The organism is Streptomyces sp. NPDC104307 (assembly GCF_055584045.1).
The window spans coordinates 871232-927799 of sequence record NZ_JBVJMU010000001.1 but is presented as its reverse complement, the minus strand read 5'-3'; the positions used below and the strand labels follow the sequence as shown (position 1 = coordinate 927799).

At 71.8% G+C, this 56568-nt stretch carries 52 protein-coding genes, 1 tRNA gene, 1 pseudogene and 1 riboswitch (2 of these 55 only partly in view); of the genes and pseudogenes, 30 read left to right on the top strand and 24 right to left on the bottom strand.

The genetic code is table 11. The annotated features are described in order from the left end of the window. A pseudogene (locus tag ACZ601_RS03840) lies at nucleotides 1–709 on the bottom strand (DUF2254 domain-containing protein) (it extends 592 nt beyond the left edge of the window). A 235-nt stretch (nucleotides 710–944) separates the two neighbouring features. Here ACZ601_RS03840 and ACZ601_RS03835 point away from each other — a divergent pair. The 6 genes from ACZ601_RS03835 to rbsD all read left to right on the top strand — a co-directional run bounded on the left by ACZ601_RS03835 (nucleotide 945) and on the right by rbsD (nucleotide 7272). Next, nucleotides 945–1032: transfer RNA gene (locus tag ACZ601_RS03835), tRNA-Leu, on the top strand. A 275-nt stretch (nucleotides 1033–1307) separates the two neighbouring features. Next, complete coding sequence (locus ACZ601_RS03830; protein WP_469532558.1) at nucleotides 1308–2345, top strand: LacI family DNA-binding transcriptional regulator; 1038 nt, start codon at nucleotides 1308–1310, stop codon at nucleotides 2343–2345. After that, nucleotides 2342–3943 carry a sugar ABC transporter ATP-binding protein gene (locus ACZ601_RS03825; RefSeq protein WP_469532556.1) on the top strand — a complete coding sequence of 534 codons (1602 nt, stop codon included), beginning with the start codon at nucleotides 2342–2344 and terminating at the stop codon, nucleotides 3941–3943. The genes ACZ601_RS03830 and ACZ601_RS03825 overlap by 4 nt, the downstream gene beginning before the upstream one ends. Then, a complete protein-coding gene (locus ACZ601_RS03820) occupies nucleotides 3933–5900 on the top strand; it encodes an ABC transporter permease/substrate-binding protein (protein WP_469532555.1) in 1968 nt (655 codons plus the stop codon). The genes ACZ601_RS03825 and ACZ601_RS03820 overlap by 11 nt, the downstream gene beginning before the upstream one ends. A gap of 56 nt (nucleotides 5901–5956) precedes the next feature. Further along, nucleotides 5957–6886, top strand: a complete 930-nt coding sequence (locus tag ACZ601_RS03815; protein WP_469532553.1) for a ribokinase — start codon at nucleotides 5957–5959, stop codon at nucleotides 6884–6886. Next, the gene (gene rbsD, locus ACZ601_RS03810) at nucleotides 6883–7272 is read left to right on the top strand and encodes a D-ribose pyranase (protein ID WP_469532552.1); all 390 of its coding nucleotides are present in this window, start codon (nucleotides 6883–6885) and stop codon (nucleotides 7270–7272) included. Before ACZ601_RS03815 ends, rbsD begins: the two co-directional genes overlap by 4 nt. A 131-nt stretch (nucleotides 7273–7403) precedes the next feature. Here rbsD and ACZ601_RS03805 read toward each other — a convergent pair whose 3' ends face one another. The 6 genes from ACZ601_RS03805 to ACZ601_RS03780 form a co-directional block, all read right to left on the bottom strand. After that, nucleotides 7404–8615: a hypothetical protein gene (locus ACZ601_RS03805; RefSeq protein ID WP_469532551.1), complete on the bottom strand. Its 1212-nt coding sequence runs from the start codon at nucleotides 8613–8615 to the stop codon at nucleotides 7404–7406. A 145-nt stretch (nucleotides 8616–8760) separates the two neighbouring features. Further along, entirely contained in the window at nucleotides 8761–9744 is a 984-nt protein-coding gene (gene sph / locus ACZ601_RS03800; protein ID WP_469533822.1) for a sphingomyelin phosphodiesterase, read from the bottom strand. A gap of 170 nt (nucleotides 9745–9914) precedes the next feature. Beyond that, the gene (locus tag ACZ601_RS03795) at nucleotides 9915–10601 is read right to left on the bottom strand and encodes a class F sortase (protein ID WP_469532550.1); all 687 of its coding nucleotides are present in this window, start codon (nucleotides 10599–10601) and stop codon (nucleotides 9915–9917) included. Between the two features lie 91 nt (nucleotides 10602–10692). After that, the gene (locus ACZ601_RS03790) at nucleotides 10693–11115 is read right to left on the bottom strand and encodes a sortase-dependent protein (protein ID WP_469532549.1); all 423 of its coding nucleotides are present in this window, start codon (nucleotides 11113–11115) and stop codon (nucleotides 10693–10695) included. Nucleotides 11116–11239: 124 nt separating this feature from the next. Next, nucleotides 11240–13342, bottom strand: coding sequence for a sensor histidine kinase (locus ACZ601_RS03785; RefSeq protein ID WP_469532548.1), 2103 nt, complete (start codon nucleotides 13340–13342; stop codon nucleotides 11240–11242). Continuing rightward, on the bottom strand, nucleotides 13329–14054 hold the full coding sequence (locus ACZ601_RS03780; RefSeq protein ID WP_469532545.1) for a response regulator transcription factor: 726 nt from the start codon (nucleotides 14052–14054) through the stop codon (nucleotides 13329–13331). Before ACZ601_RS03780 ends, ACZ601_RS03785 begins: the two co-directional genes overlap by 14 nt. A gap of 189 nt (nucleotides 14055–14243) precedes the next feature. On the opposite strand from ACZ601_RS03780, the gene ACZ601_RS03775 reads away from it, so the two are divergent. Then, a complete protein-coding gene (locus ACZ601_RS03775) occupies nucleotides 14244–15065 on the top strand; it encodes a maleylpyruvate isomerase family mycothiol-dependent enzyme (protein WP_469532543.1) in 822 nt (273 codons plus the stop codon). Between the two features lie 147 nt (nucleotides 15066–15212). Further along, nucleotides 15213–17354 carry a tetratricopeptide repeat protein gene (locus tag ACZ601_RS03770; protein ID WP_469532541.1) on the top strand — a complete coding sequence of 714 codons (2142 nt, stop codon included), beginning with the start codon at nucleotides 15213–15215 and terminating at the stop codon, nucleotides 17352–17354. A gap of 6 nt (nucleotides 17355–17360) precedes the next feature. Here ACZ601_RS03770 and ACZ601_RS03765 read toward each other — a convergent pair whose 3' ends face one another. The 3 genes from ACZ601_RS03765 to ACZ601_RS03755 form a co-directional block, all read right to left on the bottom strand. Next, entirely contained in the window at nucleotides 17361–19106 is a 1746-nt protein-coding gene (locus ACZ601_RS03765) for a hypothetical protein (RefSeq protein ID WP_469532539.1), read from the bottom strand. Between the two features lie 133 nt (nucleotides 19107–19239). Further along, nucleotides 19240–19722, bottom strand: a complete 483-nt coding sequence (locus ACZ601_RS03760) for a GtrA domain-containing protein (RefSeq protein ID WP_440575146.1) — start codon at nucleotides 19720–19722, stop codon at nucleotides 19240–19242. Nucleotides 19723–19871: 149 nt separating this feature from the next. Beyond that, nucleotides 19872–20684: an SAM-dependent methyltransferase gene (locus ACZ601_RS03755; RefSeq protein WP_469532537.1), complete on the bottom strand. Its 813-nt coding sequence runs from the start codon at nucleotides 20682–20684 to the stop codon at nucleotides 19872–19874. Nucleotides 20685–20938: 254 nt separating this feature from the next. Between ACZ601_RS03755 and ACZ601_RS03750 the strand changes: the two genes are divergently transcribed. From ACZ601_RS03750 to ACZ601_RS03730, 5 genes are all read left to right on the top strand, one after another. Further along, on the top strand, nucleotides 20939–23005 hold the full coding sequence (locus tag ACZ601_RS03750; protein ID WP_469532536.1) for a phosphocholine-specific phospholipase C: 2067 nt from the start codon (nucleotides 20939–20941) through the stop codon (nucleotides 23003–23005). Nucleotides 23006–23167: 162 nt separating this feature from the next. Next, a riboswitch (SAM riboswitch) is annotated at nucleotides 23168–23277 on the top strand. Between the two features lie 49 nt (nucleotides 23278–23326). Next, nucleotides 23327–23719, top strand: coding sequence for a hypothetical protein (locus ACZ601_RS03745; RefSeq protein WP_469532534.1), 393 nt, complete (start codon nucleotides 23327–23329; stop codon nucleotides 23717–23719). Nucleotides 23720–23921: 202 nt separating this feature from the next. Continuing rightward, on the top strand, nucleotides 23922–25217 hold the full coding sequence (locus ACZ601_RS03740; RefSeq protein ID WP_469532532.1) for a cytochrome P450: 1296 nt from the start codon (nucleotides 23922–23924) through the stop codon (nucleotides 25215–25217). Further along, nucleotides 25214–26473: a cytochrome P450 family protein gene (locus ACZ601_RS03735; RefSeq protein WP_469532530.1), complete on the top strand. Its 1260-nt coding sequence runs from the start codon at nucleotides 25214–25216 to the stop codon at nucleotides 26471–26473. The genes ACZ601_RS03740 and ACZ601_RS03735 overlap by 4 nt, the downstream gene beginning before the upstream one ends. 261 nt (nucleotides 26474–26734) lie before the next feature. After that, entirely contained in the window at nucleotides 26735–27742 is a 1008-nt protein-coding gene (locus ACZ601_RS03730) for a LacI family DNA-binding transcriptional regulator (RefSeq protein ID WP_469532529.1), read from the top strand. 30 nt (nucleotides 27743–27772) lie between these two features. Here the strand turns inward: ACZ601_RS03730 and ACZ601_RS03725 are convergent, their stop codons facing one another. Further along, complete coding sequence (locus ACZ601_RS03725) at nucleotides 27773–28303, bottom strand: DUF4232 domain-containing protein (RefSeq protein ID WP_469532527.1); 531 nt, start codon at nucleotides 28301–28303, stop codon at nucleotides 27773–27775. Between the two features lie 226 nt (nucleotides 28304–28529). Here ACZ601_RS03725 and ACZ601_RS03720 point away from each other — a divergent pair, with 226 nt between their 5' ends. Together ACZ601_RS03720 and ACZ601_RS03715 are read left to right on the top strand one after the other, a co-directional pair. Next, the gene (locus tag ACZ601_RS03720; RefSeq protein ID WP_469532525.1) at nucleotides 28530–29099 is read left to right on the top strand and encodes a TetR/AcrR family transcriptional regulator; all 570 of its coding nucleotides are present in this window, start codon (nucleotides 28530–28532) and stop codon (nucleotides 29097–29099) included. A 79-nt stretch (nucleotides 29100–29178) separates the two neighbouring features. Beyond that, nucleotides 29179–30366, top strand: coding sequence for a GDSL-type esterase/lipase family protein (locus ACZ601_RS03715; RefSeq protein WP_469532523.1), 1188 nt, complete (start codon nucleotides 29179–29181; stop codon nucleotides 30364–30366). A 76-nt stretch (nucleotides 30367–30442) separates the two neighbouring features. Here the strand turns inward: ACZ601_RS03715 and ACZ601_RS03710 are convergent, their stop codons facing one another. The 3 genes from ACZ601_RS03710 to xylB form a co-directional block, all read right to left on the bottom strand. After that, nucleotides 30443–31267, bottom strand: a complete 825-nt coding sequence (locus tag ACZ601_RS03710) for a hypothetical protein (RefSeq protein ID WP_469532522.1) — start codon at nucleotides 31265–31267, stop codon at nucleotides 30443–30445. Further along, nucleotides 31264–32538 (bottom strand): VWA domain-containing protein, encoded by a 1275-nt coding sequence (locus ACZ601_RS03705; protein WP_469532520.1) that lies wholly within the window; start codon nucleotides 32536–32538, stop codon nucleotides 31264–31266. The genes ACZ601_RS03710 and ACZ601_RS03705 overlap by 4 nt, the downstream gene beginning before the upstream one ends. Before the next feature lie 88 nt (nucleotides 32539–32626). Continuing rightward, a complete protein-coding gene (gene xylB / locus ACZ601_RS03700; RefSeq protein WP_469532518.1) occupies nucleotides 32627–34120 on the bottom strand; it encodes a xylulokinase in 1494 nt (497 codons plus the stop codon). Nucleotides 34121–34434: 314 nt separating this feature from the next. Here xylB and xylA point away from each other — a divergent pair, with 314 nt between their 5' ends. Continuing rightward, on the top strand, nucleotides 34435–35604 hold the full coding sequence (gene xylA, locus ACZ601_RS03695) for a xylose isomerase (RefSeq protein ID WP_390084250.1): 1170 nt from the start codon (nucleotides 34435–34437) through the stop codon (nucleotides 35602–35604). Between the two features lie 129 nt (nucleotides 35605–35733). Here xylA and ACZ601_RS03690 read toward each other — a convergent pair whose 3' ends face one another. The 4 genes from ACZ601_RS03690 to ACZ601_RS03675 form a co-directional block, all read right to left on the bottom strand. After that, entirely contained in the window at nucleotides 35734–36978 is a 1245-nt protein-coding gene (locus tag ACZ601_RS03690) for an ROK family protein (RefSeq protein WP_469532515.1), read from the bottom strand. Between the two features lie 102 nt (nucleotides 36979–37080). Beyond that, nucleotides 37081–37650: a DUF305 domain-containing protein gene (locus tag ACZ601_RS03685; RefSeq protein WP_469533819.1), complete on the bottom strand. Its 570-nt coding sequence runs from the start codon at nucleotides 37648–37650 to the stop codon at nucleotides 37081–37083. A gap of 92 nt (nucleotides 37651–37742) precedes the next feature. Then, nucleotides 37743–38390: a DUF3105 domain-containing protein gene (locus tag ACZ601_RS03680; protein ID WP_440577040.1), complete on the bottom strand. Its 648-nt coding sequence runs from the start codon at nucleotides 38388–38390 to the stop codon at nucleotides 37743–37745. Between the two features lie 80 nt (nucleotides 38391–38470). Further along, nucleotides 38471–38896, bottom strand: coding sequence for a hypothetical protein (locus tag ACZ601_RS03675; RefSeq protein ID WP_469532513.1), 426 nt, complete (start codon nucleotides 38894–38896; stop codon nucleotides 38471–38473). Nucleotides 38897–39009: 113 nt separating this feature from the next. Between ACZ601_RS03675 and ACZ601_RS03670 the strand changes: the two genes are divergently transcribed. Then, nucleotides 39010–39957, top strand: a complete 948-nt coding sequence (locus ACZ601_RS03670; protein WP_469532511.1) for an LURP-one-related family protein — start codon at nucleotides 39010–39012, stop codon at nucleotides 39955–39957. Nucleotides 39958–40022: 65 nt separating this feature from the next. On the opposite strand, the gene ACZ601_RS03665 is transcribed toward ACZ601_RS03670, so the two are convergent. Further along, entirely contained in the window at nucleotides 40023–41363 is a 1341-nt protein-coding gene (locus ACZ601_RS03665) for a uracil-xanthine permease family protein (protein WP_469532510.1), read from the bottom strand. Nucleotides 41364–41371: 8 nt separating this feature from the next. Next, nucleotides 41372–42496: an aryl-sulfate sulfotransferase gene (locus ACZ601_RS03660; protein ID WP_469532508.1), complete on the bottom strand. Its 1125-nt coding sequence runs from the start codon at nucleotides 42494–42496 to the stop codon at nucleotides 41372–41374. 108 nt (nucleotides 42497–42604) lie between these two features. Between ACZ601_RS03660 and ACZ601_RS03655 the strand changes: the two genes are divergently transcribed. From ACZ601_RS03655 to ACZ601_RS03645, 3 genes are all read left to right on the top strand, one after another. After that, nucleotides 42605–43192: a helix-turn-helix domain-containing protein gene (locus tag ACZ601_RS03655; RefSeq protein WP_073734334.1), complete on the top strand. Its 588-nt coding sequence runs from the start codon at nucleotides 42605–42607 to the stop codon at nucleotides 43190–43192. A 116-nt stretch (nucleotides 43193–43308) separates the two neighbouring features. Then, entirely contained in the window at nucleotides 43309–45024 is a 1716-nt protein-coding gene (locus ACZ601_RS03650; RefSeq protein WP_469532506.1) for an FUSC family protein, read from the top strand. Further along, a complete protein-coding gene (locus ACZ601_RS03645; protein ID WP_469532504.1) occupies nucleotides 45021–45527 on the top strand; it encodes a MarR family winged helix-turn-helix transcriptional regulator in 507 nt (168 codons plus the stop codon). The genes ACZ601_RS03650 and ACZ601_RS03645 overlap by 4 nt, the downstream gene beginning before the upstream one ends. On the opposite strand, the gene ACZ601_RS03640 is transcribed toward ACZ601_RS03645, so the two are convergent. Further along, on the bottom strand, nucleotides 45475–46272 hold the full coding sequence (locus tag ACZ601_RS03640; RefSeq protein ID WP_469532503.1) for an IclR family transcriptional regulator: 798 nt from the start codon (nucleotides 46270–46272) through the stop codon (nucleotides 45475–45477). The genes ACZ601_RS03645 and ACZ601_RS03640 overlap by 53 nt on opposite strands. A gap of 500 nt (nucleotides 46273–46772) precedes the next feature. On the opposite strand from ACZ601_RS03640, the gene ACZ601_RS03635 reads away from it, so the two are divergent. The 6 genes from ACZ601_RS03635 (at nucleotide 46773) to ACZ601_RS03610 (ending at nucleotide 52877) form a co-directional block, all read left to right on the top strand. Then, a complete protein-coding gene (locus ACZ601_RS03635; RefSeq protein ID WP_469532501.1) occupies nucleotides 46773–48386 on the top strand; it encodes a sensor histidine kinase in 1614 nt (537 codons plus the stop codon). Further along, nucleotides 48383–48790 carry a roadblock/LC7 domain-containing protein gene (locus ACZ601_RS03630; protein ID WP_024494673.1) on the top strand — a complete coding sequence of 136 codons (408 nt, stop codon included), beginning with the start codon at nucleotides 48383–48385 and terminating at the stop codon, nucleotides 48788–48790. The genes ACZ601_RS03635 and ACZ601_RS03630 overlap by 4 nt, the downstream gene beginning before the upstream one ends. Further along, a complete protein-coding gene (locus ACZ601_RS03625) occupies nucleotides 48787–49158 on the top strand; it encodes a DUF742 domain-containing protein (protein WP_440575600.1) in 372 nt (123 codons plus the stop codon). Before ACZ601_RS03630 ends, ACZ601_RS03625 begins: the two co-directional genes overlap by 4 nt. Further along, nucleotides 49139–49753, top strand: a complete 615-nt coding sequence (locus tag ACZ601_RS03620) for a GTP-binding protein (protein ID WP_440575599.1) — start codon at nucleotides 49139–49141, stop codon at nucleotides 49751–49753. Before ACZ601_RS03625 ends, ACZ601_RS03620 begins: the two co-directional genes overlap by 20 nt. An 88-nt stretch (nucleotides 49754–49841) precedes the next feature. Continuing rightward, a complete protein-coding gene (locus ACZ601_RS03615; protein WP_469532498.1) occupies nucleotides 49842–51398 on the top strand; it encodes a cytochrome P450 in 1557 nt (518 codons plus the stop codon). A gap of 138 nt (nucleotides 51399–51536) precedes the next feature. After that, the gene (locus tag ACZ601_RS03610; RefSeq protein ID WP_469532496.1) at nucleotides 51537–52877 is read left to right on the top strand and encodes a 6-phospho-beta-glucosidase; all 1341 of its coding nucleotides are present in this window, start codon (nucleotides 51537–51539) and stop codon (nucleotides 52875–52877) included. A 24-nt stretch (nucleotides 52878–52901) separates the two neighbouring features. Here the strand turns inward: ACZ601_RS03610 and ACZ601_RS03605 are convergent, their stop codons facing one another. Together ACZ601_RS03605 and ACZ601_RS03600 are read right to left on the bottom strand one after the other, a co-directional pair. Continuing rightward, on the bottom strand, nucleotides 52902–53339 hold the full coding sequence (locus ACZ601_RS03605; RefSeq protein ID WP_073734345.1) for a hypothetical protein: 438 nt from the start codon (nucleotides 53337–53339) through the stop codon (nucleotides 52902–52904). Continuing rightward, complete coding sequence (locus tag ACZ601_RS03600) at nucleotides 53333–53791, bottom strand: ATP-binding protein (RefSeq protein WP_440575596.1); 459 nt, start codon at nucleotides 53789–53791, stop codon at nucleotides 53333–53335. Before ACZ601_RS03600 ends, ACZ601_RS03605 begins: the two co-directional genes overlap by 7 nt. A gap of 205 nt (nucleotides 53792–53996) precedes the next feature. Between ACZ601_RS03600 and ACZ601_RS03595 the strand changes: the two genes are divergently transcribed. The 3 genes from ACZ601_RS03595 to ACZ601_RS03585 are packed head-to-tail and all read left to right on the top strand — an operon-like array spanning nucleotide 53997 to nucleotide 55606. Further along, entirely contained in the window at nucleotides 53997–54857 is an 861-nt protein-coding gene (locus ACZ601_RS03595) for a helix-turn-helix domain-containing protein (protein WP_469532494.1), read from the top strand. Continuing rightward, on the top strand, nucleotides 54857–55093 hold the full coding sequence (locus ACZ601_RS03590; RefSeq protein ID WP_024490276.1) for a DUF397 domain-containing protein: 237 nt from the start codon (nucleotides 54857–54859) through the stop codon (nucleotides 55091–55093). Before ACZ601_RS03595 ends, ACZ601_RS03590 begins: the two co-directional genes overlap by 1 nt. A gap of 57 nt (nucleotides 55094–55150) precedes the next feature. Next, complete coding sequence (locus ACZ601_RS03585; RefSeq protein ID WP_469532492.1) at nucleotides 55151–55606, top strand: YchJ family protein; 456 nt, start codon at nucleotides 55151–55153, stop codon at nucleotides 55604–55606. Between the two features lie 24 nt (nucleotides 55607–55630). On the opposite strand, the gene ACZ601_RS03580 is transcribed toward ACZ601_RS03585, so the two are convergent. After that, nucleotides 55631–56302, bottom strand: coding sequence for an NAD(P)-dependent oxidoreductase (locus tag ACZ601_RS03580; protein WP_469532491.1), 672 nt, complete (start codon nucleotides 56300–56302; stop codon nucleotides 55631–55633). Between the two features lie 95 nt (nucleotides 56303–56397). Between ACZ601_RS03580 and ACZ601_RS03575 the strand changes: the two genes are divergently transcribed. Further along, a protein-coding gene (locus ACZ601_RS03575) for a winged helix-turn-helix transcriptional regulator (RefSeq protein WP_440575592.1) crosses the window boundary here: on the top strand, nucleotides 56398–56568 show its 5' end (the start). Its footprint extends 216 nt past the window's final position; the window shows 171 of its 387 coding nt (coding positions 1–171); its start codon is at nucleotides 56398–56400; its stop codon lies beyond the right edge, outside the window.

Sequence of the window (56568 nt, the reverse complement as noted above, 5' to 3'; positions counted from 1 at the left end):
GCCCGCACCAGCCGTGCCACGTTCACGTCCCGCAGCACCCCGGCCCGCCCCTCGTGCACGAGCTGCCCGCTCTCGGCGCCGAGCGGCCCCTCCTGCGGCCGGCCGGCATCCGCCCCAGTACCCGGAACGAGTCCCGGGTGATGCGGTCGACGACGGGGCCCACCTGCATCAGGCGCAGGGTGGAGCTCACATAGGCAATGAAGAGCAGCAGGCTGAGCCCGACGAGCGCGGCGGTCAGCACACTCTGCACGAACGGTACGGACGTGACCAGACGCGGATCCGTCTCGCTCTCGTACGAGCTGAGGACCAGCAGCGAGAAGACGAACGTGGCCAGGAACACCGACAGCGTGAGCTTGCTGATCCGGCTCCGTACGAAGATCCGCACCACTCGGGGCGTGAGCTGCCCGCTCGCCATCTGCACGGCCACCAGCGAGATGCTGAAGACCACACCGATGAAGGTCATCATCGCCGAGCTGACGGTGACGACGATCTGCTTGGTGTCCTCCGCGACCGAGACCAGATCCTTGATCTCGTCGTACGCGCGCTCGTCCTTCAGGTAGCCGACGAGCTGCTCGTCGAGCGCAGAGGCGGCGAACCAGAGCACGATGGCGCAGACCAGCGTCAGGCTCGGAGCGAACCAGAAGGTGTCGCGCAGGTGCTCGCGCAGCGGTGACAGGGCGCGGGGTGGCCGATAGCCGCGATCACTCATGCCGGCGAACGTAACCCGCCCCGCCCGCACCCTCGTGGACCCCGCCGCCGACCCTCCGGGCACACCGTCCGTACGTGACCGGCAACGCAATGTGCGCAACGGTGGGGACGCGGCGCCCCGAGCGCCCGGCCGATCGGCCCGCACCCCGCTGACCACCGAATATGCAGGTGAGGCGGACCCCAAACCCCTGGTATTGTTTTCTTTGTCGCCACGGGAGACCGCGGCTGACCACCCAGTCCGGGTGGCGGAATGGCAGACGCGCTAGCTTGAGGTGCTAGTGCCCTTTATCGGGCGTGGGGGTTCAAGTCCCCCCTCGGACACCAGCTCAGACCCCTGTTGATCAGGGGTCTTTTGCTTTTCCGGGCGCCGGCGGTACGACCGCCGGGCCCCTTCCCCGGCCGCCCGCGCATGAACGCGGGCCGCGAGGTCGTCCCCACTTGGCACACCTGGCCCCCGCGCGTCACGATCCGGTCTCGGAGGGCGGGTAGGGGCTTGTTTTCGGCCATGTAATCGATTCCAATCATCCGTGTAATCGATTCCACGGCCCTGGGCCGCTGGTTTCGAGGCGTACGGAAACCACAAGGAGGTGGTCCCGGAAATGGCGAGCATCAAGGATGTCGCGGCCCAGGCAGGAGTCTCTGTCGCCACGGTCTCCCGCGTCCTCAACAGCCATCCCTCCGTCAGCCCGGACGCGCGCAGACGCGTCCTCGCCGCCGTCGAAGCCCTCGGCTACCGGCCGAACACGCTGGCCCGCTCGCTGCGCACCGATCAGACCCGCACGCTCGGACTGGTCATCAGCGACGTGCTCAACCCGTACTTCACCGCCCTGGCCCGCTCCGTGGAGGAGGAGGCCCGCGCCCTCGGCTACAGCGTGATCATCGGTAACGCCGACGAGCGGCCCGAGCAGCAGGACGACCACGTCCGCACCCTGCTGGACCGCCGGATCGACGGGCTCCTCGTCTCACCGGCCGACGGCGACTCCCCGCTGCTGCACGACGTCGCACGCGCCGGTACACCGATGGTCTTCGTGGACCGCTGGATGCCGGGTGTGGACGTCCCCGTCGTCCGCGCCGACGGGCACCGGGCCGTCCAGGACCTGGTCGCCCACCTGTACGCGCTCGGTCACCGCAGGCTCGCCATCATCGCCGGGCCCGCGGCCACCACCACCGGCGACGAGCGCGTCGAGGCCTTCCGGGCCGCGATGAGCGCGCACGGACTCGCCCTGCCGGACGCCTACATCGGCCAGGGTGACTTCCAGGCGGCCAGCGGCCGGCGGGCCACCGAGCACTTCCTCGCCCTTCCCGAACCGCCCGAGATCGTGTTCGCGGCGGACAACCTGATGGCGCTCGGCGCCCTGGACGCCATCCGCGCCCATGGACTGCGGGTGCCGGAGGACATCGGGCTCGCGGCCTTCGACGACATCCCCTGGTTCGTCCACACCGGACCCCCTATCACCGCGATCGCCCAGCCGACCGGCGAACTCGGCCGCGCGGCCGTACGCGCCCTGGTCGACATCGTCGAGGGCAGGCCCCCGCAGTCCGTCACGCTGCCCGCCCGCCTGGTCGTACGCGGCTCCTGCGGCGAGCGCACGAACGAGCCGGAACCGTTCGCCACCGAGCCGAGGAGCAACGCGTGAGCGAGTCAGTCGAGTTGCCGCGCGTCGACGAGTCAGTCGAATTGCTGCGCGTCGAAGGCGTGCGCAAGACCTTCCCCGGGGTGGTCGCCCTGGACAGCGTCGACTTCGATCTGCGCGGCGGCGAGGTCCACGTCCTGCTCGGTGAGAACGGCGCCGGCAAGAGCACCCTCATCAAGATGCTCTCCGGTGCCTACCGTCCCGACAGCGGCCGGATCTTCGCCCGGGGACAGGAAGTCCGCATCAACGGGGCGCAGGACGCGGAGAAGCTCGGGATCGCCACGATCTACCAGGAGTTCAACCTGGTCCCCGATCTCACGGTCGCCGAGAACATCTTCCTCGGCCGCCAGCCGCGCCGGTACGGACTCATCGACCGGCGTCGGATGGAGGCCGACGCCGAGGTGCTGCTGCACCGCGTCGGCCTGCACGTGTCGCCCCGGGCGAAGATCCGCGAACTGGGCATCGCCCGGCTCCAGATGGTCGAGATCGCCAAGGCCCTCAGCCTGGAGGCGCGCGTCCTGATCATGGACGAGCCGACCGCGGTCCTCACCTCGGAGGAGGTCGACAAACTCTTCCGGATCGTGCGCAGACTGCGCGAGGACGGCGTCGGCATCGTCTTCATCACCCACCACCTGGACGAGATCGCCGCCCTCGGTGACCGCGTCACCGTCCTGCGCGACGGCCGCAGCATCGACCAGGTGCCCGCCTCGACGCCGGAGGCGGAACTCGTCCAGCTGATGGTCGGCCGCAGCATCGACCAGCAGTACCCGCGTGAACGTGCCGATGCCGGGGAGCCGTTGCTGTCCGTGCGCGGCCTCAGCCGGGGCGGCGTCTTCCACGACATCAGCTTCGAGGTGCGGGCCGGTGAGGTCGTCGGCCTCGCCGGACTCGTCGGGGCCGGCCGCACCGAGGTCGCCCGCGCCGTCTTCGGCGCCGACCCCTACGACGCGGGCACCGTCCAGGTGCGCGGCGAGCGGCTCGGCAAGCACGACGTCACCGCAGCCATGAACGCCGGGCTCGGCCTCGTCCCCGAGGACCGGAAGGGCCAGGGCCTGGTGCTCGACGCCTCCGTGCAGGAGAACCTCGGCCTGGTCACCCTGCGCGCGGCGAGCCGCTCCGGGCTGGTCGACCTCAAGGGCCAGCGCACGGCCGCCGCCCGGATCGCGGAACAGCTCGGCGTACGGATGGCGGGCCTCGGCCAGCACGTCCGCACCCTCTCCGGCGGCAACCAGCAGAAGGTCGTCATCGGGAAGTGGCTGCTCGCGGACACCCGGGTGCTGATCCTCGACGAACCCACCCGGGGCATCGACGTCGGCGCCAAGGTCGAGATCTACCAGCTCATCAACGAGCTGACCGCCTCCGGCCACGCCGTCCTGATGATCTCCAGTGATCTGCCGGAGGTCCTCGGCATGAGCGACCGGGTGCTGGTCATGGCCCAGGGCCGGATCGCCGGTGAACTCCCCGCAGACCGGGCCACCCAGGACGCCGTGATGGCCCTCGCCGTCGGCTCCGCCCCCGCGACGGAACCCATCGAACCCATCGAACGCACCGAACCCACCGAACGCATCGAGAACGACGAGGAGGGCCCCCGTGGCCACTGACACCCATCCGCGCAAGGCGGGCGCGGGAGCCGCCGGGCCCGGCCTGCGCCGACTGCTGCTCGACAACGGAGCCCTCACCGCCCTGGTCGTCCTGCTGCTGGCGATGTCCCTGCTCTCGGGCGACTTCCTCACCACCCAGAACCTGCTGAACGTCGGCGTACAGGCCGCCGTCACCGCGATCCTCGCGTTCGGCGTCACCTTCGTCATCGTCTCCGCCGGCATCGACCTCTCCGTCGGCTCGGTCGCCGCGCTCTCCGCGACGGTCCTCGCCTGGTCGGCGACGTCGGCGGGGATGCCCGTCGTCCTCGCGGTCCTCCTCGCCGTCGCCACCGGCATCGCCTGCGGCTTCGTCAACGGCGCCCTCGTCGCGTACGGGAAGCTGCCCTCGTTCATCGCGACGCTGGCCATGCTGTCGATCGCCCGCGGTCTGTCCCTGGTGATCTCCCAGGGCAGCCCGATCGCGTTCCCCGACTCCGTCTCGAACCTCGGTGACACGCTCGGCGGCTGGCTGCCCGTACCGGTCCTCGTCATGATCGCCATGGGGCTGATCACCGCCCTCGTCCTCGCCCGCACCTACCTCGGCCGCTCGATGTACGCGATCGGCGGCAACGAGGAAGCGGCCCGGCTCTCCGGGCTCCGGGTCAAGAAGCAGAAGCTGGCCATCTACGCGCTGTCCGGCCTCTTCGCCGCCGTCGCGGGCATCGTCCTCGCCTCCCGGCTGACCTCCGCCCAGCCGCAGGCCGCGCAGGGGTACGAACTCGACGCGATCGCCGCGGTCGTCATCGGCGGCGCCAGCCTCGCGGGCGGCGTCGGCAAGGCCTCCGGCACTCTGATCGGCGCACTGATCCTGGCGGTGCTGCGCAACGGCCTCAACCTGATGTCCGTGTCCGCCTTCTGGCAGCAGGTCGTCATCGGGGTCGTCATCGCGCTCGCCGTGCTGCTCGACACGCTGCGCCGCAAGGCCGGTTCGGGAGCCGCGTCCTCGGCCGGCTCCTCCGCCGCCGGGCCGGGATCACCGGGATCGGGGCGCAGAGGAGCGATGAAGGCTGGTCTCGCACTGGTCTGCGTGGCGGCCGTCATCGCCGCCGTGACGTTCTTCAACTCCGGTTCCTCCGGCGGTAACACCCGGATCGGGATGTCCCTCTCCACGCTCAACAACCCCTTCTTCGTCCAGATGAAGGCGGGTGCGCAGGCCGAGGCCAAGGCCGCCGGGATCGACCTCACCGTCACCGACGCGCAGAACGACGCCTCGCAACAGGCCAACCAGCTCCAGAACTTCACCAGTTCCGGTGTGGACTCGGTCATCGTCAACCCGGTGGACTCCGACGCGGTCGGACCGGCCGTACGCGGCGCCAACGACGCGGACATCCCCGTGGTCGCCGCCGACCGGGGCGTCAACAAGGCGGACACCGCGACACTGGTGGCCTCCGACAACGTGGCCGGTGGCAAGCTCGCCGCCAAGGCCCTCGCGGACAAGCTCGGCGGCAAGGGCAGCATCGTCGTCCTCCAGGGCACCGCGGGTACCTCCGCCAGCCGCGAGCGCGGCGCGGGCTTCGCCGCGGGCATCAAGGCGTACCCGGGCATCAAGGTCGTGGCCACCCAGCCCGCCGACTTCGACCGCACCAAGGGCCTGGACGTCATGACCAACCTCCTCCAGGGCCACCCCGGCATCACCGGTGTCTTCGCGGAGAACGACGAGATGGCGCTCGGCGCGGTCAAGGCGCTCGGCAGCAAGGCCGGGAAGTCGGTCTCCGTGGTCGGTTTCGACGGCACACCGGACGGCCTGAAGGCGGTCGGCGCCGGCACGCTGTACGCGTCCGTCGCCCAGCAGCCCAAGGAGCTCGGCAAGATCGCCGTACGGAACGCGGTCCGGGCGGCCGAGGACAAGAAGGTCGCCGCCACGGTCAAGGTGCCCGTCAAGGTCGTCACCCGGCAGAACGTGGCCGACTTCTCCTGACCGGACGGCACACCGCCCCGGCCACCCGCTCCACGGAAGGAAGGCAGTAGCAGCAGATGTACGAGAACGAGGACTCCGGCCCCGCCCGGTACGACCTCCTGGTCGTCGGTTCGGCCAATGCCGACCTGGTCGTCGGCGTCGACCGGCGCCCGGCGGCGGGGGAGACGGTGCTCGGCTCAGACCTGGCCGTCCACCCGGGCGGCAAGGGCGCCAACCAGGCGGTCGCCGCCGCCCGCCTCGGCGCCCGCACGGCGCTGCTGGCCCGGGTCGGTGACGACGCGCACGGCAGGCTGCTGCTGGAATCGCAGCGCTCTGCGGGCGTCGACACCACCGGAGTCCTCGTGGGCGGAGCGCCGACGGGCGTCGCCCTGATCACGGTCGACCCGACGGGCGACAACAGCATCGTCGTCTCGCCGGGCGCCAACGCACGGCTCACCCCGGCGGACATCCGGGCGGCGGGCCCCCTCCTCTCCGCCGCCCGGGTCGTCTCCGTCCAGCTGGAGATCCCCCTGGAAACGGTCGCCGAGACGGCGCGCGTGCTCCCTGCGGGGACCCGGCTCGTCCTCAACCCGTCCCCGCCCGCCCCGCTCCCCGCCGAAGTACTCGCGGCCTGCGACCCCTTGGTGGTCAACGAGCACGAGGCCCGCTTCATTCTGGGCCGGGACGCGGGCACCACCCCCGAATCCTGGGCACGGGCCCTCACCGCGCTCGGCCCCCGCTCGGTGGTGATCACCCTGGGCGCCGGCGGCGCAATGGCCGCCGACACCCGTACCGGGGAGTGCGTACGGGTACCCAGCCCCGAGGTCGACGCGGTGGACACGACCGGTGCGGGCGACGCGTTCACCGCAGCCCTGGCCTGGCGGCTCGGCCTGGGCGAGGAGCTCCCCGTGGCGACGGCCCTCGCCGTCCGGGTCGGCGCGGCCGCCGTCACCAGGCAGGGCGCGCAGGCGTCGTTCCCCACCGAGGAAGAGATCGGCGCACTGTGAAGAAGTCAGGCATCCTCAATCGCCACCTCGCGGGCGCCCTGGCCGAGCTGGGCCACGGCGACACCGTCCTGATCTGCGACGTCGGCATGCCCATCCCGCCGGGCCCCCGCGTTGTCGACCTGGCCTTCCGGGCGGGCGTCCCCTCGTTCGCGGAGGTGCTCGACGGGCTGCTGGACGAACTCGTGGTGGAGGGCGCGACGGCGGCCGAGGAGATCCGGGAAGCCAATCCGGCGGCGTCCCGCCTCCTGGCCGAACGCCTCCCGGACCTCACCCACGTCCCCCACGACGCACTCAAGGCGCTCACGGCCCACGCGCGCCTGGTGGTGCGTACGGGCGAGGCGCGGCCGTACGCGAATGTGCTGCTGCGCTGCGGGGTCTTCTTCTGAGGAGCCCACCCACGGGCACGGGCGGGCCCTGCACGTCCGGCCACGGCGCACGGGCCGGCCCCGCGCGTCCGCCCACGGGCACCGGCCGGCCCGACGCATCCGGCCACGGCGCACGGTGCGGCCCCGCGCGGTCAGTTCGCCGTCACGATGCCATGGCCCGTGACGGCCACGAGCACCCGGCGGTACTCCGCGGGGCGGGCGTCGAAGTCCACCCGCGCGGCCAGCCCGGCGGCGTCGTTGTCCTGACCCCGCAACAGGTCCACCGACGTCTGCGCGAACCGGTCCGCGAGGCCCTCCCGCGCGGCCGTGGCCAACTCCTCACGCAGCAGCGCCACGGATTTCCGGGCGAGGCGGCGACGGTCAGGCCCGGCACGCAGCATCTCCCGGTACCCACCGCACGGTTCGGCGTCGGCCAGCAGCGGTTCGAGCCGCTCGGCCAGAGCCCGTCCCACCACGGCCGTGCGCCGGGCGGCCGCTCCGCCCGCCACCAGCACCTGGAGAGCGACCAGCAGGGCCGTCGTCCGGGGCTCGGGCCGGTCGGAGTCGACCCGTACGGCGGCGGTGGCGTCCACCCGGTCGGAGATCCGCCGCGCGGCGGCCACCGCGCGCCCGGCCGCCCGGGGCCCCACCCCCGGCAACCGGCCCAGCTCCCACGCCCCGGCGTCGAGCACGTCCCGCAGGCTCCGGATGCCGCCCTGCTCCCAGTCACCGGGGCCGGGCCGCCCCCTGACCGCCCAGCGCAGCCGCGCCACCGGGAGCCGGCCCAGCCGCTCGTCCACCAGCTCTCCGTGCAACGGCGCCCAGGCCGCCCGTACGGCCTCCACGGCCCGCTGGTGATCGACGGCGACCGCTCCGGCGGCGTCGCTGAGCCGCCGTGCTCGCCGCAGCACCTGCGGACTCACCCCGCTCGTCCGTGCCATGGCCCGGATGTTCCCGCCGACGAGACCCACGATCGTCACGAGAAGACCGACCGCCACCAGCGCGTCGGAGATCCGGGTCAGCTTGTCGTCCGGCCCGCTGTCCCGGTCCAGTTCGTACAGATCACCTCGGTCCGCACCTTCGGACCGCACGAAACCGGTGTCCCAGCCGAACCCGGAACCCTCGTCGTAGTACGGCGCCTTGAGGATCTGATCGCGATCCGGATCACACCGATACGGGCCCTCGCGCTCGCCCTCCCCGAACGGATCGGCCCACCGCACCGTGCACGCCCCGTCGGCCGACTCGTGGAGCACCGTCAGGTCCACCTGCCGCAGCTCGGGGTAGCCGGGCGAGGCGAGATACACCCCCAGCGAACACCCGATCAGCACCAGGCCGACCGCCAGCACCCACCGGAACACAGGCACATGCCCCCTCATCCGGTCCCCCCTCGCCTCGCGACCGCCAGCCCCCTGCCGGCCAGCTTGCGCCGCGCCCGGCCGGGCATCAAGAAGCGGGACCGGCAGCCCCGGGGGCCCGGTCCCTGCCTGATCCCGGCAAGCAGCCGGCCGGTTACCGCCCCGATGCCACGACCGGATAGTGATCGGAGAGGTTCGTGTACGTGTAGTCCGTCCCCCAGCTCGACACCGTCCACGGCGCGCTCTCCTCCTTGACCACCTCGTTCGTCCACCCCGCCGGCTTCGCGTGCCCCGTACGGTGCAGCACGTGGTCGAGGTCCTCGCGGGGGTCATCGGGGTAGCGCTCCGAGGCGATCGAGTTGTCCCGGGTGTCGAAGGAGTAGGGGTGCCCGGTGCGGGCGTCCGCAGCGGTCAGTCCGGCGTTCGTCAGCAAGTCGGCGTACTCGGGGGAGCGGGAGTCCACGTTGAGGTCGCCTGCCACGATGACCTGTTCCGAGTCGGGGATGTTCTTCGCGTCGAGGAATGCGTCGATCTGCTGGAACTGCCGTGCCCGGATTGCGGCCGCCTCGCCCGACGCGCACCCCGGGTCGGTCGACTGGGTGTGGGTGCCCACCACGTGCACACGTACCCCGTTGACGTTCAACTCGGCATACGCGAAGCCTTTGTTGGACCACCAGTCGCTGCCGCAGGCGTCCTTGTAGATGTGCTGCTCCTGGCGGATGACCGGCCACTTGCTCAGGATCGTGACGCCGCCGTCCTCGGGCGTGGTGGCCGAGTAGGCGCCGCTGGTGGCATCCCAGCCGCTCCGGCTCCGGCCCACCACCGGTGTGTGGTACGGGTATTGGCCGGACGCGTTGCGGGTCAGGGCGTCGGAGGCGGTGTTGTCGAACGCCTCCTCCAGTACGACGACGTCATTGCCCTGGAAGAAGCCGGCCTTCGGTATCTCGGCGGCCCGGTGCGCCTGCCCCCAGTTGGGGTAGAGGCTGGTGCTCATCAGGAACGTGTTGTACGTGAGGACCCGAAGCGGCGGCGGGGTGTCGGCCGCCGATGCCCGCGGTGCGACGGCCACCAGCGCGGCGGCGGTGAGCGTGGCGGACAGGGTCACGCCGGAGATTCGGCGGAGCGCGGAGTGCGGCACGGGGTACTCCTGAGTCTGCTGCTGCATGGGGGCGGATGAATGCTGGGACCCATGAAAGCAGGGGGAGTTACCCGTGGGTAGACAGCAGATTCCGGGAGTCCTGACCGCAGCCGTCCAACAGGTGCCCGCCCAGCCCCAGGACACCTGCCCCCCCCGGTTTCCGACGCCCGTCACTTCCTCTCGGCGTACACGATGAGGTTGTCCACGGGGTGCCCCGCGGCGTCGAACGCGCCGTCGCAGGTGATCAGCCGCAGCGCACGGGCCTTGGTGTGTCCGTAGACCCGCGCGGTCGGGAACGCCGTCTTGCTCGCCGTCTCCCGGCCGGTCACCTCGAAGTGGATCTCGGTGCCCCGGTCGTCGCGGACGCTGATGTCCGCACCCTTGGTGATCTTCTTGAGGTCGTGGAACACGGCTCGGCCGAAGCGGGTGTCGTTGTGGCCGATCAGTACGGCGGGGCCCGGCTGGCCGGGTACTGAGCCGCCGGTGTACCAGCCGGTCGTCATGCCCTTGTCGGCGGGCGGCACCTCGACCGTGCCGTCGGCGTTGAGCCCGAGGCGCATGACCGCGCTGTTGATGCCGAGGGACGGGATGGAGACATGGACGGGCGGCGGGGCGGACTTCGCGGATGTGGACGGGGACGGGGGTGCGGGATCGGACGCGGTTCCCTTTCCGGGCGCGGGAGTTCCGGTCGTCGCGGGCGACTCGGCGCTCCGCGCCGCGGCCGAGGACTTCGACGGCGAGTCGGTGGAGCAGCCGGTCAACGCGGTCAGTGCGGTCAGCGCGAGGCAGGCGTACACCGGCAGTGCGGTACGCCGGAGACACTGGGGTGTACGGGACATCCGGGGCGTGCGGGACATGAGGACGGACTCCAGAAGTGATCGGCCGACGGCAGTGGCGCCGCCCTGATGCAGGACGGCGCCACTGCCGGTTCTATCGGCTGAGGGTGGGTCAGCCGTTGCGACGGCCGGTGGAGCGGCGGCGCAGGACGACCGTTCCGGCGCCCGCGACCAGGAGGGCCGCCACGGCGGACCCCGTGACGGCGGCGGTGTTGTCACCGGACGTGCCGGCCGGGCGCTCGCCCGCCGCGACTCCGCCACGCGGTGCCCTGGTCGGCGCTTCGGTGGCGGGGGCGGGGGAGGGGCTCTCGCCCGCGGCGACTCCGCCGCGCGGTGCCCTGGTCGGCGCGGCGGTGGCGGGGGCGGGGGAGACCGAGGGGGCGTCCGAGGGAGCCTCCGAGGGGGTGGCGGCCTTGGTGGGCGCGGCTGAGGCGGCGGGGGAGGAGTCGGCGAAGGCCGAGGCGGCGGGGACGCTTACCGCACCGACCACCACAGCGGCCAGGACGGCGGTACGCAAGGACGAGCGCAGGGACATGTATGTGGCTCCGTTCAGGACGGCCCCGAAGGCGCCGCGATGCGGAATCGCACCGCGGCGCGGGGCGTGCTGACAGGCTGTCCCGGAGTTATGAAGAAGCTGTCAGGACGCTGTGTTCATCGCATCAGGGCTGCCCGGAGCCGTCCCGATCGTGGGCCGGGGCAACGTGGCCCGGGACGCCGCCGGGCGGGAGGTCGTCGGTGCGGCCGGGCTCCGGTTCCGGCAGGCCGTCCCCGTACGCGCCCCCGCGGTCGGCCGGGAGGCGGAGGGTGAACACCGACCCCTGCCCCTCCACGCTCACCGCGGTGACGGTGCCGTCGTGCGCCTCGGTGAGCTTCCGTACGATCGCCAGCCCCAGTCCGCTGCCTCCCGTACGCCGGCTGCGGGACTTCTCGCCGCGCCAGAATCGGTCGAAGACATGGGCAAGGTCCTCCGGGGGTATGCCGCTGCCCGTGTCCGTGACGTCCACCAGAACCGCGTCGCCGGACTCGGAGCCGTACGGGCGCAGGGTGACGCTCCCGCCGGACGGGGTGTGGCGTACCGCGTTCGAGACCAGGTTGCCGATGGCCTGGCGCAGCCGGACCGGGTCGGCCGTCAGCCCCGGGACCGGGTGGTCCGGGGCCACGGGCAGCACGGTCAGCGCGACTCCGGACGTCTCGGCGCGGGCCTGGTGTGCGGCGGCGACCTGGCCCAGCAACTCCTCGATCCGGACCGGCTCGGCGTGCAGTCTGAGCGCGCCCGCGTCGGCCTGGGCCAGGTCCTGGAGGTCGTCGATGATGTGCTGCAACTGCACCGCCTCCTCGTGCAGCGAGGCGATGAACGCCGGGTCCGGCTCCGCCACCCCGTCCTGCGCCGCCTCCAGCCAGCCGCGGATGTTGCTGAGCGGGGTGCGCAGTTCATGGGCGACATCGCTGACCATGGCCTTGCGCTGGGCCTCCAGCCGCGCGCGGTGGGCGGACATGTCGTTGAACGTGGCGGCAAGCCGCCCGATCTCGGTGTCCGCGGCGACCAGCACCGGGACGCTGTCCTCGCCGTCCCGCATCCGCTGGGCGGCGCCCGTCAGCGCGCGCAGGGGGCGTACGAGCCGTGCGCCCACGAGGACCGACGCGCCTACGGTGAGAGCGAGGACGAGCGCCGCCGCCCCCGCGATCTTCGCGGTGTTGGCCGGTGAGAGATCGAAACCGGGCACCGTCGTGCCGCCGGTGTCACCGATGAACAGCAGGGCGGGCGAGGCGACGTACGAACCGAGCTGTTCGCGGCGGGCCGTGCCGACACAGGAGGCGATCGCCCGGTCGGCCTCGCCGTTCCCGGCCGCCGTCGAGGGGGCCGGAGCGGGGCTGGGCGCGTCGGTGGGGGCATAGGTCGGTGCGGGACTGGGCGACGCCATCGGCAGCTCGGTGGGAACCGACACGGCCGGCCTGGGTTCCGTGGGCTGGCCCCAGGAAAGATCCAGCTTCAGATCGACGCCGGCCCGGCCCTGGCGCTTGAGGCAGGCGTCGGCCAGCTGGTTGAGGGCTTTGAGCGCCTTCCTCTCGGTCGCGGTCGGGCTGTCCAGCTCATCGGTGGCGCAGCGCGTGCCCTGGACGCGGTCGGGGTCGTTGCCCACCACCTGGATCCGGGGGCGCCCGCTCTCGCTGCGGACCACGTCGGAGGCGATCCCGGTCGCGCTGAGGCAGGACACCTTCCGGTCCGCGGTCTTCTGCAGCGCCGCCCGCTCGGAGGCGGGCAGCCGGAACGGCCCGACCGCTCGCGGATCGACCCGGTCGGCCGGAGCCCCTGACGCGCCCGCGGTCTCGGCCGCCAGCGCCGTGTCCACCGACAGCGGATCGACGATCGCCGAGGCCTGCGCCGGCAGCGCCGCCGCCGACTCCGGATCGGCCGAGTCGGCGAGCGGAGCACGCCGTTCCGTCGTCAGCGCGATCCGCCGGCCGGACTGCTCGGCCAGTTCACGCACGGTCTTCCCGACGCCGTCCCAGGTGGGATGAGCCGCCGCGTATCCGAGCAGGCTGTGATAGATCCGGGCGTCGGCGGTGAGGTTCTGCCCCTGCTCCTGCCGGATCGCGCCGGACGTCGTCTGCACGGCCAGCCAGGCGGTGGCAGCCACCGAACATGCCGCCACGAGCGCCGAGACGGCCAGCAGCCGGGCGAAGAGGCTCTTGCGCAGGGGCAGCCGCGCCCCCCGTTGCCCGGGGTCCGCCGCCTGCTGTTCTCCGCTAGGACGACGCACGTGCCACCGCCTTCGCCGGGTCCGTCAGCTTGTATCCGACGCCGAAGACGGTGAGCAGCCGGGTGGGCCTGCGCGGGGCGGGTTCTATCTTCTTGCGCAGGTTCATGATGTGCACGTCGACCGTTCGGTCGCTGATGTACCGGTCGAATCCGTGGAGCTCCGCGAGCAGTTGCTGCCGGGAGAAGACCCGGTCGGGCTCGGCCGCGAGCGCCGCGAGGATCCTGAACTCACCGGGGGTGCATTCGACGGGTTCACCGCCGATCGAAACCAGATGCCGGGCCGGATCGACGACGAGCGAACCGACCCTCAGAGTCGGGTCGTCGGCCGGCTCCGCGCCCGTGACGCGGCGGCTGCGTCGCAAGAGCGTACGGACCCGGGCCATCAGCTCACGTGGGCTGTAAGGCTTGGTCACGTAGTCGTCCGCGCCCAGATCGAGTCCGAGCAGCAGATCGTCCTCGGTGGTGCGGGCCGTCAGCATCAGCACCGGCAACTCCCGGCACTCGGCGCGCAGGACACGCACCACATCCAGACCGTCGGCACGGGGCATCATCACATCGAGGACCAGCAGGTCGGGCTCCCGTTGCCGGACCAGGTCGAGGGCCGCGAGACCGTCGCCGACGAGCGTGACGGAGTGGCCCTCCCGTTCCAGGTAACGGCGGAGGAGTTCGGCCTGTTTCTCGTCGTCTTCAGCGACGATCACGTTTGCGCACACGTGCTCGATCGTAGAGGGGTTCGATCAGTGGACGTCGGGCTCTTGCCCGCGACGCCCCTGTCCTGCTCTTGTGTACCCGCAAGTAACTGGCGTGCGCGACGGTCGCTGCACGGGTGCGACAGCCGTGCGCTGCGTGTGCCGGACGAGGCGTACGTGACGGGCACGGCGTTCAAGAGGGTGGGCAGCAGGGTGGAGCCGGTAGCTGGGCACGAGGTACGGGGCAGGCTGCCCGAAGGACTGGCCGACGCGATACGCGAGACGGCTGCGGAGATCGCCGCGCTGCTGCGCGCCGCCCCCGACACCGGGCTGCCGGTCCCCAGGTCCGAGTGGACCGTGGGGGAGGCGGCGGCACATCTGGCGCAGGCCAACCAGCTGATGGCAGAGGTGGCCGCCGGGCACCCGCGCGACTACGGGGACGGCACCCCACGCGGTCTGGCCGCGGCCAACGAACGAGCCCTCGCGGCGTTCGGCGAGCGGGCCGGAGAGCCGCTGGCCGCGATGATCGTGGCGCAGACCGCCGCGTTCCTGGACGCGGTGACCGAACACCCCTCGGACGAGACGCTGATGACGCCGATGGGCCCGATGAACCGCGCGGTCCTCGGCTCGTACCTCCTGACGCACATGCTGGGCCACGGCTACGACCTGGCGCGGGCACTGCGGCGCCCGCACATGGCCGACCGGGTCAGGGCCGGGCTGACCCTGCCCTTCCTCGTCGAGGCCATGCCCCGGGTGACCGACGAGCGGGCCACGGCGGGTCTCACCGCGCGCTACACGGTCCGGCTGTGGGGCGGCGGCCGCTTCGGGGTGACGTTCACCGACGGCACGGTGGCGGTGGGCCACCGGCCGCCGGACCGCCCGGACTGCACGATCTCCATCGAGCCGGTCACGTTCCTGCTGATGGCACTCGGCCGCATCGCCCCGGCGGGCGCCATGGCCAGGGGACGGGTCCTGGCCTGGGGGCGCAAGCCGTGGATCGGCCCCCGCTTCCCGGAGTACTTCACGGCGCCGTGACCCGGCACGGACAACTTGGGGGTGCGGTGAGCACACGCCGCGCCGTCCAACTCGGTAGATTGCATCCGCACGGTGGCAGTGGCGGTGCCGGGGAGGGCGCATCGCGCGGAACACCGGGAACGGGGAGTGCGCCACATGCTGGATCCCATGTCGCTGACAGCCGTCTCGGCGGTGCTCGGGGCGGTCGGCTCGGGGATGGCCAACGAGGCCGGAAGATGGGCGTGGGAGTCGACCGGCGGATACGTCCGCCGCATCGTCGGCCGCGAGATCCCGGCGCCCGTAGCACCCGGCGAACTCGACGCGGTGGCCCTCCTGGTGTCGGAGCGACTCCGCCGGAACCCCGGGCTCGCCTCCTCCTGGACGGCGTTCGCGAGCCGGGTGAGCAGCACGGGCCGGGGCGGGGCAGCGGGCTTCACGCCGCGAGCCGGGCAGCCCGGCCTCCCCGCCTCCACAAGGTTCTTCACCGACCGCAAGGAGGCGCTGAAGAGCCTCGACCGCGAGGCGTCACGGCGCGCGGACGGCACCCCGAGGCTGGCCCTGGTGCACGGCGCCGAGGGCATGGGCACCAGCACGCTGGCGGTGCACTGGGGGGTCCGGCAGGCCGGCCTGTTCCCGGACGGCCAGCTCTACGCGGATCTGGCGGGCGGCACCACCGCAGCGCGCGGCACGGGGACCGTGTTGCGTAGCCTGCTGCGCCAACTCGGCGTGCCGGACGAGGAGATGCCGACCGCCGCCGGCCAACTGAGCGAGTTCTTCCGAGGCTGTGTGGCGGACCTGAGGCTGCTGATCGTCCTCGACCACGTGCACTCTGCCGCCCAGATCCGGCCGCTCCTCACCTCCGCGCCCGCCGTGTTCACGATCGTGGTGGCCCGCAGCCCGTTTCCCGGCCTCGACGCGGTGCGCGTTCCCGTCGGCCCGCTGGCGGACAAGGACGCGGTACGGCTGCTGACCCAGCTCCTGGACAAACCGGCGGTCGCCGCGGCCCGCGCCACCCTGCCCTCCGTCCTCGCCCGGTGCGGCGGATCGCCGTACGCCCTGCGCGCGGCGGCGCCCCGCCTCGCCGAGCCCGCCTCCGGTACACCGGCCGCCGGTGACCCCGTACGGGCGGCGGCGCAGGACAGCTACGGCGCCCTGGACCCGGAGACGGCGAAGCTGTACCGACTGCTGGCGGTGCGCGAATGGCCCGCGCTGGACGCCGCGGTGGCCGCCCGCGTCGCCGGGGTGGCACCGGAGGACGCCGAGCTGCGGCTGGAGGAACTGGCGGACGGGCTCCTGCTGGAGCGCAACACCACCGCCGAAGGGCGGGCCCGCTACCACTACCGCCCGGCGGTCCGCCGACATGCCGAGTCTGTCGCCGTACAGGAGGACGGCATCGCCGGCTGCTCGGCTGCGATGGCGCGAGCCCTGCGCTGGTACGTCGATCTGTCGACATCCGCGGCGCATCAGGCACTGCCCGAGAGCTGGCGGGTCCCCGAGCCCACGGGCACCCGCGAAACCCCTGCCTTCGAAAGCCGGGGCGAGGCGCTCGACGCCCTGATCGCAGAGTCCGGCAACCTGATCCAGGCAGTCCACTGTGCCGAGGAGTCCGGCGACCCGGCCTCGGCCGTACGGCTCTGCCGCTCCCTGTGGCCGCTGCAGCTCAAGGCCGGTCGCCACGAGACGCTGCTGCCCGCCCTGCGCGCCGGAGCACGGCTCGCTGATGCCCACCTGCCGGGAAGCGCGGACGCGGGAGCACTGCACGCCCAACTCGCCCACACGCTCACCGAACTGCGCCTCTGGGACGAGGCCGAGGTGGAAGCACTCGCGGCCGCGCGGGCCGAGGAGGCGGCCGGGCACAAGCGGGGCCATGCGTCGGCGGTGGAGTTCCTCGGACTGCTGAGGCTTCGGCAATGGCGGTTCCAGGAGGCGTACGACTGCTTCGAGGAGGCGGACGCCGTGCTGGTCACGATCGGGGCCGGGGACGAGGGGACCGCCGACGTCCCCCGCGCACGTGCCCTGCTGGAACGCCACCGGGGCCGGGCTCTGCGGGGCCTCGGCAGGTTCGAGGAGTCCAGGGAACGGCTGGAAACGGCGCTCCGTCACTTCCGCGCGGACGGCGATACGTACAACACGGCCCGGACGCTGACCGACCTGGCCGAGACCTGGCTTGACCAGTCGGACACCGCCGCCGCGCGCCCCCTGGTCGAGGCGGCGATCACGACGCTGAGCGGTCAGAGCGCCGAGTACCACGTGGCGTATCTGCGGTCCATGCGCGAGCGCTGCACGGCCGGGGAGCACGGCACCGGCTGAGGCGCGTCACCCGGCGGACAGGCCGGTGACCCGCACCCGCACGCCCCTGGCCCCGGACCGCACGGTGAACCCGCCGTCATCCAGCAGGGTCACGAGCCGCTCCGCCAGGACGTCGTCGCCGGCGCCTCCGGCCCCCAGCAGCGCATGGAGGGCGGAGGCGGCGGCCGCGGGGTCCACCGGGGCCTCCGGCGGGGAGGTCAGGCTGAGCAGCCGGCCGCCCCTCGGCCGGACGACACACTCGGACGGGCCGACGGTGAAGGCGGCCAGCGCACAGCCGGGGTGGCGGTGCAGCACCTCGGCCGTCCAGACCGCCGGAGACCCGAACCGGGGATCGCCGGGCAGGCCGTCCCGGAAGACGACATCGGCCAGCTCCAGCCCGTCCACGTCGCGGGTGTCCTCGTGCACGGCGATGTGCGCGTCACCGTCCGCGCACTCGGCCGAGGGCGGTGACCCCGCCCAACGGGTCACCGAGACCTCGCCCGGCCGCGTCACCCGGGTCAGTACGTGGAGGGGTGCCGTGACGGACACCGGTTCGTGGCCGGGCAGCGGCAACGGCTCCAGCGAGGCGGCCCACTCCGGCTCCGCCGCACCCATCATCGAGTAGAAGAGGGACCGCAGCCGGACCGCCGCCTCCCCCGGCACGGAGGTCGTGTACTCGGCGGGCCCCGGCAGCGGCCGGTGGTGCTCCACGAGCCGGTCGATCTGCCCGCGCAGCGGCGCACCGGGGTCCAGCCGGGGCGCCACCCGCATGAAGTCGGAGATCGGCGCCCCGGGGTCGAGTTCGTCCAGCGGGGCAGCGGCCAGCAGCACCGGAGTGCCGAGCGCCGCCGCGTAGAAGGTGACGGACCCGTGGTCCCCGACCACCGCGTCGGCCGCCACCAGCGCCTGCCGCCACCCCTCCAGCGGATCGATCAGCACCAGCCCGCAGCGCCGCGCCCGGTCGAGCCAGGCCCGGACCTGGCCGGGGCCGTGCCCGTGCCAGATATTGGGGTGCAGAACGGCGGCGAACCGGTACTCGTCCACGGGGAACTCGCCTGCGAGCCGAGGCAGCAGGCCGGGCAGCAGGTCGTCGCCGCCCGCGCCGCCGTCCCCGAAGAACGACGCAGGATTCCAGGTGGAGTTGAGGACGATCAGCCGTTGCCCGGCCCGTACCCCGAGTGCCCGGCGGAAGCGCTCGCGGTAGGGGCGGGCGGCGAGTGCGCGGTCGAAGCAGGGGTCACCGGCGAGTACGGCGGTCGGCGCGGCCTCCGGGCACGCGGCGCGCAGCCGGTCGCACTGCTCGGGATGGGAGAGGACGAGAGCGTCCGCGATGGGTACGCCGTCCGCCAGGACCCACTGCGGAGCCTGTCCGAATACGGGCACGGGGCTGGGCTCCGCTCCTGCTCCTGCCCCGGTGTCCGGTGTCCGGTGTCCGGTGTCCGGTGTCGCCAGCTTCTTAGTATATCCGACACCGTGCGAGAGAATCGCCAACTTACTTGGAAGCAATGCCAGTTGGCCACCGAAGCTGGCGGAGACGGCCAGGTCCACCGGCGTTTCGAGGGCCTGTTCCCACGGCAGCACCGGCACTCCGGTCCCGGCGAGGAGCTCGGCCGTGCCGGCCGAGAACGCCGAGGACTCCGGGCAGGTGGCGAGGAGCTGGATCCGCAGATCGCCGTCGAAGAGCGGCAGCACGTCCAGGAGCCGGGTGGCGGAGGTCACGTTGTGCACGACGAGCAGCACCCGCAGGCACTTCCCTCGGGTTGCCCACCGCACGGCACCGTCCCCGACCGGCACTCGCAGCCATCCGGCCCGCCCTTGTGTCACCCGCGCCCCCACTCGGCCCATGGGCCGCGCGACTGCCCGGCCGACCAGTCACGATATCCAATCGGCCCGGCCGGATGCCCTGTCAGGCTGCCATCGCCACGGATGTCTTGCGGAGCACGGGGCCAGGGGCCGCGCCGGCCTTCCGGTCCCCGAAGACCACCACCCGCAGCAGGGCGAAGCGCCCGACCCCGGCCAGCGCCGACGCCGACAGGTACACGGTCTGCTCGACCAGGGCCGAGGGCTCGGAGCGGAACGCGTAGAGGCAGAGCAGCGCCCCGGTCGTGAAGGCGTAGCTGACGGCGACGGTCAGCCCGGACTGGAGGTGCACGCCCCAGCCGCGGCGTTCGCTGCGGAACGACACCCGGCTGTGCAGCTCGGTGGCTATCACCGTGGACACCACGGTCACCAGCGCGTTCGCCAGGGCCAGCGGCATCCGGTCGTGGAGCAGCACCAGCACCCCGCTGGAGGCGACCCCGACCCCGCCGCCGCAGACCACGAAGCGCACGAATGCCGCGACAAGGGCGTGGGACGTGCGCGTCGGCTGGCGGGGTGGGGCGGCGGTCACGGGTTTCCTCCGGGGACTGTGTGGTGCGGTACGAATATCTCACCCCAGAATCTACGGACCCGGCGTCCTCCCCACGAACCGGTTTCTCCCCGACCTTCCTGGGGGTTGTCCCCCAGGGGACTTCGGGGGACAACCCCCAGGAGAGTGCGTCAGGGCTTGCGGGCGAGGCCGCCGTGCTCGCCGATCTCCTGAGGGGCGGGGGACAGTCCATCCGGGCGCCAGAGGGGTACGGAGACGACCCCGGGATCGAGGAGTTCGAGGCCGCCGAAGAAGGCCGCGATCCGGTCGACGGGGCGCAGGAAGTAGGGAATGGCGCCGCTTTCGTTGTACGCGTCCTGGGCCCGCTCGTAGTCGGCGTCGATGCCGCGTGATCCGTCGTTGATGGCGAGGTAGCTGCCGGACGGCAGCGCGTCCATCAGGTGCGCGACGATGCTCCGTGCCTGGTCGTAGTCGGCGACGTGCCCCAGGATGTTGCTGAGGATCAGGGCGGTGGGCCGGGTCAGGTCAAGGGTTTCCGCCGCCGCCGACAGGATGCGGTCGGGGTCGGCGAGCTCGGCGTCGACGTAGTTGGTGGCGCCCTCGGCGGTTGACGTGAGCAGGGCGCGGGCGTGCGTGAGGACGAGCGGGTCGTGGTCGACGTAGACGATCCTGGACTCAGGGGCGAGCCGCTGGGCGACTTCGTGCGTGTTGTCAACGGTCGGCAGGCCGGTTCCGATGTCCAGGAACTGCCGGATGTCGGCTTCCGTGACCAAGTGGGTGATGGTGCGCCCCAGAAAGGCGCGGCTCCCGCGGGCCACGGTGACGATGCCGGGGAAGACGGCGCTGTACGCGTTCCCTGCCTCCTCGTCGACCGCGTAGTTGTCCTTGCCGCCCAGCCAGTAGTTCCAGATCCGGGCGGAGTGCGGCACCGAGGTGTCTATGCGCTGTTCGGCAGGGTTCCTCGCGGTCGTGTGATCGGTCATGGGCTCCATCCGTCTTTCATCCGGGCGGAACAACTCCGCCGCCCCCAATGTAGGTGCCAACAACCCTGACAAGGCGAACGGTTCGTACCGGGGCCGGGGTGGCGCCTGCTTCGGTGCCGGCCCGCCCCGTTGTCGACTGTTCGGCTGAACGCCATCGTGTGCACACTGCACGGGTCTTCCGCCGGACCGTCGGTTCTGGAACACTCCTGTCGTTTTCGCCCTTATGTTTCCTCACCCCACAGAGGCCCCCACTCATGGCAGATATCAACCGTCGTCGCCTCCTGCAACTCGCCGGAGGCACGGTTGCCTTCAGTACGTTGTCGAGCAGCATCGCCCGCGCCGCCTCACTGCCCGCGAAGGGTCGTACGGGCACGCTCCAGGACGTCGAGCACATCGTCGTACTGATGCAGGAGAACCGTTCCTTCGACCACTACTTCGGCACGATGAAGGGTGTGCGCGGCTTCGGTGACCCGCGTCCGGTCACGCTGCCCGGCGGAAAGCCGGTCTGGCACCAGAAGGACCTGGCCGGCAAGGAGGTGCTGCCGTTCAGGCCGCCCGCCGACGACCTCGGGCTGCAGTTCCTCCAGGACCTGAACCACGACTGGGCCGGTGGGCACCGGGCGCTGAACAAGGGCGCGTACGACCAGTGGGTGCCCGCCAAGACCGCCACGACGATGGCCCACCTGACACGTGAGGACATCCCGTTCCACTACGCCCTCGCCGACGCGTTCACCGTCTGCGACGCGTACCACTGCTCGTTCCTCGGCTCGACCGACCCGAACCGCTACTACCTGTGGAGCGGGTACACCGGCAACGACGGCACGGGCGGCGGTCCCGTGCTCGGCAACGACGAGGCGGGGTACGGCTGGAAGACCTACCCCGAGCGGCTGGAGGAGGCCGGGGTGTCGTGGAAGGTCTACCAGGACATCGGTGACGGGCTCGACGCCGCCGGCTCCTGGGGGTGGATCGACGACGCCTACCGGGGGACGTACGGAGACAACTCGCTTCTCTATTTCAACAGTTACCGTGACGCCAAGCCCGGCGATCCCCTCTTCGAGAAGGCGCGCACCGGGACCGACGTCAAGAACGGCGACGGGCTCCTCGACGACCTGAAGGCCGATGTCCGGGCCGGTACGCTCCCCAAGATCTCCTGGGTCGTCTCGCCCGAGGCCTACAGCGAGCACCCCAACTGGCCCGCGAACTACGGTGCCTGGTACATCTCGCAGGTGCTGGACGCGCTGACCTCCGACCCCGAGGTCTGGGGCCGGACCGCCCTCTTCATCACCTACGACGAGAACGACGGCTTCTTCGACCACGTCGTGCCGCCGTTCGTGCCGTCCGGCGCGGCGCAGGGACTGTCCACCGTGGACACCTCCGCCGACCACTTCCCCGGCGACGTCCGGTACGCGGCCGGGCCGTACGGGCTCGGGCAGCGCGTGCCCATGACGGTCGTGTCCCCGTGGAGCACCGGCGGGTTCGCGTGTTCGGAGGTCTTCGACCACACCTCCGTCATCCGGTTCATGGAAGCGCGCTTCGGTGTGCGCGAGCCCAACATCTCGCCCTGGCGGCGTGCCGTCTGCGGCGACCTCACCTCGGCCTTCGACTTCAGCCGGACGGAGACCGCGCCCGCCGGGCTGCCCTCCACGGACGGATACGCGCCGCCGGACGGGGACCGGCACCCCGACTACGTTCCGGTGCCGCCGGTCTCCGGCAGCGTGCCGAAGCAGGAGTCCGGCACGCGGCCCACCCGGCCACTGCGGTACGCGCCGCTCGTGGACGGGGCGGCGGACCCGGGCGCCGGGAAGTACCAGCTCACCTTCGGTGGCGGGGACGAGGCCGGAGCGCAGTTCCTGGTGACGTCCGCCAACCGCGGTGACGGGCCCTGGACCTACACCACAGAGGCGGGCAAGTCGCTCTCCGACAGCTGGAACACGGCCTATTCCAGCGGCGTGACCGACCTCACGGTGCACGGTCCGAACGGGTTCCTGCGGGCCTTCAGGGGCCCCGGCAAGGCGGCCGGGCCGGAGGTGACGGCGCGTCATAACCCGGTGAACGGAGCTCTCGACCTGACGCTCACCCATGCCGGTACGGAGACGGTCCAGCTGACCGTGCGCAACGCGGACGCCTACGGCGGCGGGGCGCAGACCTTCGCGGTGCGGTCCGGCGCGACCGTGCGGCACACCGTTGACCTGCGCGGAAGCAAGCGCTGGTACGACATCGAGGTGGTCTCGGACGCGGACGCCACGTTCCTCCGCCGGTTCGCCGGACACGTCGAGACGGGTGAGGCCGGAACGAGCGACCCGGGCCTGGTCACCGGCTGACCGGGCGGCGCGGGGCGGCTGAATCCAAGCCGGACCGCCATCGGAGAGAGGCGGGGGCGCACGGGCCAGGTCCGGCCCGTTCCTGTGCGTCCCTGACCGTCCGTCGGGCGGGCGGTCCCGCGCGTCGGGGCGCGCCCGCTCGGTGCGTTAGGGTTTTTGCCGGGTCATGAGTTCCAGTGCGCAGCCCCGGCTTGCTGGACGGCACCCCGCTCCGCTGCGGGTGCTCCGGGTGACGACCTGCCCCGTGCGCGAGGTGCGGGGAACAGCGGACCGCGGTGCAGAGCGCTCGGGGTCCATCATCCCCGGAAGGCGGGACTCACCATGCTGCGTCATCTCCCCGAGCACGGCTCCGTGCGGAGCGAGGACTGCGAGCGGTACGCCGCAGGCCACCAAGTGCACTGGATCCACGCCAAGAAGTGCCGGCAGGAGCCCGGTCAGGCCGTCGAGATACTGCTGACCGCGGACGATGTCCGGGACGACGGCTGGGTCGGTCTGCGGGCCGCGTTCGACTACGCGGGCGCCCTTCCGCAGGTGTGGACGCATGCTCCGGACGGGCTGCGGGAGACCCTCGCCGGCCACCGGGGACGCGTGTACTGGCTCTCCCGGTGGCATGCGCTGAAGCTCGTGACCGGTGCCGACCGGGTCGCCGGACTCGTCAACGTAGCCTTCGAGGCAGGGGAGCTGTGCGGCGACCCGGGTTCCGTGCGCTCGTAGCCGCGTCGCCGTTCGGCGTCGGTGCCTGGAGGTGGTGCCTGGATTCGGTCGTCAATTGTCGTGAGATGTCGACCGGTTGCTTCATGTTGAGTGCACATTTGATCGTCATTGACCGCTGTGGGGTCACATAAAATCCTTATAGTGGGCGGGCGTTGACCGCACGATCGTGATGCGTGACGCTTCCGCCACAGAAGTCAGGACGATGACGCGCCCTTCCTCCGCAGAGCCCGAGCCCGTCCCACCTCCTCCGGAGTGCCCCGCGCACGCGGGGCCGGGCCCCGTGCCCCTCGGCGGGCCCTCGTTCCAGACCGAGCCGCGAGCCGTCTACCGCGCCATGCGGCGGGACCACGGGCCGGTCGTCCCCGTCGAGCTGCCGGGCGGGTTCCCCGCCTGGCTGGTCATCGGCTACCGGGAACTCCATCAGGTCACCAGTGACGGTGAGCTGTTCCCTCGCGACGTCGGCCTCTGGAACCAGTGGGAGCACATCCCGCAGGACTGGCCGCTGCTGCCCATGGTCGGGCGGCCGCTGCCGTCCATCTACTTCAGCGCGGGCGACGAGCACCGGCGGCATGCGCGGATGGTCGGACCCGCCCTCGAAGGGGCCGACCCGTTCGAGATCCGCAGCCACTGCGAGCAGTTGGCCGACCGGCTGATCGACGCCGTGTGCAGCCGGGGCACCGCCGACCTCGTCGCCGACTTCTGCGAGCCCCTTCCGGTCCTGGTCCTCGCGAGGCTGGTCGGATTCCCCGACGACGAGGGCGGCTCCATCGCCCAAGTGCTCAAGGACCTGGCCGACGGCGGTCCGGGCGCGCAGGAGGCCCACCTGCGTTTCGGGGAACACATGACACGACTCGTCGCCGCGAAGCGTGCCGCCCCCGGCGACGACGTGACCTCCCGGATGCTCGCGTTCCCCGAGGCCTTCACCGACGAGGAGTACATGCTCGACCTGATGGCCATCACCGCCGCCGGGCACCTCACCACCGCCGACTGGATCAGCAACTCGCTGCGGCTGATGCTCACGGAGGACGAGTTCGCCCAGTCGATGGCGGGCGGCCGGCGCAGCGTCGGCGAGGCCATGAACGAGGTGCTCTGGGAGGACGCGCCGACGCAGATCCTCGCCGGACGCTGGGCCGCCCGCGACACCCGGCTCGGCGGACGGCCGATCAGGGCGGGGGACATGCTGCTGCTCGGGCTCGGCGCCGCCAACACCGATCCGCTGATCCGGCAGAGCCTGACCGGCGGCGGTTTTGCCGCCCAGGGCGGCAACGGCGCGCATCTCGCCTTCAGCCACGGCGAGTACCGGTGCCCCTTCCCCGCCCAGGAGATCGCGGAGACCATCGCGCGCACCGGCATCGAGGTGCTGCTCGACCGCCTGCCCGACCTGGAGCTCCGGGTCCCCGTCGCGGACCTGGTGCGACGGCCCTCCGCGTTCCTGCGCGGTACCACCGCGCTGCCCGTTCGGTTCACCCCCGTTCGTACGACAGGAGACCTCTCGTGAACTGCCCTCACGCCGCCGCGCACGCTGCCGTCCCGGACGGCGCCGGGACCGTCGTCATCGACCCCATGGTCCAGGACCTGGACGGTGAGACCGCGAGGCTGCGTGAGGCCGGCCGGCTCGCCAGGATCGAGCTGCTCGGCGTACCCGCCTGGACGATCACCCGGCACGCCGACGCCCGTCAACTCCTGGTCGATCCGAGGCTGGTGAAGGATCTCGACGCCTGGGGGCTGTGGCAGAGCGGCGAGGTGACGCACGCGTGGCCGCTCATCGGCATGATCGACGCCGGGCGGTCCATGTTCACGGTGGACGGCGCCGAGCACCGACGGCTGCGCACCAAGACCTCCCAGGCGCTCACCCCACGGCGGCTGGAGGCCGTCAGGCCCGACATCGAGAAGTTCACCGGGGAACTGCTGGACGCACTCGCGGACGGTGGCAGGGACGGGGCCGTCGTCGACCTCAAATCGGTGTTCGCGCAGCCGCTGCCGATGCGGGTCGTCGGCATGCTCATGGGCGTGGACCCCGCCGAGAACGCCATGCTGACCAGACAGTACAAGGCCTTCTTCTCGATGCTCACCCCGCAGGACGAACGGCTGTCCCTGCTGGCCGATTTGGACGTCTTCTACGCCGGGCTGGTCCGTGAGAAGGCCGCACGGCCCACCGACGACCTGACCTCCGCGCTCATCCTCGCCGACGAGGGCGGCGAGCCGCTCACGGAGGAAGAGGTGGTGGGCAACCTCAAGGCGATGGTCGCGGCCGGCCACGAGACCACCATCGGGCTCATTCTCAACGCGGTACGAGCCCTCCTGTCCCACCCGGAACAGCTGCGGATGGTCCTCGACGGGGAGGCCTCCTGGGAGGCGGTGATCGAGGAGACGCTGCGGTGGGACACCCCGACCACCCATCTGCTGATGCGGTTCGCGACCGAGGACATCCAGGTGGGTGACGACGTCATAGCCAAGGGCGAGGGCGTGGTCATCTCGTACCGGGCCATCGGCCGGGACTTCGAGCAGCACGGCGCCGACGCGGACGCCTTCGACATCACTCGCCCCGCCCCCATCCGGCACATGACGTTCGGCCACGGTCCGCACATCTGCCCCGGCGCCGCGCTCTCCCGGGTCGAGGCGGGGATAGCGCTGCCCGCCCTCTTCGCCCGGTTCCCCGGACTGCGGCTCGCGGTGCCGGACACGGACATCCGCAAGCTCCCGGTGATGACCCAGAACGACATGGAGGCCTTCCCCGTACTGCTCAGCGCCTGAATCGGGCCGGACGGCATATCGTGGCGGTGGCCGCACGGACGACCGCCACGGCCGCCGCCTCCGGATACGTCTGTCGAAGCGCAGGTGTCGAAGCGCTTCGACAGTTCTATGGACACGCTGTGGCAGCAGGTCTAGGCTCACACCATCCGTACACGCCCGGATTTACGGGTGGGGAGTCGAAGCGCTTCGCCGCAGTGGTGTCCGACTGAAGCCGCCCCTCCGCGTGCCGGTGTCCGACGTCGTTCCGTGATGGAGAGCTGAATGGTCACCCTTGCCGAGGTCGCACAGCACGCCGGAGTCTCCGCGAGCACGGTGAGCTACGTCCTCAGCGGGAAGCGGTCCATCTCGGTCCCCACCCGGGAACGGGTGGAACGGAGCATCAAGGAGCTCGGCTACCACCCCAACGCGGGTGCGCGGGCGCTCGCCAGCAGCCGGTCGAACATCATCGCGCTCATGGTGCCACTGCGTACCGACATGTACGTCCCCGTGATGATGGAGATCGCCATCGCCGTCGCCACGACGGCCCGCGTCCACGGCTACGACGTCCTGTTGCTGACCGGCGAGGAGGGCCCGGCCGCGGTGCGCCGGATCGCCGGCAGCTCGCTCGCGGACGCCATGATCCTGATGGACGTCGAACTGCACGACGAACGGCTTCCGCTGCTGCGCGAGACCGACCGCGCCGCCGTACTGATCGGACTGCCCGCCGACACCGCCGGTCTCACCTGCGTGGACCTCGACTTCGAGGCGACCGGGGCGCTCTGCGTCGAACACCTCGCCGGACTCGGACACCGTGAGATCGCGGTGATCGGCGAGGCGGCCGCGGTGTACGAGCGGCACACCGGATTCGCCGAGCGGACCGTCGACGGAGTACGGGCCAAGGCGCGGGAGACCGGCGTGCGGGTCCTCCACCGGCCCTGCGAGGGCGGCTACCCCGCGATGGCCCAGACCCTGTCGCGGATATTCGACGAGCGCCCCGGCACAACGGGCTTCATCGTGCAGAACGAGTCCGCGGTGGAACCGCTGCTCAACCTGTTGCGCCAGCAGGGCCGGGCCGTGCCCGAGGACGTTTCGGTGGTCGCCATCTGCCCCGAGCAGGTGGCCTCCCAGGCCTCGGTGCGGCTCACCTCTGTGGCCATTCCCGCGCAGCAGATGGGGCGCCGCTCGGTCGAGCAGGTCGTCGCCAAGCTCTCCGGCCGGGGCACGGACGAAACGGAGCTGCTGGCACCGGAGCTGACGGTACGGGAGAGCACCGGCCCCGCCCCGAGGTGACGCCGCACACCGGCCCCCATCACCCCGCGCTCACCGCGTCGCGTCCGCCAGGGCGCGGTCGGCCGCGGCGCGGGAGGTGTGCCACAGGGTGGTGACCGGTTCCCACACCTGGATTCCCCGGCCCATGCCCACCGTCGCGGCGCCGAACGTGACGCCGTGGTGCGAGGGGTCCGCCGCCACGGAGAGGCTGCGGACGACATGGCCCTCGGTGGCGCCCGGAGTCGCCGTGCGCACGGCGGCGTACCCGCGCTCGCCCGGTGAGAGCACGTACGGGCCGCTGGTGGCCGGCGGCACGGCCTCGGCCGAGCCGTCCAGTCCCCGGAAGGTGACCGTGGGGACGCGGTCGACCACGCAGGTGATCCCGCCCCGGTTGGTGACGGCGATCCGGGCCGTGTTCCGCTGCCCGCCGGACGAGGCCGAGACGCTGAGGGACTGCTCCTGGCAGACGCTCGGGCGGGCCGACGTACCGGCCGCCGGGGTGGCGGCCGCGCCGGTGACGGTCAGGACCGAGGCGGCCGTCGCGGTGAGCGCGGCGGTGAGAGCGGAGGACGGGCGCATCATGTTTCTCCCCTTGGATCGACAGCCTGTGGTCGTGGCCGGAGGCCCCGGCGGCCGGTAGAACCGACAGGGACATTCTGGACGGTATGCCCCACTTGTGGCGATAGATAGGACATGCCAGTTCAATATCGACCGTCGAGGTGTTTAGGTACCTGGATAATGCCTATACTCATTAGCTAAATTCTTAATAGATGTAGGGTTGTGGGTGAGGGCTGACGGAGGGAAGAGCATGGTACGAGCAGGGCTGACGGCTGACCGTCTGGCTCAGGCCGGGGCAGAGCTGGCCGATGAGGTCGGCTTCGACCAGGTGACCGTCTCGGCGCTCGCCCGGCGGTTCGACGTCAAGGTCGCGAGCCTGTACTCGCATCTGAAGAACTCCCACGACCTCAAGACCAGAATCGCCCTGCTCGCCCTGGAGGAGATGGCCGACCGTGGTGCCGCCGCACTCGCCGGGCGGGCGGGCAGGGACGCCCTCAAGGCCTTCGCGGACGTGTACCGCGACTACGCCCGCGAGCACCCAGGTCGTTACGCCGCCGCCCAGTTGAGGCTCGACCCGGAAGTGGTCGCCGCCAGCGCCGCCCGCAGGCACTCGCAGATGACCCGGGCCATCCTGCGCGGCTACGAACTGACCGAGCCCGACCAGACGCACGCCGTCCGGCTGCTGGGCAGCGTCTTCCACGGCTACGTCAGCCTGGAGATGCAGGGCGGATTCAGCCACAGCGCCCCCGACTCGCAGGAGAGCTGGTCGTGGTCCCTGGACGCCCTGGACGCCCTGCTGCGGAACTGGACCGCGCACTGACCGGAGTTCCCGGCCACCTCGGCGTTCCGGGCAACACCCTCAACGTTCCGGGCAACAGGTAGAGACATCAGGTAGGGACATGCAGACCGAAACCGACTGGATCACCACACCGATCACCGCGGAGCTCCTGCGCGGGGCGCTCGACCTGGAGCGCACCGAGCACGGCGTGCGCCCGCACCGGCTGCCCGCCCGCGCCCGCGCACAGTGCGCCGACGCGCAGCTGGCGATGGCGGAGGCCCAGCCGTCCGGCGTGCGGCTGGTGTTCCGTACCGCCGCCACCGTGATCGAGCTGGACGCACTCCGCACCAAGACGGCCTATCAGGGCGCGCCGCCCCGTCCCGACGGCGTCTACGACCTGCTCGTCGACGGCCGCCTCGCGGGACAGGAGAGCGTGACCGGCGGCAACGTCCTCCTGGTCGACATGACCGCCGGGACCGCGCAGACGCAGCCGGGGCCGGTCGGCACCGTGCGGTTCGCCGGGCTGCCCGAAGCCGTGAAGGACGTCGAGATCTGGCTGCCGTACAACGAGAACACCGAACTCGTCGCCCTGCGCACCGACGCCCCCGTCGAACCCGCCGCCGACCGGGGCCGCAAGGTGTGGCTGCACCACGGCAGTTCGATCAGCCACGGCTCCGACGCCGCGAGCCCCACCACCACCTGGCCCGCACTTGCGGCCTCCCTCGGTGGGGTGGAGCTGGTCAACCTGGGCCTGGGCGGCAGCGCCCTGCTCGACCCGTTCACGGCGCGGGCGATGCGCGACACCCCCGCTGACCTGATCAGCGTCAAGATCGGCCTCAACCTCGTCAACGCCGACCTGATGCGGCTGCGGGCCTTCACCCCGGCGGTGCACGGCTTCCTCGACACCATCCGCGAGGGGCACCCCACGGCGCCGCTGCTGGTCGTCTCGCCCGTCCTGTGCCCCATCCACGAGGACACCCCGGGCCCGAGCATGCCCGACTTCAGCAACCTCAGTGCGGGAAGGCTCCAGTTCAAGGCCATGGGCGATCCTGCGGAGAGGGCCGCGGGGAAGCTGACGCTCAACATCATCCGAGCGGCCCTGAGCGGCCTGGTCGAGCAGCGCTCCGCCGACGACCCGAACCTGTACTACCTCGACGGCCGCGATATGTACGGAGAGCAGGACTTCGCCGAACTGCCGCTGCCGGACCAGCTCCACCCGGACGCGGCCACCCACCGGCGCATGGGCGACCGCTTCGCCGCGCTCGCCTTCGCCCCCGACGGCCCATTCGCCGCCGAACGCCCGTCCTGATCAGCTCATCTGTCAGCCCGTCAGCCCGTCAGCCCGTCGGCCGGTCCGGGGTTCCGGTCCGGCCGACGGGCGTACGTCACATGCCCGGCGGGACCCGGGACGGGCGGCCGTTGCCACGGGTCAGCGAGTAGCCGAAGACGGCTGCGAGCGCGCCCAGCACGCCGCCGCCGACGGTCCACAGCCAGCGGTCGGTCCACCAGCCGGAGGACCAGCCGTCCTCCGGCTCACCCGCGAGCGGGACCGGGGCGGCAGACGCGTCGTCGGAGGCCTGCTCGGCAGTGGACACCCCGGGCACCAGCGGCTTGGAGAGCGTGCCGTCGACGTCCCCGGCACCGCCCTTCCCGGCCGACGTGACCTCGACCTCGGTCCGCACCGGCAGACCGAGATCCGACGAGGGCAGATCGACGACGGTGAGGCGGACGTAATAGCTGCCGGGCAGCGGGTCGTTGGCCCACGGCTCCGACCAGGCCCTGACGGTCCGCAGGACGCAGGTGAGCTCGATCGTGGCGGCGTCGGCCGCGGCCTTGCCGGTCTGCTTGCCGTACATGCAGGCCTGGCGGCGGCGCAGCCCGTCGTACACGTCGATCTGCCACGTCGAGACGCCGTGCCGGGTGGCGGCCTCGGGCAGGGTGACCTTCGCCTTGACGGTGGGCCGCTGGCCCGCGTCGGCCGGGAACACCCAGTACAGGTAGTCGCCCGTGGAGCCGCCGGCGGTGGCGGTCTGGTTCTGCTGGATCGCGGTGGCGGTACGGAAGGCGGTGCCCGCCTCCGTGGGGCCGGAGCCGTCGCCGGAGGCGCTGGGGCTCGGCGACGGGTCGTCCGCGACGGCGGCTCCCGCCCCGGTCAGCAGGGCGAGCCCGGTCAGCAGCGCGCCCGCGAGCACACGAGTCGTACGGATCATCGGTTGGTCCTCCAGACGGCGATGCGCCAGCGCGAGATCCAGCCGGTCAGCAGGCCCGCGACCAGTCCGGTGAGGACGAGCACGCCGAGCAGCCACCAGCCGCGGCCCAGGCCGAACGCGGCGACGTCGGCCGCGTTGTCGGGCCCGTCCACCACATCGACGGTCAGCTCGACCGGCATTCCGGGCGAGGTCTTCACCGAGGCGGGTGCCGAGAAGGAGTTGCTGACCCGGAGGCAGACGGTCTCCGGGACCGGCTCCTCGTCGTCATCGTCCTGTTCGGGCCTCGGGTAGCGCAGCCCGGACGAGATGGCGTCCGTGCGACCGGTGCCGGACTCGGAACCCCTGACGATCTCCCGGCCGTGCACGGTCACCGCGCGCAGCAGCGTCCCGTAGTCGTTGTTCACGGCCCGGTCCGCGAAGACGCTGACGGAGGCGCGCAGTTCCTGGCCGGGCAGCACCTCCACCCGGTACCAGCGGTGCTCACCGATCTTCTCGCGGTCGGTGTAGAGGCCCGCCTTGAGCTTCGGGGCGTCGGTGCAGCTGTCCGTGCCCTCAGTCGCCACGGGGGTGACGACGGGCTCTGCCGCCCGGTCAACCAACTGCTTGACGCGGCCGGAGAGTTGATCGGTGTGCTTGACGGCGGTGTACGTGCCGCCGGTGGCCTCCGCGATGCAGGTCAGCTGCTTGCGGATCTTCTCGTTCGGCACCAGGCCGAGGGTGTCGATGACCAGGTGGATGCCGCGCGCGGCGATGTCCCGGGCCACCTCGCACGGGTCGAGCGGGCCGCAGGTGTCCTCGCCGTCGCTGATCAGCACGATCCGGCGGGTGGAGTCGCCGCCCTCCAGATCGTCGGCGGCGCCCAGCAGGGCGGGTCCGATCGGGGTCCAGCCGGTGGGGGCGAGGGTGGCGACCGCGGTCTTGGCCTCCGTGCGGTCGAGCGGGCCGACCGGGTAGAGCGCCTTGGTGTCCTTGCAGCCGACCTTCCGGTCGTCGCCCGGGTAGTCGGCGCCGAGGGTGCGGATGCCGAGCTGCACCTGCTCGGGCACCGCGTCCAGGACCTCGTTGAACGCCTGCTTCGCCGCGGTCATCCGGGACTGGCCGTCGATGTCGCGGGTCCGCATGGAGCCACTGACATCGAGCACCAGCTCGACCTTGGGGGACGCTTTCGTGGGGGTTTCATCGGCCGCGGCGGGGAGGGCCGAGCCGAGCCCGGCGGTCAGGGTGGCGAGCAGAATACCCACCCCGACCGTCAGCCTTCTTCTTATGATCATCGCCGGATAGTAGTGAACATCAGTTCGCTATCCAAAACGGGTCGCTGACGGGACGTCGGCCGTCGCTCCCGGCGCACCGCCCCGCGTTCTAGTCCTGCGGGCGGTCCGCGCCCAGCAGCGGTCCGGCCGCCCGGTCCAGTACCGAGCCGATCCTGTCCCAGGTGGCCAGGTCCCGCTCCACCGCTTCCAGTTGCCGGTCCCCGTCGGTCCGCCAGCCGGTGGCGACCGCGACCGGGTCCGTCCCCGTGGCGGCCGAGGCGGCGAGGGCCGCCGCGCCCACCGCGACGAGTTCGCCGCTGGCCGGTACCGTCACCGGGCGCCCCGACAGCCGCCGTACGGTCTCCACCCACTGGTGCCCCTGGGCGCCGCCGCCGATCAGCAGCAGTGGCCGGGCCGCCACCTCGGGGTCGGCCGGGTCGAGCCCGCAGGCCCGGAGCAGTTCGTCGAGCGCCCGCAGCACGGTGAAGACCGCACCCTCGTAGGCGGCGCCCAGGATCTGCTGGGGGGTGGTGTCGTGCCTCAGCCCGGTGAGGAGACCGGAGGCGGTGGGCAGATCCGGGGTGCGCTCGCCGTCCAGGTAGGGCAGGACCACGGCCTCGCCGCCGGGTGCGGCGTCGGCGCGGTCCAGGCCGAGCAGGGCGGCGACCTTGTCGACGGCGAGCGTGCAGTTGAGGGTGCAGGCCAGCGGGAGGTACGTGCCGTCGGCCGCGGCGAAGCCGGACAGGGCAGGGGAGGCGGGCCTGGTCCGGGAGGCGGCGAAGACCGTGCCGGAGGTGCCGAGGCTCAGCACCGGATGGTCCAGGAGCCCGGCGCCGCCGAGCCCGAGGCCGACGGCGGCGCTCATGTTGTCACCGGTGCCCGCCGCGACGGCGATACCGGCGGGCAGGCCGAGCGCCTCGGCCGCGGCGGCGGTCAGCGAACCGATGCGGGCCGCTCCGCTGGCGGCCACTTCCGGCAGCAGCGCGGCCTCGATGGCAAGAAGTTCGAGCAGCTCGGGGTCGTAGGCCCCGGTGGCGGTGGAGTACCAGCAGGTGCCGGACGCGTCGCCCGGGTCGGTGACGGCGCGGCCGGACAGCCGCTCGGTGAGGAAGTCGTGGGGCAGCCGGATCGCAGCGGCCGCCGCGGCGGTGGCGGGTTCGTTCTCCCGCAGCCACTGCCACTTCGACGCGGTCATCGCGGCCACCGGTACGGAGCCGGTGCGCGCCGTCCAGGCGTCGGCGCCGCCCAGCGCCTCGGTGAGGGCGGCGGCCTGCGGGGCGGAGCGGGTGTCGTTCCAGAGCAGCGCCGGTCGCAGCGGGGCGCCGTCCGCGTCCAGTACGACGAGGCCGTGCTGCTGCCCCGCCACGGCGATCCCGGCGACGGCGGAGGCGGGGACGCCCGACTCCTTGAGCCCGGCGGCGACCGCGTCGCACAGGGCCTGCCACCACACCTCGGGGTCCGTCTCGCGGGCTCCGGCCTCCCCGGTGACGACATGGGGGGCGCGGCCGACGGCGAGCAGCCGGCCGGTCGCGATGTCGACGAACGCCGCTTTGGTGGACTGGGTGGAGCTGTCCACACCGATGACGACGGTATGCGGCGGCATGGCTGGCCTCATTCTCTGGTCTCAGGGGTCGGTCCGGCGTAGCGGGATGCCGTGGGACATCGCCCTGCGGGTATTTGATCGTACGGAGAACAAATTAGGTGATCGAGCCGGCGGGGAACAGGGGGTGGGGTGGATTTCCGTCATGGGGTGAAGTGGATAGTCGGACGGGTGTTCGTGTCAGGGGTTGGGTATGGGATCGGGTCGGGGGGTTACGTCGCCGGGGTGGTCCGTGCATGATTAGTCATGACACTGAACAAATTGAGGTTCGGCCGCCCGACCGGCTGCGGACCCATGGCACCGAAGGCGGTTGGACCATGACCGAGCGTTTCACCCCCACCCCGCAGGACAAGTTCACCTTCGGCCTGTGGACCGTGGGCTGGCAGGGGCGCGACCCGTTCGGTGACGCGACCCGGGAGGCGATCGACCCGGTCGACTCCGTGCAGCGGCTCGCGGAGCTCGGCGCCTACGGTGTGACGTTCCACGACGACGACCTGATCCCGTTCGGCTCGACGGACTCCGAGCGCGAGGGCATCGTGAAGCGGTTCCGCCAGTCGCTGGACGCGGCCGGTCTCAAGGTCCCGATGGCCACGACCAACCTGTTCACGCACCCGGTCTTCAAGGACGGCGGGTTCACCTCGAACGACCGTGACGTGCGCCGGTTCGCGCTGCGCAAGGTCATCCGCAACATCGATCTGGCCGTCGAGCTGGGCGCGGAGACGTATGTGGCGTGGGGTGGCCGTGAGGGTGCGGAGTCCGGGGGTGCGAAGGACATCCGTCTCGCGCTGGACCGGATGAAGGAGGCGTTCGACCTGCTCGGGGAGTACGTCGTCGAGCAGGGCTACGACCTGAGGTTCGCCATCGAGCCCAAGCCGAACGAGCCGCGCGGTGACATCCTGCTGCCGACCGTCGGCCACGCCCTGGCCTTCATCGAGCGCCTGGAGCGCCCGGAGATGTACGGCGTGAACCCGGAGGTCGGCCACGAGCAGATGGCCGGGCTGAACTTCGCGCACGGCATCGCACAGGCGATCTGGGCGGGCAAGCTCTTCCACCTGGACCTCAACGGGCAGTCCGGCATCAAGTACGACCAGGACCTCCGCTTCGGCGCCGGTGACCTGCGCCAGGCCTTCTGGCTCGTCGACCTGCTGGAGACGGCCGGCTACCAGGGCCCGCGCCACTTCGATTTCAAGCCGCCGCGGACCGAGGACTACGACGGCGTCTGGGCCTCGGCCGCGGGCTGCATGCGCAACTACCTGATCCTCAAGGACCGGGCCGCCGCCTTCCGCGCCGATCCGGCGGTGCAGGACGCGCTGCGCGCCTCCCGGCTGGACGAGCTGGCGCAGCCCACCGCGGCCGACGGCGTGGCCGGGCTGCTGGCCGACCGCTCCGCGTACGAGGACTTCGACGTCACGGCCGCGGCCGAGCGCGGCATGGCGTTCGAGGCCCTGGACCAGCTGGCGATGGACCACCTGCTCGGCGTCCGCTGACCCGTCGCGGGGGCGGACGCGCCTACTGGGACGCGCCTACTCGGACGCGCCTACTGGGACGTTTCCAACGGGCGCGTCCGCCCCCGCGATGCAGGCCGGGTCCACGACGCAGGCCGTGGCCGCAGCCTCTCAGGCCGTGGCGCGGCCCGCGTACGCCACCGGGTCCGCGAGCACGTCCGTCATGACCAGGGCCGCCGCACCCCGTGCCGCGTCACCAGCGACGGACGAGGCGCGCAGCCGGCCGCTGCCCGGGGACCACAGCCCGGACACGACCCGGTCCGTCAGCTCCTCGTCCACGGGCGGCGACAGCCACGGCATCAGGTTCCGGTAGATCCCGCCGAGCACCACGGCGTCCGGGTCCAGCAGGTTCACCGCCCCGGACAGCACCCGGCCCAGCATCCGGCCAGCCCCGGCGACGGCGGCGACCGCCCGTTCGTCGCCCGCCCGGGTGCGCCGCTCCAGCTCGGCGACCGCGATGCCGCTGCCGGTCTCCTCGATACCGGCGGCCCGCAGGAGCGCCGCCTGGCCCGCGTACTGCTCCAGGCAGCCGCGCGAACCGCAGCGGCACTGCGGCCCCCGCGCGTCCACCACCACGTGCCCGATCTCGCCGGCGAAGCCGTGCGCCCCGCGCAGCAGCTCGCCGTTGATGACCAGGGCGCCGCCGACGCCGATCTCACCGGTCAGGTACAGGAAGCTCCGGATCCGGTCCAGCCCGCCGAACCACAGCTCGGCCAGCGCCGCCAGATTGGCCTCGTTCTCCGAACTCACGGTCAGCGCCTCGCGTCCGGGCCGCTCCTCGGCCAGCGCGGCCGCGAACAGCTCCTGCGCGGGGACCTGGTTCCAGCCCAGGTTCGGGGCCTGGCGCACCGCGCCGCCCGAGACCAGTCCGGGCAGCGCCAGCGCGACGCCCACCGGGAACAGCTCCTGCTCGCCCGCCGATTCCAGGGTGCGCGCGGCGATCCTGGCCGCCCGCGCCAGTACCTCCGCGGGCGGCGCGCCCCGGTTGTCGAGGTGCTCGGTGAGCCGGACCCGGCCGGTGCCCGCCAGGTCGACGACGCACACCGACACATAGTCGATGTTGACCTCGACGCCGAGCCCGGCCGGACCGGTCCTGGCCATCTTGAGCGCGGTGCCGGGCCGGCCGGCCTGCCCGCTGAACGTCTTGCCGGACTCCGTCAGGAACCCGCTGTCGAGCAGCTGCTCGACGAGCGAGGAGACGGCGGCCCGGGTCAGCCCTACCCGCGCGGCGACTCCGGCCCGGGTCGCCTCGCCCTCGCCCTCGTCGCGGACGGCCCGCAGCACGAGGCTGAGGTTGCTGCGCCGGACGGTGTCCTTGTCGGCCTTGGGCCCCAGCGGCGTGAGGTTGCTCTTCATATCGGTGCCGAGCCTATGCGATCTCGTACACCGGTACGGTCCGGATGCGGTTGACGCGGCCCCGGACACGCCCAGTTCAAGGGCGTGTCCGGGCCCGCGGGCTCAGCCGGTGGCCCCGCGCTCCTTGAGCATCTCCGCCATGAGCGTGATCTCCGAGCGCTGGGCCGTCACCATGCCCGATGCCAGATTCCTGACCTCGTCGGTGCCCGCGGCGGCCGAGGCGGCCTGGGCCATGTCCGCACCGGCCCGGTGGTGCGCCGTCATCAGCCGCAGGAACCGCACCTCCGCGTCTCTCCCCTTCGCCTCGCGCAGCGCGTCGAGTTCGGTGTCGGTCGCCATACCGGGCATCAGCGCCCCGTCGCCGCGCGGGGTGAAGGCGTGGCCCATCCACTCCATGGGCGGTCCGGGCGAGCTCTTGGCACGGCCCCACATCTCCAGCCAGCCCAGCATCATGCCGCGCTGGTTGGCCTGGGTGTTGATGATGTCGAACGCGAGCCGGCGCACCGCCACATCGGTGGTCCGGTCCCGGACGATGAACGCCATCTCGACCGCCTGCTGGTGGTGGACGGCCATGTCACGGGCGAATCCCACGTCCGCGGAGGACTCGGCGGGAGCGGACGCCGCGGCCTTCGCGTCCCGTGCCGGGGCAGACGCGGAGGGGCGGGCCAGCATGAGCGCGACCAGGGCCAGCGCGAGCAGCAGCAGTGCGCCGCCGGCCAGCACCAGCGGACGGGACGCACGGGCCGCGGATCCGGCCGAGGGGGTCACTTGGCGATCCCGCCGCCGCACGCGGCACCGGGCTCCGGGGTCTGCGGGCCCTGGACGTACTTCGTGAAGAACTGCGCCACCCTGGCATCGGAGGCGCTCTTCACGGTCAACTGCTTTCCCCAGGCGCTGAGCATCAGCGGGGCGGCCTGGTCCTCGACCGGGCTCATCAGGGAGTACGGGGTGGCAGAGACCCGTTCACCCAGTTTCTTGACGTCGGCGGGCGCCGCCTTGCCGTTGTACGTGACCCAGACGGCACCGTGCTCCAGCGAGTGGACCGCGTTCTCCTTCGGTATCGCCTCGGTGTAGACGTCGGCGTCGCAGTTCATCCACACCGGGTTGTGGTCGCCGCCGACCGGCGGGTTCATCGGGTAGTCGACCTTCTTGTCGACGTGCTCGCGCCCGAGCTTGTCCCAGCTCTTCTCGCCCTGGACGGGGGAGGACTTGGCGGCGGTCTCGGCCTTGTCCTTCTTGTCGGCGCTGTTCATCAGGTAGCCGCCGCCCGCGACGAGGCCGGCCACGACGGCGACGGCGGCGGTGATCGTGATGACGCGGCTGCGGCGCTCGCGGGCCCGCTCCTTGCGGCGGGCCTCCTCCAGCTTGGCGCGGCGGGCGTTGGCGGGCGTGTGCTTCTTGGCGGAGGCCATGGTGGGTCCTCTGGTTCGGTGAGCCGGACGGTTCGCGGGCAGACGGATGAGCCCCCTCGGGAGGGGGGCAGGCGCTGCCGCTAGATCCGTTGAACCTGGAGGCGCAGATGGTCGACGTCGCCGACGGCGTCGTTGGAGGGGCCCCTGATGCCGGCGGCCCCGGTGAGGGTGCCGGCCGGGAGGACGGCCGGTGCGCAGGGGAGCGCGGCCGGTGCGGGCGGGGCGGGCAGTACGACCGGAGTGGCGTCGTCGGGCGCGACGTGGCAGGAACTTCCCCGGTTCCGCGGGGCGTCGGCCACCACGACGCGTGCCTCGTCCGCCACCGCTGCCGGGGTGAAGGAGTGGAAGACGCTGAGGGGGACGGTGCCGTGATGCGGGACCGCGGCGGGTCCTGCGGAGTGGAACGAGCAGCACGACGCCACGGAGAGCAGCACCAGCAGCCAGCCGAGCAGCACGGGGACGCGGGCGTCACGCACCCGGACGGTCCGTCCACTCAGCCTGTTCATCCCGGACATCGTAGCGGTGTGTGAACTTTCAATGAGCGCGGAGGGCTGTTCCGAACCTGTGGATGTGCGGGGAGGGGGGTTCCGCCCGCGGCGTGGCGGGATAGTGTGCCCCGGTGACAACGCACTCGAACGTATCTGCGGGATGGTATCCGGATCCGCACGGCGCGCCCCAGCTGCTGCGCTACTGGGACGGCTCCCAGTGGACCGAGCACACCAACCCGGCGGGCGGCCAGCAGCAGGCTCCGGCCCAGGGCCAGGCCCCCGCTCAGGCGCAGGTGCCGCAGCAGCAGGCCCCGCAGCACAACCAGCAGGCGGCCCAGCAGCACAGCCAGCAGCAGGCGCCCCAGCAGCACTATCAGCACCAGGTGGCCCCGCAGCACCAGCAGCAGGCTCCCGCCCAGCAGCAGGCCGCGATGCCGCAGCAGGGCGCCCACCCGCAGCAGGGCGGCGGCCCGGGCGCGGGTTCGCTCTTCAACCAGCAGGTCCTGGTGGTGAACCAGAAGGCCAAGCTGATCGAGGTCACCAACGAGTACAGCGTCTTCGACCAGCACGGCAACACCGTCGGCTCGGTCGTCGAGGTCGGTCAGAGCGCACTCCGCAAGGTCGTGCGGTTCCTCAGCAGCATCGACCAGTACATGACCCACCGTCTTGAGATCCGTGACGCCTACGGTCAGCCGCAGCTGCTGCTCACCCGCCCGGCGAAGTTCATCAAGTCCAAGGTCATCGTCCAGCGTCCCGACGGGCAGCCGGTCGGCGAGATCGTCCAGCAGAACGCCATCGGCAAGATCAACTTCGCGATCATGGTCGACGGGCAGCAGGTCGGCGCGATCAAGGCGGAGAACTGGCGCGCCTGGAACTTCGCGATCGTGGACCACAACGACGCCGAGATAGCCCGGATCACCAAGACCTGGGAAGGCCTCGCCAAGACGCTGTTCACCACGGCGGACAACTACGTGCTGCAGATCCACTACCAGCTGCCCGAGCCGCTGCTGAGCCTGGTGGTCGCCACGGCGCTGACCGTGGACACCGCCCTCAAGCAGGACTCCCGCGGCCTCGGCTGAGCCGCGCGGCCCGTACGCGTGGGAGCCCGCACCCCTGAGTGGCGCGGGCTCCCACGCGTACCCGGTCAGTCCGCCCGCTCCGGCGTTGCGTCCGGTGGCCCCAGCCTGGCGAACACCGCCGCAAGGATCACCGCGGCCAGCGCCCCGGCGGCCACGCCACTGCCGAAGACGGTCCGGGCCCACACCGGCATCCCCGCATACATCTCGGGGGCGAAGACCGGCAGCAGCCCGACGCAGAGCGCGAGTGCGACCACGATGCCGTTGGTGCCGTGCGTGAGGTCCTCCCGGCTGAGCATGCCGAACCCCATCGTCGCGATCACCGCGTAGATGATCAGCCCCGCGGCGCCGACCACCGGCTCCGGGATGGCGGCGAGCAGCCGGGTGAGCGGCGTGATGAGACCGCACAGGATCAGCAGCACCCCCGCGCCCGCCGTGACGAACCGGCTGCGTACCCGGGTCAGCTGGACGATGCCGATGTTCTCCGCGCTGGTCACCATCAGCGACGTACCGAAGATTCCGGCGCCCAGTGAGGTCACGGCGTCCGCGCGGGAGATCCGCGGGACGTCCCGGGCCGGGTCCGGAGTCCGCCCCACCGCCTCACTGTTCAGGACGGTCTGTCCGGTCGCCTCTGCCAGCGACGCGAGCGCGAACACCAGCAGCGGCACGGCGGCCAGCAGATCGAAGTGCGGCGTGCCGTACGGGAACGGGTCCGGCAGCGCGAACGTGCTGCCGTGCGCCATGTGGAACGCCGTACCGCTGAGCGCGGCGACGACGGTGCCTCCCGCGAGACCGAAGAGCACCGACATCTGCCGCCAGACACCGCGCATGAACAGGAAGAACAGGGCGATGATGCCGAGCGTGGCGAAGCCCAGCCCGGGTCCGGAGGCGATCATCGGGGCGGTGATCTTGATCATGTTAATGCCGATCAGGACCACCGTGGTGCCCATCACCAGCGGCGGGAAGAACCGCACCAGCCGGCCGTAGAGCGGCAGTACGGCGATCAGGAAGACCGCCGCGATCAGCACGGAGCCCGAGGCGGTCGTGGGCCCGTGCTCCTTGGCGACCTGGAGGAAGATCGCCACCGCCGCACCGCCCGGCAGCATCAGGAACGGCAGCCGGGCGCCGACCCGCAGCGCCCGCACACCCAGCGACTGGAGCAGCGCGCCGATACCGCACAGCACGAGCGTGGCGCTGAGCAGCGACGCCGTCTGGGACGCGGTCAGCGACAGCGTCGTACCGATCAGGATCACGGAGGAGACGGGGGCGGCGACCCCGGCGAGCAGGTGCTGGAAGGCCAGCGGGACCAGCCGGGGGAGCGGGAGCCGCTCGTCGACCGGTGCGACGGACGGAACCGGTCCGGCGGCGGCCGCGTCGGTGGCGGCCGTGCCGGGGGCGGGGGAGGCCATGGTCCGGCTCAGCCCTTCGGGACGTCGAGCCAGGGGAGTTCCCCGGCCGAGTAGCGGTAGGAGCGGAACACGGCGTTGGGCTCGGACGGGAACAGCTTGCGCACTTCTTCTTCCCTGTAGCCGCCGAAGAACGGCACGATGTACTCCCAGCACAGGTAGCCGTCCCGGGTGACCTCGAAGAGCCGTCCGGCCGGGGAGTCCGTCACCAGCGTGTTCCCGTTCGGCAGCCGCTGGGCGCTGCCCATGAACGGGGCGAAGAACGACTCGCGTGCCGGGTCGTGGTATTCCCAGACAATGGTGCCACTCGACCGCTCGATCTCGATGACCCGGCTGAACGGCACGTCCCAGTGCGGTCGGAAGACGCCGTTGTCGAAGACCAGGAAGTTGCCGTTCTCCAGCTCGGTCGGGCAGTGCTGCTGCGATACGGTGCCGGGCTCGCTGCGCCAGATGATCTCGCCGGTCTCCCGGCTGATGACGATCACCGCGGAGGCGGAGCGCAGGCTCGCCAGGATGTTGCCGTCGCTGGTCGGCAGTACGCTGTTGATCAGCGGGTAGTGCTCGCGCGAGTAGTCGGGATGCAGTGGGAAGGCCTCGCGGTCGAGGTGCTCGGAGACCTTCCACTCCCAGACCGTGCGGCCCTCGGCGTCCACCTCGACGATGGTGTCCGCCCAGACCGTGCCGTCCGGCTCCGAGCCGGGGACCCCGCCCCGGACAGCGGCCGCGGCCTCGCCGGTCAGCGGCTCCAGCGCGGCGTACAGCAGCCGGCCGTCGCCGTAGTGGTACGCGTCGTGGTGCTGGTAGCGGTCGCGGTGCTCGCGCACGACGGTGCCGTCGGGGGTGATCTCCTGCATGATCCCGCCGCGGTACTTGTGCCACATCGGGAAGAGCGCCGGCTCGTCCGGGAGGACGCCGCTGTACGCGAGGTTGCCGCCCGGCAGGATCCTGGCGTGCCGCCCCGGCCGGTGCGGGAGGTTCCACTGGTGGACGACCTCACCGCGCATGTCGATGAGATACACGTCGCCGCCGCCGGTCAGCGGGGCGAAGAGGGTGTACCCGCCGTAGGAGGCCTCCTCGTCCAGGGCTATGAGTCCGGTACCGCGGCGCCGTCGCTGGTTCTGGTCCACGAGGGGCATGGATCGGTCCTCCCTGTTAACTTTATTAGGTGGGACTTAAAAGATTAACCGGCCCGGTAGGCTGCTCACTGCCCCGCCGGCTGTGGTGTGCGGCACGCGGGACACGGAATGAGTGAGATGAGCGAGGCGGACACCCCCCTGGTCGGCCCGGGAATTCGCCGACGGCGCCGCGCCCTTGAGCTGACCCTCGCGGAGGTCGCGCGGCGGGCCGGGCTCTCCACGCCCTTCCTGAGCCAGATCGAGAACGGCCGCTCCCGGCCGAGCATGGGATCGCTCCAGCGCATCGCGGACGCGCTCGACACGACCGCGGTCCAGCTGCTGGCCACGGCGGAGGCGCCCCGGCCTGTCGACGTGGTGCGCGGCGCCTCCGCGTCCGTGCGGGAGACCGGCGCGGAGGGCGGCGACGGCCGGATGCGCCCGCTGGTACGCGGTCATCAGCGCCTGCACGCCCTTGAGTTCACCGGGGACCACGACTGGGGCCGGGAGTTCAGGCACCGCAACGACGAGATCCTCTACGTCGCGGACGGCGGGGCCGAGGTCGAGGCGGACGGCAGCTTCTACCGGCTGGAGCGGGGCGACACCCTCTACTGCGCCGGCGGCCTCGTCCACCGCTGGCGTCCGACGGAACCGGGCACCCGGGTCCTGGTGGTCGGCATCGCGGACCACGTCCAGGCGACGGACGAGCAGACCGGGTGACCGGAGGCCGCCGGGAACGGCGCCTCGGATGCCGTGGCTGTGGGCGGTCGTGGATCATCGGGGCGGAGATCTCGATCGAAGTGTTTTATATGTGTAATACCTGTTAACGTATTTGGGTGAGCGATACAACTACCCGGCCGCGTCGGCAGCCCTCCGTCCACCGGCTCCCGCTGGCGGGACCGCTGCGCCTGGCCCGGCCCTCGGACATCTGGCTCAAACCGGCGTCCAGCGTGGTCGTGGCCACGGCGATACCCAACCTGGTGCTGTTCTCCATCGACCGCCTCGACCTCGTGATGTACACGATGGCCGGCTCCCTCTGCGCGCTGTACGGCCACAACCTGCCGTACGCGCGACGCGCCCGCAGCATCGTCGGAGTCGTCCTCGGGATGCTCGCCGGACTGGCGGTATCGCTCGTCACCGCGTCGCTGACCGATTCGACCGCCGTCCTGATCGCCGTCGGCGCCCTCCTGGCGGCCGGGCAGAAGCTGCTCTGCGACGCCACCCGGATCGGGCCTCCCGGACCGCTGATCTTCACGTTCGTCAGCTCGGCGTCCCTGTTCGCCCCGCAGCACTTGGGCCAGATACCCGGTCACCTCGCACTGACCCTCGGCGCGGGCGCGGTCTCCTGGCTGGTCACCGTCGCCGGTCCCGCGCTCATCCGCCGCGAGGGGCCCGAGCGCCTCGCGACGGCCCGCGCCCTCGACGCGGCCGCGGCCCACGCCGCGGACCCCGGCCACCACACCCGGCGCGCCGCGGTCGCCTCGGTGCACGGTGCGTGGCAGACCCTCCTCGCGGCCGGCCGCCCCACTCCCGCGCGCCGTGCGCTGGAGCGCCTCGTCGTGCACGCGGAGACCGCACTCGCCGCCGGCCAGCCCGCCGCCGACGGGGGAGTCTCCGAGGCCGCCGACCCCGCCCTGCTCCGCGACTGGGCCGCCCGGACCCGGGCCAGAGGACCGGTGCCCACCCCGCCGGCCGCCCCCGGAACGGCCGCCGAACTCTTCGGCATCGAAGCCGAACGCACGGCCCTGCGGCCCGCAGAGCCCCGCGAAGCGCGCCGCGCGCTGCTGCGCCGCCTCGGCCCCGGATCCCCGCTGCTGCCGATCGCGGCCCGCGCCCTCATCGGCTGCGCCCTGGCCGGCTACCTCTCATCGGCCGTCGGCGTCGGCCGCCCCTACTGGGCCATCGTCACCGCGGCCTCCCTCTACCAGGCCAACGTCACGCTCTCCTGGAACCGGGCCCTCCAGCGCACCCTCGGCAACCTCGTCGGCGTCCTGGTCTTCGCCGCCGTTCTCCCGGTCACCCGGACCGGCCCGCTGGCCCTGATCGGCTTCTGCCTCTTCTTCAGCTTCGCCGCAGAGGCCCTGATCACCCGCAACTACTGGCTCGGCTCGGTCGCGGTGACCCCGATGGCGCTGCTCGTCCTGGAGTACGCCGGCAGCCACCCGGCCGGTGAACTCATCGGCGACCGGGTCCTGGACACCGTCATCGGTGCCGCGGCCGGGATCCTCACCGCGATGCTCGTCACCAACCGGCGCGCCGCAGGGCGGGTGGCAGCGGCACTCGCCGCCGCCGAACTGGCCTGCGCCCACGCCGTACAGACCCTCGCGGCCCCGGGTTCGAGCCCCGCCGCACTCGAAGCCGCCCGCCGCGGGCTCACCGGCTGCCTGGTCGAACTGCGCGACGCGGACGACACGGCGGCCGGCGAATGGTGGCAGCGCGACCTGCCCCAGGAGGAGGTACTCGCCGCCGAGCAGGCCGGACACCGTACGCTCGCGGCGACAGCGATACGGCAGGGGCTGATCGCCCCGGCCCCGGAGAACGGAGCGGTGTGACCGACGACATCGTCGCCTCTGTGGTACGGCAGTGGCAGGCAGTCAACCCGGAGCTGGACACCGGACCCATGGAGCTCATCGGCCGGATCAACCGCTGCGCCGCCTTGCTCCAACAGGCCGAGGACGCCCCGCTGCGGGCCGCCGGACTGACCCGCGCCGAGTTCGACCTGCTCGGTGCGGTACGCCGTACCGACCGCGAACTCACCCCCGGCGAACTGGCCAGGGAGACGTTCTCCTCCGGCGCGGCCGTGACCAAACGCCTGCGCGTCCTCCAGGAGCGCGGCCTCACAGAGCGCCGCGGCGACGCCCGGGACCGCCGGGTCGCGCATGTGCGGCTCACGGACGAGGGCCGCGCGCTCGTCGACGGACTGCTGCCCCAGCAACTGGCCTACGAGCGCGCGGTGCTCTCCGGCCTCGACGTGGAGTCCAGGGACCGGCTCAGCGCGCAGCTCAGCGAGCTGCTGGTACAGCTGGAGGGGCGGATCGGCGGGGCCCGCCGCTGACCGCCCGGAGCGCGGCGGACCGACGCAGCTCCTCCGCACGGCGCACCAGCGTGGCGTCGTCACCCCGGTCCGCGGGCGCGCAGGCCATCAGCGCGAGCAGGTCCCGGCGGCCGGAACCGGCCAGCGGTACGGCGACCGTGTTCATGCCCGGCACCGGCTCGCCGCGGCCCAGCGCGTATCCGCACGCCCGGATCTGCGCCAACTCGTCGAGCAGCGCCTGCCGTGAGCCGGCCAGGTGGGCGCCCTCGTCCGGCCGCTCCCACGGATCCAGCGCGCGGACCTGTTCCGGGGTCATCCGGGAGAGCAGCATCCGGCCACCCGATGTGGCGTACGCGGGGTAGGTGCGCCCCGTCTCCAGCGCCACCCGCACCGGCTGCCCGGACTCGCGGCCGTCGGTGACGACGATCCGGTCCCCGATGAGGGTGACGCTCTGCACGGTCTCGCCGGTGCGCCGCACCGCGTCGTCCAGTACCGCACCGATCTGTTCGCGGTCCTCGGCGCAGAACCCGGCGGGCCGCCCCAGCCTCATGAGTTCGGGACCGGGGGAGTAGCCGCGGCCCGAGGCGTCCCGGACCGCGAAGCCGCGTCCCTCCAGTGTGCTGAGCACGCGGTGGGCGGTGGAGCGGCCGACGGAGAGCAGCGCGGCCGCCCCGGAGACGGTGAGCGAGTCATGCGTGAGGAACAGCCGCAGCAGCCGGAGTCCGGTGTCGAGTGACTCGATGGTGTAGTCCCGTGTCGGCTCCATGAGATGTCCGTTCCTCTGTTCGTTCGGATGGCGACCACGCGCTCCACTCGCGTGTCGGTCAGAAATCTGTTCCTTTCGATCCGCTTCGATCACATGTGCCCCTGTACCGCTCTCCGGTACGGAATGCGTCGATCCGGAGTCGCTGGGGTCGCCGGTGTGCCCAGCAACCCTAGTCCGCAAGGGCGTTGAGGGTGCTCGGGATCCGGCAGGCCGGCGAGTGTGTCCCGCACGGCAGGACGCGGAGGGGTGATTTCTCCGAAATTCGCCCTCCCGTCACTCCCCGCGCACGCTTGGAGGCGGTGCGTGCAAAACCCGCGAGTGTATTACCGCTGGAGTGCTCGCGCAGGGGGTTGGGTGAATGTGCCGAAGCACTGTTTCGATCTGACTAAGCTCACGCGCAGTGAAGTCGAGTTGATGTCAATTCGAGCGCTTGTTCCCAACTGCCCTGTAAGCGCTGTACTTCCTGAATAATCCCCCGAGTCAACCGCCAGAGGTTTTAGATGGTTCGTGTTGAATCACCGCCGATCGACCGAGAAACACCTGTCGTCCGCGCCGTGTTGCTGCCCGTTGTCGCGATGGCGGGCGCGACCGCCGCAGCCGTAGCGCTGGTTTCCGGGGCCGCGCGGATACCAGTCGTCTGGTGCGGCGCCTTCGCCACCGTCGTGGTCGCCGTGCTCACCGCCGAACTCGCCCGCCGCGCCCGGACGATCCGCCGGCAGCGCGCCGAGTACGAGCACCGGTGCGGCGGCCTGGAACGCCGGCTGGCCAGCCATGACGAAGAGACCGTACGGATCAGCAAGGAGCTCCTGCCCGCCGCGATCCACCGGCTGCGGGTGGGCAACTCCCCCGACGAGGTGCTGCGCGACGTCGTGGACGCCGACCCGGTCTACCGGCATCTGCCGGACGCCCAGCGGTCCCTCGTCTACACGGTGCTGGACATCATCGACAACGAGGAGGCGACGCGTGACTCCGCGCAGCGCGCCTTCGTCAACGTCGCCCGCCGCGTCCAGGCGATCGTCCACCGGCAGGCCAGTGAGCTGCGGGAGATGGAGGAGCACCACGGGCGCAACCCCGACGTCTTCGACGACCTGCTCCGCATCGACCACGGCACCGCGCTGATCGGCCGGCTCGCGGACTCCATCGCCGTCCTCGGCGGCGCCCGCCCCAGCCGCCAGTGGCCCAAGCCCGTACCGCTGTTCAGCGTGTTGCGCGGTGCCATGTCGCGGATCCTGGAGTACCCGCGCGTCGATCTGCACTCGATCGCCAAGGTCGCCATCATCGGCACCGCGGTCGAACCGCTCATCCACGCCTGCGCCGAACTCCTCGACAACGCGACCCGGTACTCGCCGCCGCAGACCCGTGTGCACGTCACCGCGGTCGAGGTGCAGACCGGCATCGCCATCGAGATCGAGGACGGCGGCGTCAGCCTCAGCGAGGAGGCCCGCGCGCGGGCCGAGAACATGCTCGCCAGGGCCCAGGCCGGCTCCAGCATGAACGACCTCGGCGAGTCCCCGCGGCTCGGCATGGCGGTCGTCGGCCGGCTGTCGCGGATGTACGACCTCCAGGTCTCGCTGCGGCAGTCCGCGTACGGCGGTGTCCGCGCGGTGCTCATCGTGCCCCGCTCCATGATCACCACCGGCCCCGCGCCCGGTATCGCCCACGGCATCGGCGCCACCTCGCGGCCGACCAGCGACATCGACCTCGCGAACATGAAGCACGTCGTCCCGGCCCGCAGCACCCACCGCAAGCCCAGCCCGCTGGGCGCCCGTCCGGCCACCGGCCCGGTGGCCCCCGCCACCCGTCCGGCCGCCCCCGCCGCCGCCCCGGTCGCCATGGAGGACGATCCCCCCGTGGTGACGGAGTGGACCGCCGGCGGACTCCCGCAACGCCGCAGCCGCGGCCGGGCGCCGCTGGGTTCCCACAACCTCCCCGCGCAGCCCGCAGACCCCACCGCGGGCCGGACCAACGGCCACGGAAACGGCCATGAGAACGGCAAGGAACCGCCTCCCGGAATCTGGCTGGAGGCGTTCACCAAGGGCGCCAACGGCGTTCCGCGGGAACCCGGGCCCGACGAAGACTCCGATGACGCGTGGGACAAGGGGGACCTCAAGTGATCCAGCAGCGGGGCAACATGGACTGGATGCTCAAAGAGCTGGCCGACGACGTTCCGGACATCCACCAGATCGTGGTGCTCTCCGCGGACGGGCTGCGCATCGCCCGGCACGGCGGTGACCCCGATGTCGCCGACCGGCTCGCGGCGGCCTGCGCCGGGCTGCAGAGCCTGGCCGCGGCCGTCGCCTCCGAGATCCCGTACAGCGACGGCCGGATGCGGCTCGTCGTCATCGAGGTCACCGGCGGGTTCTTCTACCTGATGGCCGCCGGAGCCGGTGCGTATCTCGCCGTGCTCGCCGGTGAGACGGTGGACGCGGGGCTCGTCGGATCGCGGATGCGCGACATGGTCGTACGGATCGGCGCCCATCTGACGAGCCCGCCCCGGCACGACGGGCAGGCCGGATGAGTTCGATCCGACGAGAACGCCGCACGGTCGATCCGGCGCTGAGCGATCCGGAGCGGCTCTACGTGATCACCGGCGATCCCGACGGCAGTGAGCGGGCCTCACTCGACCTGGTCACGATGGTGGTGTCCAAGTCACAGCCGACACCGACGGTCCAGCCCGAGCAGGCCGTGATCCTGCGGCTCTGCCAGGCACCCCTGTCCGTCGCGGAGATCTCCGCCTACCTCAGCCTGCCGTTCAGCGTGGTGACCTCGCTCCTCACCGATCTCCTCGCGACCCAACTGATCGAATCGCGAGCGCCGATCATCCGCGCGACCCTCCCGGACAGGTCCCTCCTCGAAGCGGTGATGCATGGACTTCAGAAACTCTGACACGATCACGGGCCCCCGGAGCGAGGACGTCCTGCCGACCACGGCCACCGCCGCGGTGAAGGTCGTGATCGTCGGCGGGTTCGGGGTCGGCAAGACGACGATGGTCGGCTCCGTCAGCGAGATCCGGCCCCTGACCACCGAAGAGACCATGACCCAGGCCGGCGTCGGCGTGGACGACAACTACGGAGTGGAGAGCAAGACCGCCACCACCGTGGCCATGGACTTCGGCCGGATCAGCATCAGTGAGGAACTGATCCTCTATCTGTTCGGCACCCCCGGACAGGAACGCTTCTGGTTCCTCTGGAACGGCCTGTTCGAGGGGGCACTGGGCGCCGTCGTCCTCATCGACACCCGCCGGCTGGAGGTCAGCTTCGACGTCATCGGGCGGCTGGAGGAGCGCGGCGTACCGTTCGTCGTCGCCGTCAACACCTTCCCCGACGCCCCGAAGCACCCCGTCGAGGCCCTGCGCAGCGCGCTGGACCTGCCGGACGAGGTCCCGATGATCGACTGCGACGCCCGACTGCGCGCCTCCAGCCGCGATGTGCTGATGACCCTGATGCGGTATCTGCACAGTGCGGCTGTCCCGCTCGGCTGACGTCCCACGCGTCCTGCGCACCCGTTCCGCGCGCCCCCACCGCGTACCCCATTCGTCCGCCCTTGGCAGTCTGATCCCTGGAGCGATCGTGACAACCCCATTTCACTACGAGCCCGGAGCGGCCACGGGGCCGGTTCCACCCCCCGAGTGCCCGGCCCACGGCCTCGGTATCGGCCCCGGCGGCCTGCGACGGCTCTACGGCCCCGAGGCAGAACAGGACCCGCACGGCCTGTACGACAAGCTGCGTGCCGAACACGGCACGGTCGCGCCCGTGCTGCTGCACGGCGACGTACCGGCCTGGCTGGTCCTCGGGCACAGCGAGAACCTGCACATGACCCGTACGCCCTCGCAGTTCTCCCGCGACTCCCGTCGCTGGCGTGCACTGCAGGACGGCACCGTGGCGCCCGACCACCCGCTGGCCCCGATCTTCACCTGGCAGCCGATCTGCGTCTTCGCGGACGGCGCCACCCATGAGCGCCAGCGCGGTGCCGTCACCGACTCCATGAACCGGATCGACACCCGTGGCGTCCGCCGCCACGTCAACCGGTACAGCAACCGGCTCGTCAACGACTTCTGCCGGGAGGGCCGCACCGACCTGGTCAGCGAGTTCGCCGAGCGGCTGCCGATGATGGTGATGTGCGCGATCCTCGGGATGCCGGAGGAGTACAACGACCGGATGGTGGGGGCCGCCCGGGACATGGTCCGGGGCACGGCCACCGCCGTCGAGAGCAACGCCTACGTGCTCGCCGCGCTGAGCCGCCTGGTCGAACGGCGCCGCCGCGAACCCGCGGACGACTTCGCCACCTGGCTCGTCGAGCACCCCGCGGACATGAACGACCAGGAGGTCGCCGAGCATCTGCGGCTCATCCTGATCGCCTCCTACGAGTCGACCACCAACCTGATCGCCAACGTGCTCCGCATGGTGCTCACCGACCCGCGGTTCCGGGCCAGGCTCAGCGGCGGCCACATGACCGTCCCGGAGGCGGTGGAGCAGACCCTGTGGGACGAGCCGCCGTTCACCGCGGTCTTCGGCCGCTGGGCGGTCGGTGACACCGAACTGGGCGGTCAGCGCATCAAGGCGGGCGACGCGATGATCGTCGGCATCGCCCCGGCCAACACCGACCCGGTGGTACGGCCCGACCTCGGCGCCAACATGGAGGGCAACCGGGCCCACCTCGCGTTCAGCGGCGGCCCGCACGAATGTCCCGGGCAGGACATCGGCCGCGCCATCGCGGACGTCGGCGTGGACGCGCTGCTGATGCGGCTGCCCGACCTCGAACTCGCCGTGGACGAGAGCGAACTCCAGTGGGTCGGCAACATCATGGGCCGCCATCTGGTCCGGCTCCCCGCCGAGTTCGCCTCCCGCCAGCCGCAGGACGACCGGGAACCGCCGTCCATGGGCAAGCCGAACCCGGCCCGCCAGGACTGGGAGGTGCAGTCGGCGGTCCGCCACACGGCACCGATCCCGGTCCGGGCCCCCGTGTCCCCGGACCAGGCCGGCACCGGTCCGGCCGGGGCGACCGCCGCGACCGACGGCTCGGCGGCCGCGCCCGGCGAGGCGGCGGGCCTCATCCCGCAGCAGCGCCGGCCCGCAGCCCCGGCCCGACTGTGGCGCGTCGTGACCCGCTGGTGGAGCGGCAACTGACCGGCGGTGAACGGTGACGACGGCCCGGCGGAACGGAACCCTCAGGCTCCCCTCCGCCGGGCCGTCGTCACCATCAGGCGGCAGCACCGGCCCGTCGCACCGAGCCCCTCACGACGCCCCCACGTACCATGCGGAAGCGTGAAGCTGACAATTCTGGGTGGCGGCGGGTTCCGGGTTCCTCTGGTCTACGGGGCGCTGCTCGCCGACCACGCCGAGGGACGGGTCTCCTCGGTCACCCTCTACGACACCGACCCCGACCGGCTCACCGCCGTCGCCCGGGTGCTCACCGAGCAGGCCGAGGGCATCGCGGACGCCCCGGCCGTCATCGCCACCACCGAACTCGACGAGGCGCTGCGCGGCGCCGACTTCGTCTTCTCCGCGATCCGGGTCGGCGGGCTCGCGGGCCGGGCCGCCGACGAACGGGTGGCCCTCGACGAAGGCGTGCTCGGACAGGAGACCGTCGGCGCGGGCGGAATCGCCTACGGACTGCGCACCGTGCCGGTCGCGGTCGACCTGGCCCGGCGCATCGCCCGGCTCGCCCCGCACGCCTGGGTCATCAACTTCACCAACCCGGCCGGACTGGTGACAGAGGCGATGTCCGCCCACCTCGGTGACCGGGTCATCGGCATCTGTGACTCACCGGTCGGGCTCGGCCGCCGGATCGCCCGGGTGCTCGGCGCGGAGCCGGACCGGGCCCGGATCGACTACGTCGGCCTCAACCACCTCGGCTGGGTGCGGGGCCTGTACGTCGACGGCCGGGACGAACTGCCGAGGCTGTTCGAGGACCCGGAGCTGCTCGGCTCGTTCGAGGAGGGCCGGCTCTTCGGCGCCGACTGGCTGCGGTCCCTGGGCGCGATCCCCAACGAGTACCTGCACTACTACTACTTCAACCGCGAGGCGGTCCGCGCCTACCAGGAGGCGGAGCAGACCCGGGGCGCCTTCCTCCGGGAGCAGCAGGAGGGCTTCTACGGCTGCATGAAGAACCCGGGAACCCCCGCCCTGGCCACCTGGGACCGCACCCGCGCGGAGCGCGAGGCCACCTACATGTCGGAGAACCGGGAGGTGGCGGGGGCCGGTGAGCGCGAGGAGAGCGACCTCGGCTCCGGCGGCTACGAACAGGTCGCGCTGGCCCTCATGCGGGCCGTGGCCCGCGACGAACGTACCTCCCTGATCCTCAACGTCCGCAACCGCACCACGCTCTCCGTGCTCGACGCGGACGCCGTCATCGAGGTGCCGTGCCTGGTGGACGCGAACGGCGCCCATCCGGTCGCCGTCGACCCGCTGCCGTACCACGCGGTCGGGCTGGTCACCTCGGTGAAGGCCGTCGAGCGCACGGTGCTGGACGCGGCGGCGAGCGGTTCGCGCGGCGACGCCGTCCGGGCCTTCGCCCTGCACCCGCTGGTCGACTCGGTCACGGTCGCCCGCCGCCTGGTCGACGGCTACACCCGGGTCCACCCGGGCCTCTCGTACCTGACGTAGCGCCGCTCACCGGGCGGCCGCGGGTCAGGGGGCGGAGGAGACCCGAGGGCCGCCCGCGGACGTCCACGAGGGCGTCACCCCGGTCACCTGGCAGACCATCAGGTAGAGCGGGATGGGCGGCGTGTACGGCGTGCGGCTGTCCGGCTGATGGATCAGCCGGGGCCGCACCGCCGGTACGTAGGCGCCGCGCGCGTACGCGGCCTGAGCCGGCCAGTCCAGTTCGAGATCGGAACCCGACGGGACGATCCACCACCAGCGCTCCCCGTCGTCGAAGACGCAGCCGGTGCGCGGCAGATGAGACATCAGCCGGAAACCGTACCGGGCCGGCACCCCCACCGCGTCGCAGCCCAGGGTCGCCGTGAGGGCCGAGGGGAGCGGGAGCTGCACCCGGCCGCCACCGGGGCGGCCCGGCTCACGGGGGCGACGGGTTCCCAGGAGATGGGACATGGCGTTCTTCAGCATGAGTGCTCCGAGCCGTGCGGCAGTTCTGCCCAGACGATGCGGCCCGATCCGTCCCCCGCGTCGCGGGACCCCCAAGCACTGCACATCGCGTCCACGAGCAGCAGTCCGCGTCCGTGCTCGTCGTCGGCGGTGCGGCACAACTGAGGTCCGCCGGGCTGGTGTCCTTGGTCCTGTACGGCTATGCGCAGCCGGTGGTCGAGGCAGCGCAGCTCGCACACGACGCGAGAGCTGGAGGTGTGCACCACCGCGTTGGTCACCAGCTCGGACACGATGAGGATCGCCGCGTCGTGTGCGTCGTCGTCCAGCCGCCACTCGTCCAGCCGGGCCCGCGTGAGCCGACGGGCACCGGCCACCGACTCCGGGTGCGCGGGCAGCGCGAAGCAGTACCGGAGCGCTTCGGTCCCGGGACTGAGGTCGACGAGCCGGGAGATGAGCGCACTGCCAGGTGCCACGACCGAATCCTCACAGTGGGGGCTGTGTCACGCTTCGCGATCTTGGTGAAAACAGCTGAGCGCGACTAGTGAACTGGTTCACTCACCAACTCTCCCCCTGTCGCGAACACTTGGCAAGGGGCACTCTGAAATTTCCAGAGTGGCTGTGTCTTTGATGGCACGCGCATGGCACACTGCTCGCAAACAGCGCATGGGGAGGTCTGAAGTGAGTGAACCGCGGTCCGCCCCGACCGTGGGTCAGGTCGTTCTCGGCAAGCGCCTGCAGGATCTGCGGGAACGTGTCGGCCTGAGCCGTGACCAGGCTGCCAAGGTGCTGCGTGTCGCGCCCGCGACGATACGCAGGCTGGAGACGGCCGAGGTCGCCCTCAAGATCGCCTATGTGCAACTTCTCCTGAAGGCCTACGGGATCTCCGAGGAGGAGGCCGACGCCTTCGTCGTCCTCGCGGAGGAGGCCAACAAGCCGGGCTGGTGGCAGCGTTTCCACGACGTGCTGCCCGACTGGTTCAGCATGTACGTCAGCCTGGAGGGCGCGGCGGGCCTGCTGCGCATGTACGAGCCGCACTTCGTCCCCGGGCTGCTGCAGACCGAGGACTACGCGCGCTCGGTGATGCGCACCGGAGCCGTCGGCCAGACCAGGCCGGAGGACATCGAGCGCCATGTGGCGCTGCGGATGGAGCGCCAGTCCCTGCTGACCCGGCCGGACGCCCCGCGGCTGTGGGTCGTGATGGACGAGACGGTGCTGCGCCGCCCGGTGGGCGCCCCGGAGACCATGCGCGCCCAGATCGACAAGCTGCTCGAAGCGACCGCGATGCCCAACGTGACCGTCCAGATCGCCGAGTTCTCCACCGGCCATCACCCGGGCACCTATGGGCCCTTCGTGCTCTTCCGGTTCGCCGTCCCGGAGCTCCCCGACATGGTCTACAGCGAATACCTGACCGGGGCCGTCTACTTCGACGCCCGCCCCGAGGTGGCCTCCTACCTGGAGGTCATGGACCGAATGGCGGCCCAGGCCGCGACTGCACAACGCACGAAGGAAATCCTCCGGGGCTTCCGCAAGGAGCTGTGATGACACCCATATACAACGGCATGCCGGCCGCCGAACTCGGCTCCGAGGGCTGGTACAAGCCGTGGAGCGGTGGCAACGGCGGCAACTGTGTCGAGGCGATGAAACTGTCCGACGGAAGAATCGCCATGCGCCAGTCCGCGGACCCGGACGGCCCCGCCCTGATCTACACCCACCGCGAGATCGCCGCCTTCATCCAGGGAGCCAAGGCCGGCCAGGCGGACTTCCTGCTGACGTGAGGTGACGGGCGGCGGTCCGGTTGCCGGCCGGGAGCCGCCGCAGGCCACAATGGGCCCATGTCCCGACGCACCTCCCACCCCCGGCGGCCCTCCGCCGCTCGCGCCCGTACCGCTCCAGTCGCTGAGATCACCGCGGCATCGCCCTGCCCGTGCGGGCTGCCCGCCGAGTACGGCGCGTGCTGCGGGAGGCTCCATGCCGGGGCCGCCGCGCAGACCTGCGAGGCGCTGATGCGTTCGCGGTACGCGGCCTTCGTCGTCCGGGACGCCGGCTATCTGCTGCGCACCTGGCATCCCGGTACCCGGCCGGACACCCTCGACCTCGATCCGGGGACGCGCTGGGAGCGGCTGGAGATCCTGGGGACGACGGAGGGCAGCGCCTTCCACACCACGGGCACGGTCACCTTCCGGGCGCACTTCAGGGACCGAGGCCGCGCCGACTCGCTGCACGAGAAGAGCCGCTTCGTCCGGCACGAGGGGGCCTGGGTCTACGAGTCGGCGGTCTTCGCGGACTGATCGCGGGCGCCCGGACCGCCGACGTCAGTTGAACACGGACACCCGCGTCCGGTGCAGGGTCGGCCTCTCGTGCTCGTCGACAAGGGCCACGGCCAGATCCGCGTACGAAAGGTGTGCCGCCGGCGAGTCGGGCACGTCGTCCCCGCCGGTCCGGTAGCCGCCCGTCCTGGTCCCGCCCGCCTCCAGCCGCGCGGGCGGCGTCAGCATCAGCCAGTCCACGGCGCCGCCATGGGTGCGCAACCGGTCGAGCCCCGCCGTGTGCGCGGCGGCGAAGGGCCTGATCTCCTGGGGGAAGGCCTCGGGGTCGTCGAGCACCGGGTGACCGCCGGCCGTCTTCAGGTTGGCGAACAGGCCGACCACCAGAAGACGTGACACGCCTGCTTCCGGCAGGCCCCGGATCAGCGCGTCGGCCGCTTTGACGTAGAACAGCGGGTCGAGACCGGCGAAGCCCTGCTCCGGCCCCGAGAAGGGGCTCACGGCGTGGACGACCGAGCCGTGACCCCGGACGAGCCCGGCGATACCGGCGGCGTCCGTCACATCGCCCCGCACCAGCCGCACCCCGTCGTCCGTCGCGAGTCCGGCGTACTTGCCCGGATCCCGCACCACCGCGGTGACCCGGTGACCGCGCGCACGCGCCTCGGCGGTGATAGCCCGCCCGGCCCGACCGCCCGCCCCGAACACGACAACACCACTCATGGAACAGCCCCCTCCCGGCGGCGGCGATCGCCACCGGAAAGGACGGTATCCACGGGATACTGGTTACTTCAAAGATACCGGGAGGCCTTCTCGTCATGGATCTCGATCCGCTCGACCCCGGCATGTTCGATCCCGTGTGCCCGTCGTCACCGGTCCCGGTCCGGATCGGTGACAAGTGGACCGCGATGGTGGTGCTCTGCCTCCAGGGCGGTGCCCGCAGGTTCAGCGAGCTCCGGGTGCCACTGGCCGCCATCACGCCGAAGGTG

Excerpts from the sequence above, each read along its gene's own strand:
- ACZ601_RS03830 (WP_469532558.1), top strand. The coding sequence starts at position 1,308 with ATGGCGAGCATCAAGGATGTCGCGGCCCAGGCAGGAGTCTCTGTCGCC.
- ACZ601_RS03815 (WP_469532553.1), top strand. The coding sequence starts at position 5,957 with ATGTACGAGAACGAGGACTCCGGCCCCGCCCGGTACGACCTCCTGGTC.
- ACZ601_RS03795 (WP_469532550.1), bottom strand. The coding sequence starts at position 10,601 with ATGTCCCGCACGCCCCGGATGTCCCGTACACCCCAGTGTCTCCGGCGT.
- ACZ601_RS03790 (WP_469532549.1), bottom strand. The coding sequence starts at position 11,115 with ATGTCCCTGCGCTCGTCCTTGCGTACCGCCGTCCTGGCCGCTGTGGTG.
- ACZ601_RS03770 (WP_469532541.1), top strand. The coding sequence starts at position 15,213 with ATGTCGCTGACAGCCGTCTCGGCGGTGCTCGGGGCGGTCGGCTCGGGG.
- ACZ601_RS03755 (WP_469532537.1), bottom strand. The coding sequence starts at position 20,684 with ATGACCGATCACACGACCGCGAGGAACCCTGCCGAACAGCGCATAGAC.
- ACZ601_RS03750 (WP_469532536.1), top strand. The coding sequence starts at position 20,939 with ATGGCAGATATCAACCGTCGTCGCCTCCTGCAACTCGCCGGAGGCACG.
- ACZ601_RS03745 (WP_469532534.1), top strand. The coding sequence starts at position 23,327 with ATGCTGCGTCATCTCCCCGAGCACGGCTCCGTGCGGAGCGAGGACTGC.
- ACZ601_RS03740 (WP_469532532.1), top strand. The coding sequence starts at position 23,922 with ATGACGCGCCCTTCCTCCGCAGAGCCCGAGCCCGTCCCACCTCCTCCG.
- ACZ601_RS03730 (WP_469532529.1), top strand. The coding sequence starts at position 26,735 with ATGGTCACCCTTGCCGAGGTCGCACAGCACGCCGGAGTCTCCGCGAGC.
- ACZ601_RS03725 (WP_469532527.1), bottom strand. The coding sequence starts at position 28,303 with ATGATGCGCCCGTCCTCCGCTCTCACCGCCGCGCTCACCGCGACGGCC.
- ACZ601_RS03720 (WP_469532525.1), top strand. The coding sequence starts at position 28,530 with ATGGTACGAGCAGGGCTGACGGCTGACCGTCTGGCTCAGGCCGGGGCA.
- ACZ601_RS03715 (WP_469532523.1), top strand. The coding sequence starts at position 29,179 with ATGCAGACCGAAACCGACTGGATCACCACACCGATCACCGCGGAGCTC.
- ACZ601_RS03710 (WP_469532522.1), bottom strand. The coding sequence starts at position 31,267 with ATGATCCGTACGACTCGTGTGCTCGCGGGCGCGCTGCTGACCGGGCTC.
- ACZ601_RS03705 (WP_469532520.1), bottom strand. The coding sequence starts at position 32,538 with ATGATCATAAGAAGAAGGCTGACGGTCGGGGTGGGTATTCTGCTCGCC.
- xylB (WP_469532518.1), bottom strand. The coding sequence starts at position 34,120 with ATGCCGCCGCATACCGTCGTCATCGGTGTGGACAGCTCCACCCAGTCC.
- xylA (WP_390084250.1), top strand. The coding sequence starts at position 34,435 with ATGACCGAGCGTTTCACCCCCACCCCGCAGGACAAGTTCACCTTCGGC.
- ACZ601_RS03690 (WP_469532515.1), bottom strand. The coding sequence starts at position 36,978 with ATGAAGAGCAACCTCACGCCGCTGGGGCCCAAGGCCGACAAGGACACC.
- ACZ601_RS03685 (WP_469533819.1), bottom strand. The coding sequence starts at position 37,650 with ATGCTGGCCCGCCCCTCCGCGTCTGCCCCGGCACGGGACGCGAAGGCC.
- ACZ601_RS03680 (WP_440577040.1), bottom strand. The coding sequence starts at position 38,390 with ATGGCCTCCGCCAAGAAGCACACGCCCGCCAACGCCCGCCGCGCCAAG.
- ACZ601_RS03675 (WP_469532513.1), bottom strand. The coding sequence starts at position 38,896 with ATGAACAGGCTGAGTGGACGGACCGTCCGGGTGCGTGACGCCCGCGTC.
- ACZ601_RS03665 (WP_469532510.1), bottom strand. The coding sequence starts at position 41,363 with ATGGCCTCCCCCGCCCCCGGCACGGCCGCCACCGACGCGGCCGCCGCC.
- ACZ601_RS03660 (WP_469532508.1), bottom strand. The coding sequence starts at position 42,496 with ATGCCCCTCGTGGACCAGAACCAGCGACGGCGCCGCGGTACCGGACTC.
- ACZ601_RS03655 (WP_073734334.1), top strand. The coding sequence starts at position 42,605 with ATGAGTGAGATGAGCGAGGCGGACACCCCCCTGGTCGGCCCGGGAATT.
- ACZ601_RS03640 (WP_469532503.1), bottom strand. The coding sequence starts at position 46,272 with ATGGAGCCGACACGGGACTACACCATCGAGTCACTCGACACCGGACTC.
- ACZ601_RS03635 (WP_469532501.1), top strand. The coding sequence starts at position 46,773 with ATGGTTCGTGTTGAATCACCGCCGATCGACCGAGAAACACCTGTCGTC.
- ACZ601_RS03625 (WP_440575600.1), top strand. The coding sequence starts at position 48,787 with ATGAGTTCGATCCGACGAGAACGCCGCACGGTCGATCCGGCGCTGAGC.
- ACZ601_RS03620 (WP_440575599.1), top strand. The coding sequence starts at position 49,139 with ATGGACTTCAGAAACTCTGACACGATCACGGGCCCCCGGAGCGAGGAC.
- ACZ601_RS03605 (WP_073734345.1), bottom strand. The coding sequence starts at position 53,339 with ATGCTGAAGAACGCCATGTCCCATCTCCTGGGAACCCGTCGCCCCCGT.
- ACZ601_RS03590 (WP_024490276.1), top strand. The coding sequence starts at position 54,857 with ATGACACCCATATACAACGGCATGCCGGCCGCCGAACTCGGCTCCGAG.
- ACZ601_RS03585 (WP_469532492.1), top strand. The coding sequence starts at position 55,151 with ATGTCCCGACGCACCTCCCACCCCCGGCGGCCCTCCGCCGCTCGCGCC.
- ACZ601_RS03580 (WP_469532491.1), bottom strand. The coding sequence starts at position 56,302 with ATGAGTGGTGTTGTCGTGTTCGGGGCGGGCGGTCGGGCCGGGCGGGCT.